Origin of the sequence: Micromonospora parathelypteridis, from assembly GCF_014201145.1 — a bacterium.
Classification (GTDB): Bacteria; Actinomycetota; Actinomycetes; order Mycobacteriales; family Micromonosporaceae; genus Micromonospora; species Micromonospora parathelypteridis.
The window spans coordinates 576,324-633,994 of sequence record NZ_JACHDP010000001.1 but is presented as its reverse complement, the minus strand read 5'-3'; the positions used below and the strand labels follow the sequence as shown (position 1 = coordinate 633,994).

The window sequence follows — 57,671 nt, the reverse complement described above, 5'->3', positions numbered from 1 at the left end:
ATCGGGGACGCCAGCGGGGGATCAGCGGCCTCGCCCCGCTCCAACGCGAGAAGCATGTTCGCGAGGTCGGCCCAGGTCGCGTCGAAGAAGTTGACGAATGTCGCGAACCCAAGCTCGAACCAGGTCAGCGTGGCGCCGGTGCCCGCGTCGACCAACGTGCCGGCATCGGCACGGCGCGTCAGCCGGTCGTACATCGCCGGCACGTCGCGTCCGTGCAGTGCACACCTCGGGGTCCGGTCGCACCAGGTCACGAACTCGTGGAACAGGGCCTCGTTACTGGCCGCCCCGCTGCGGAAGTATCCCCCGACCCCCTGGCTGTGGTCCATCACGCTGTCCATGGCCAGTGCTCGGACGCGGTCGGGAAACAGTTCGGCGTAGGCCTGCCCGATCAGGGTGCCGTAGGACCACTCGTAGAAGCTGAGCTGCCGCTCACCGAGTGCCGCCCGGATGGCGTCCGTGTCACGCGCGACGCTCACACTGTCGAGGTGGTCGAACAGTGGGCCGCTGTGAGCGCGGCAGTCCTCGCGCAACTGGCGGTTGTAGGTGCGGAGTCGCTCGTACTCCGCCGCGTTGGCGGGTGTCAGGGAGGGGTGCCGGGCCAACATCGCTGACGAGCAGCGCACCGGTGCGCTACGGACCGTACCCCGGGGATCGAAGCCGACGATGTCGAAGCGGCGCAGCACGTCCGGCCCGAGCTGGCTGGCGGCCGTCAGCGCCACGTCCACCCCGGACAGGCCGGGACCGCCGGGGTTGAAGACCAGGACACCGATGCGGGCGGCCGGGTCCGCGGCGGGACGTCGGGCCAGGGCCAGCTCGAAGGTTTCCCCTCCCGGCCGGGCCCAGTCGACCGGCAGGCGTAGGGTGCCGCATCGCGTACCCGGATCGTCGGCCTGGTCCGGGCACGCCCGCCAGTCAATGCGGCCGTTCCACCCGCCGGTGGTGCTCGCGACGGCCGAACCGGTGACCCGACCGGTGCCGCCGGACGACGCCGGCGTGGCGACCGCGAACGCCGGTGGGGCGTTGAGCGACAGGGCGACGAGGGCCGCGACGACGGCGGAGAGGTGGCGGAGGAGCGGGCGGCGTCGATGGTCAACCCCGCTGCGCTGCCAGAAGGTGGTTCTCTTCGTGGTCAACATCCACCCAGCCTGCCGACGACCGGTCTATGCCGGGTCCATGCCGGTCCGGAGGCGGCCCACGGGGAACGCTCAGCGCGTGGTTGCCAACCGCTCGGACAGCTCCTGGGCCTGCGGATGACCGAGCCGGTCGAAGATCGCCAACGCCTGTCCCCAGAGGTCCTTCGACGTGTCGTGGTCGCCCACCGCCCGATGGCTGTCGCCGAGCCGGACGAGTGTCTCGGCCCGTCCGCACTGGTCCTGAGCGTCGGAGTACAGCGCGAGGGCGCGTCGGTAGCAGACCGCCGCCGTCGGGTGCGACCCGAGACCCTGATGGGCGAAGCCGAGACTGTCCCAGGTATGTGCCTCGCCCACCCGGTTCTGGACCTCGGCATGAAGTGCCAGCGCCTGCTCGCAGTAGGCGATGGCACGGAGGTGCTCGTCCAGCCGGGCGTGGCCCCATCCGATCGCGTTGAGCGCCGCAGCCGCGCCGCGTTTGTCGTCGCTGCTGCTGGACAGGGCCAGCGCCGCCTCGGCATGCGGCAGTGCTTCCCGCGGGTTGCCCTCGATGTCGTACACCCAGGCGAGGTGCAGGTGGATGCTCGCCTGCCCCGGCCGGTCAACGATCGTGTCGTACCGCGCCATCGCGGTGCGCAGGTGGCCGCGGGCGGCACCGTAACGGCGGAGCTGGAGGTGCGCCAGCGCAAGGTCCCGGTGTGCCAACGCCTCGGCCTGCGGATCGTTGCGGCGTCGCGCGGCCGTGACCGCGACGGCCTGGACGGCGCCCAGGTCGTGCCACTGCGACGAACGGCTGAGCAAGGGAGTGAGGGCCTGGGCGATCTGCACCGCGTGGGCGTCGAAGCAGTGGGCGGCCGCGTCATCGACAGCGGCCAGCAGCACCCGCTGCTCGACGGTGAACCAGGCCAGCGCGGATCGGTGGTCGGTAAACACCGGTTGTGACACGTCGGTAGTCGAAGGCAACGGATCGAGCGGCTGGTGGTCGGTGTCGACCAGCCTCGCCGCTGCACGCGCGGCACACAGATAGTGGTCGAGCACGCGCCTCCGGACAGCTCTGCGGTCGGCCGCCGAGTCGTGTGTGTCCGTCAACTCCTCCCCGTAGGCGCGGAGCAGGTCGTGACAGCGGAAGCGGCTGGGGGACTGCTCGGCCAGCAGGTTCGCCCGAGTCAACTCGTCGAGCGCCGGCCGGATCAGGTGCGGCGGCGCCCCGGCGAGGCTGGCGGCCGCCGCCGCGCTGATGTCGGCGACAGGATGCAGGCTGAGTTGCCGGAACAGCCGGGCCGCGTCCGCGCTGAGCAGACGGTACGACCACGAGAGGACCGTGCGCAGGTCGGTGGCGTCGTCGTCGGTGGCCAGGGCGGCGAGCCCGCCCCGGCTCACCGCCAGATCGTCCGCGATGGCCTGGAGTGGGAACGTGGGCCGGGCGGCGGCTCGCGCGGCCACGATGGACAGGGCGAGGGGCAACCGCGCGGTACGGCTGATCAGCTCGTCCACCGCAGCCGGCTGGGCGGCGGCCCGCTGCGCACCCAGTCGGCGTACGAGCAGCTGGCGCGCTTCGGCGGTGCTGGGCAGGTCCAAGGCGACGGGATGGGCACCTTCGCCGGCCACCAGGCCGGGCAGCGTGTGGCGACTGGTCACGATGACGCCACAGCGGGCCGACCCGGGCAGCAGCGGTCGCACCTGTTCGGCGTCGCGTGCGTTGTCGAGCAGCACGAGCAGCCGTCGATCCGCGGTCAGGCTGCGGTAGAGGGCGAACTGGGCTGCCGGTTCGGCGGGTATCTCCAGGGGCTTCACGCCCAGGGCGGGCAGCAGCGAGCGTACGACGACGGTCGGCGGTGAGACCTCCTCTGTCGCGGTGCCGAAACCGCCCAGGTCGACGTGGAGTTGCCCGTCGGGAAAGTGGTGCAGGTTGTCGTGTGCCCAGCGCAACGCCAGCCAGGTCTTTCCGACGCCACCGGTGCCAGTGACGACGACTGTGCCGGCCGGTCCGCTGTCGTCGAGCAGCAGCGTCGTGAGCCGGGCCAGCTCGTGGGTCCGGCCCGTGAACAACGTCGGCGCGGCCGGCAACTGCCGGGGGACGATCCGCGGCGTGGGCTTCTCCGGTGGCCGCGCCCCGGATGTCGACAGCTCCCGATCAGCCCGCAGGATCCGGGTGTGCAGTCGTTGGAGATCGGGACCGGGTTCGACTCCCACCTCGTCGGAGAGTTGTCGGTGCAGCTGCCGGTACGTCGCCAGCGCGTCCGCCCGCCGCCCGGCACGGGCCAGGGCCACCATCAGCTGCCCCCACGGGCGCTCGCGTAACGGATCCCCGTCGATCTGGGTCCGGAGCGGCTCGATCAGCTCGTTGTGCCGACCGGCGCGCAGTTGGAGATCCGCGACCTCCTCCTGCAGACTCGACCGCTGCTCCTCAAGCCGCGCCCGGACGGAGAGCAGCACCCCCTGACCGGGGATGCCCGCAAACGGGTCACCACGCCACAGCGCCAGCGCCGCCTCGAACGCCCGCAGTGCATCCGACCAGAGGTCCTGCCGCAATGCGTGATACCCACGCTGCGTCAGCTCGTCGAAGGCCACGCTGTCCAACGCCTGCGCATCGAGGACGAGGCGATAGCCGGTGGCCCCCGCGAGGATGGCGGGGTCGGGAGAGCCGGGGAGGCGCAACGCCCGTCGCAGCGCCCAGACGTAGGTCTTCACGTTGCCGGCCGCAGTCTTCGGCGGGCGCCCCTGCCACAGCTCGTCGACGAGTTGGTCGATGGACCAAGCGGTGCCCGGCTGCGACATCAGGATGGCCAGCAGGCGCACCTGCATGGGCGGGCCGAGGGCCAGCCGATCCCCGGCGGAAGACCACACCTCGACCGGCCCGAGCAGTCGGTACCGCATCGCCGGCGGCGCTGCCGCAGGGTCCATCGCCCGATCGTACGGACCTGACCCATCCCGCTTCATCGGCTGGACGGTTGGGGGCCTCCACCGAGTCGGGATGTCGGTCCGTCGCTCTACGGTGTGGCCCGTGAACGCCGTTCATACGTACCGATATCTTCAGCCGTCGGCATTGAGGTGCCAGGGCTGGTCGACGTGGTGGCGCGCGGGGCATAGGTCGGCTGGTGACCGAGACCCGAAGGCTCGCCACCGTGCTGGCCGGATGATTCGTCACCCGGCTCCTCCTCGGGGTGGCGCGGATTCTTTGCCTTCTATACCGTTGCACGATCACGATCACGGGCGGCTACCTCCTCAAGAGGCCTGTCCCCGCGACGACATCGCGTAGGCGGTCGAAAGAGGGGTTCGTCGTGACCATGGACTCGCAGACGACCGGCCGGTCCGAGGCTGGCGAGGTCGACGCGGAGCAGAAGATCGACACGTCGGTGCCGCATTCGGCCCGGATCTGGAACTACTGGCTCGGCGGCAAGGACAACTTCGCGGTCGACCGCGAGGCCGGCGATCAGTACCGGCAGGTCTTCCCCGGCGTCGTGGACGTTGCCCGGGCCTCCCGACAGTTCCTGGTCCGTTCGATCCAGTTCCTCGCCGGTGAGGCGGGCGTCCGCCAGTTCCTCGACGTCGGCACCGGCCTGCCCACGGCCAACAACACCCATGAGGTGGCGCAGCGGATCGTGCCGGCCGCGCGGATCGTCTATGTCGACAGTGACCCGCTGGTGCTGGCCCATGCCCGTGCGCTGCTGGTCGGCACGGCCGAAGGCAGGACCGCCTACATCGACGGTGACCTGCACGATCCTGCCGCGGTCATCGCCGAGGCCGGCAAGACACTCGACTTCCAGCAGCCGATCGGCCTCATCCTCAGTGGCGTCATGGGCCACGTGCCCGACTACGAGACCGCCCGCTCGATCACGCGGCAGTTGCTGGCGTCGCTGCCGAGTGGCAGTTACCTCTCACTCAACGACGGCACGAGCCTGATCAGCGCCGAGATGCAGCAGGCGCAGGACGACTACAACGACAGCGGGGCCACCCCGTACACGCTTCGCTCGCCGGACCAGGTCGCCGGGTTCTTCGGCGGCCTGGAGCTGGTGGAGCCCGGCGTCGTGCCGTGCCCGCAGTGGCGACCCGACGACGCGGTCGACACACCTGTCGACATCGACGCCTTCGGCGGGGTGGGCCGCAAGCACTGAAACCAGCCCTAGAGGGCGCCGGACAGGTACTCCCGGCGTAGCTGCGGTTCGAACTTCTCAATCGCGTAGCGCAGCATGACCCGTGGCATCACCCGGTAGCGGTGGGCCAGGAACTCCTCCTCCGCGTCCCGGTCCCGGTTGCCCACCTCGCGCAGCATCCAGCCCACCGCCTTCCGGACGAGGTCGTGCGGGTCGTGCAGCAGCCGGTCGCTGAGCCGGAAGGTCCATTGAAAGTCGCCGGCTTTGATGAAGGCCAAGGTCGCCATGATGGCGATGCGCCGCTCCCACACGAGGCTCGACTCGGCCAACCGATCCAGGACGCTCCGGTCCTTGTCGATCAGCCAGGGGCCGACGATGTACGGCGCGGACGAGTCCACCAGGTCCCAGTTGTTGATGCGGCCGGTGTTGGCGAGGGTGATGCCGAAGATCCGACTCCGCTCCTGCTCGTCGCCCTTGGCGAACTTTCGCACCAGGATGAACAGCGAGGTCAGCCGCTCCTCGTGCACGCCATCGCCGAGCAGCTTCGTGGTCTCAGCCAGCGAGAGGTCGCGCCAGTACCGGGCGGCCACTCTGCGCAATTCCGGCACGGAGACACCAATGGCCCGGTCGCCCTCGCCGTAACCGCCGGGGATCATCTGCAAATACCGGCTCAATGCCTCGGCTCGACGCGGATCGGCGAGGCGGGCAAGTTCCTGACGTACGTCGACGCTGGTGGCCACGACCCTTCAAGCTACCGGCACCGGGGTTCAGCTCGACCCCGCCCGTGGTTACGGGGCCGGTTGCTCGGTCGGGGGGAGAACGCTCTGCACCGCCGCGCAGGGGTCCGTCGCCGGCTCGGCGGCGTGGATCGCCTCGGCGGCGCGGGCGGCGAGGTCGCGAAAGACATCGCGCTGCTCCTCGGGCAACCCGCCCAGCACGTGGTCCTCAGCGTGGGCGACCCGCCGCTCGGCCTCGGCGAGCGTCTGACGCCCGCGTTCGGTGGCCACGATCCGTCGGGCGCGCCGGTCCTGGGGATCAGGCTTGCGCTCGATGAGGCCGGCGTTCGCCAGGTCGTCGATGACGTACGTCAGAACGCTGCGGTCGATGGCCAGGCGGGCGGCCAGAGCGCCCTGCGTGGGCACTTCCTCGTGCACGACAACGGCCAGGATGTGGTAGCCCCGGCTGCCGTGCGGCAGGTCCTTGAGTAGCTCCTCGACGTGCTCGTGCCAGCGGCGCAGCACCATGCCCAGAGACCAACCGAAGTTCGAACCGCGCTTGCGGTCGGCCGGTAACTCGCAGGGGTCGGTCACGGACATATCCCGATGCTAGTGGGCGGGACGTTGATCATCATCCAGCATCAGGGCAGTCCAGGAATGATTGGGCTGGAAGATGTGTTGTCTGACAAACGTTAGGTGCAGAACATGATCGGTTGATCAAATGATCGCGTGGATGGTGGAGTGATGTCGGATTACGGGCACGAACTCCGGTTTGGGTCTTTCCTGACGCCGAGTGTGCAGGACCCGGACCGGGTGGTGGCGCTGGCCGAGCTGACCGAAGCGGCGGGACTGGACCTGGTCACCTTCCAGGACCACCCCTACAACGCGGAGTTCCTCGACACCTGGACCCTGCTGAGCTGGGTCGCCGCCCGCACGGAGCGGCTACGGATCTCGGGAAACGTCCTCAGCCTGCCGCTGCGCCCGCCGGCCGTGCTGGCCCGAGCCGCGGCGAGCCTGGACCGGTTGTCGCACGGCCGTTTCGAACTGGGCCTCGGGGCTGGCGCGTTCTGGGACGGGATCGAGGGCATGGGCGCTCGTCGGCTGACCGCAGGGCAGGGGGTCGCGGCCCTGCGGGAGGCGATCGACGTCCTACGCGGCGTCTGGGACCACACCGCCACCGGGCCGCTGCGGCTGGACGGGGCGTACTACCCAGTACCCGCCATGCAGCGCGGCCCCGCGCCGGCACATGACATCGACATCTGGCTCGGCGCCTACCAGCCGAAGATGCTGGCACTGACCGGCCAGAAGGCCAACGGCTGGCTTCCCACGCTGGAATACCTGCGGTCGCCGGACCGGGTGACCGCCAACCGGCTCATCGACGAGGCGGCCGTCGTCGCGGGACGCGAGCCCCGGGACATCCGGCGGCTGCTCAACCTGTTCAAGGTCGACGTCTCGTCGCGCGGCCGTGGTTTCCTTCAGGGGCCACCCCAACAGTGGGTCGACCAGCTCCTTCCGCTGGTTCTCGAGGAGGGGTTCAGCACCTTCCTGATCGGCCGCGACGACCCACGCCTGATCCAGACCCTCGGGCAGGAGATCGCCCCCGCGCTGCGCGAGGCGGTCGCCAAGGAGCGGGCGGGGAGCGGGGGCGGCGCCGGTCGGGTCCGCACGGCCGTCGCGCTGGCCGGGCGTCACCCGGGCCTGGACTACGACGCGCTGCCCACGTCGCTGGCCACCGGGTCCGTCGAGCCCGGTGACCCGGAGTACGAGCGGGTCCGCCACTCCCACAGCTGGCACGGAACACCAGCGCTGGTGCTCCGCCCGCAGACTGCCGCCGAAGTGGTCGATGCCGTGTCGTACGGCCGGACGCAGGACGTACCCCTGTCGGTGCGCAGCGGCGGGCACGGCATCAGCGGCCGGTCGACGAACGACGGGGGAGTCGTCATCGACATGTCGAGGATGAATAAGGTCGAGGTGCTCGACCGGGCGACCCGTCGGATCCGGCTGGAGCCCGGCGCCCGGTGGGGGCACGTGGCCCAGGCGCTCGCCCCGTACGGCCTGGCGATGAGCTCGGGCGACTACGGTGACGTGGGCGTCGGTGGCCTGGCCACCACCGCCGGCATCGGATACCTCGTCCGCAAGTACGGCCTGACCATCGACCACATCGTCGCCGCCGAGATCGTCACTGCGGATGGTCGCCTGCTCCGCGTCGACGGCGAGCATCACCCCGACCTGTTCTGGGCCGTTCGTGGCGCCGGCGGCAACTTCGGCGTCGTCACCGCCATCGAGCTGGAGGCGTACGAGGTCGGCAACGTCGTCTACGCCCAGCTCGTCGCGGACGCGACCGACACCGCCCCGTTGCTTCAGCGTTGGGGCCAGCTCGTCGAGGAGGCACCACGGGAGCTCAGCAGTTTCCTGTCCCTCTTTCCCGGGCGCCGTGGTAACCCGCCGACGGCCCACGTCACCCTCGTCTTCGCCGGAGACGACATCGAGGCGGCGCAGTCGGCTCTGAGCCCGTTCCTGGAGATCGGGCCGATTCTCGACCAGCAGGCGCAGCTTGTGCCGTATCCGGCGATCGTCGCGCCGCCCGGCGACCAGCATCGGGGTCAGGGGTTGAACGACACCCACAGCGGGCTGTTGCACCACGTCACACCGCAGGCGGCGGACCTCATGGCAGACATGATTCGTTCCGGTGACGTGATGATTCTGCAGTTCCGATCCGTGGGCGCAGCGGTCAACGACATCGCCAGTGACGCGACCGCCTACCCACACCGGAAGCAGAACTTCTCCGTGCTCGCGGCCACGGTCTCGGACCGCAGACCTCGACTCGACAAGCTGTGGGCCGCGCTGTATCCGCATCTCGATGGCATGTATCTCAGTTTCGAGGCCGACACCGATCCGGATCGCCTGTTGGACGCCTGGCCCGAGCCCACCCTCAGCCGACTGCGCGCGGTCAAGGCCACGTACGACCCGGACAACGTCTTCAACCGAAACTTCCCCATCCCACCGGCAACATCTCGGCGGCGGTCTGGGTCAGAAGGTGGTCTCGTTGGGTAGACCGAAGAAGTCGTGCCACTTCGCGCCGCCGAGGAAGCTGGTGCCAGTGGAGAGGCCGACGTAGACGTCGTTGAGGCTGCCCTTGGTGAAGGCGATGAGGTCGTCCATGCCGTCACCGTTGTAATCACCAAGATAGGGAAACTCGCCGGGCAGGCAGAAGAACTCGTTCCACTTGACGGTGGTGCCGACGAACGAGGTGCCGGTGGAGACGGCCGCATAGACGTCGGCGTCGGCGTCGCAGGTGAACGTGACGATGTCGTCGCGGCCATCACCGTTGATGTCGCCGACGCGCGGCTGCTCCGTCCCGACGGCGAACACGTCGTGCCACGTCTGCGCCGCCCCGAACGAGGTTCCCGTGGAGAGGGCGACGATGACGTCCGACGCGGCGACCGGGCCCTGGGTGAAGGTGATGATGTCGTCCCTGCCGTCGCCGTTGACGTCGCCGAGGGCCGGATACTCACCGGCGATCGAGAAGTACTCGTGCCACTTCAGCGCCGTTCCGGCGAACGACGAACCGGCGGACAGCGCGACGTACACGTCCCCGGCACCGTCATGGGTGAAGGCGACGATGTCGTCGCGGCCGTCGCCGTTCACGTCCCCCACCGCGGCGACCTCGGCATTCGGCGCGAACCAGTCGTGCCACTTCGTGGCGCCCGCGAACGACGACCCGTTCGACAGTGCCACGTACACGTCGGCGAGCGAGCCGTGGGTGAACGCCACGATGTCGTCGCGTCCGTCACCGTTGAAGTCCCCGGACAGCAGCGTCTCGTCGTTCAGTCCGAAGAAGTCGTTCCACTTCACCGACGTCCCGGCGAACGAGGAGCCGGTGGACGCCGACACGTACACGTCGTTGAGCGATCCACGGGTGAACGCGACGATGTCGTCGCGGCCGTCGCCGGTGAAGTCGGTCGGTGACCCTGCCAGATATCGGCCTCCCGAGCCGCCGGCGTTGACCAGGGAGATGTAGTAGTTCCAGTTCCAGTTCGGGCCGGGATCGGTGTGGTCGTTGCCGGGCATCTCGTTGTGCCCCCGGATCGCCGCACGGGTCTTCGGCAGCCCGTACTTGTCGCAGAGGTAACGGGTCAGCGCGGCGGACGACCGGTACATGGCATCGGTGAACCAGGCCGGGTTGTCCACGAATCCCTCGTGCTCGATGCCCAACGCGTACGGATTGGCCGAGCGTGCGTGGTAAGCCGTGTCTCCCTCGCGCACCATCTGGGTGATCTCACCGTTGCTCGATTTCACCACGTAGTGCGCGCTCACCCCCGCCGACGGGTTCTGGAACCAGCTGACCGTGCCGGCGTACGACCCCTGGGTCACGTGCACCACCACTGTGGTTATCCGTGACGATCGGCCGGCCTGGTAGTTGCCGCCGTAGGCGGACACCCACCGGGCCGGCGCGTACTCTGGCACGGCCGCCGCGGCGTTCGGACCGGCGGCGCCAGCAGGGGCGACTCCCGCATAGCGGCCGAGTTCGGGTCGGACCGGTTGCGGCGCGACCCGGACGGAGCCGGTCGCGAGACCGGAGCGCAGCAGGGCGTAGACGTGGTCGGCGTAGAGCCGGGCGGTCGAATCGTTGACGGCGGCGCTGTAGCGCGCCACGACCGGATACCAGGCGGACAGCCGGTCGCGTGCGCCGCTCGTCAGTCCTTCGTTGTCGGCCAGCTCGCGGAGCACCGCGGCACCGCCCCGGACGTTGGCCGCGGTGACCGAGCGCAGGCGGTCGATCGGCTCGCCGGTGAGCGTGGCCGCCCGCTCCAGGCTGTGCTGGGTGGGGTTACTGACGAGGTGCATGACCCCGTACCCATTGGCCTGGCTGGGGAGACCTCCGTGCCCGTCCAGCCGGGACTCCCCGTAGGCGACGGCGACCAGCAGGTCCCGGGGTACGTCGAACTCGGCGGCGGCCCGGGTGAAATCAGCGGTGAGCGAGCCGGGTGCCACGGGTCGGGCCGCGTTGGCCGGCGCGGCCGTGACCTGGGCGGCGAGTGCCGCCGCCAGAAAGAGGGCGCACGCGCGCCTGGTCAGTCGCATCGGGTCTCCCATCCGTGGGTCACAGCGTCGTCTCGCCGTTGAGGCCGAAGAAGTCGTGCCATTTGGTGGCGCCGAGGAAGCCAGTGCCGGTGGAGCGCGCCACGTGGACGTCGTTGGTGCCGCCCTTGGTGAAGACGATGATGTCGTCCTTGCCGTCTCCGTCGGCGTCACCGAGGTACGGGAACTCGCCGGCAAGACAGAAGAAGTCGTTCCACTTCACGGTCGTCCCGGCGAAGCCGGTGCCGGTGGAGGTGGCGGCGTACACGTCGGCGTTGGGATCGCAGGTGAAGGTGACGATGTCGTCCTTGCCGTCGCCGTTGATGTCACCGACGCGGGGTAGTTCGGTGCCGACGGCGAACAGGTCGTGCCACTTCTGCGCGGCGCCGAACGAGCCGCCGTTCGACAGGGCGACGATGACATCGCTGGCGGTGGCGGGGCCCTGGGTGAAGGTGATGAGGTCGTCGCGGCCGTCACCGTTGACGTCGCCGAGCGCGGGGAACTCACCGAACGGGCTGAAGTACTCGTGCCACTTGACGCCGGGGCCGAAGCCGGTGCCGGTGGACAGCGCGACGTAGACGTCGCCGGCGGGGTTGTGGGTGAACGCGACGATGTCGGCACGCCCGTCGCCGTTGACGTCGCCGACCGCGCCGATCTCGGCGCCCGGTGCGAACCAGTCATGCCATTTTTGGCCGCCGCTGAACGCGATGCCGGTGGAGAGCGCGACGTAGACGTCACCGGTGTTGCTGTGGGCGAAGGTGACGATGTCGTCCCGGCCGTCGCCGTTGACGTCGCCGGTGGAGGCGGTCTCTCCGCCGATGGAGAAGAAGTCGTTCCACTTCGCCGAGGTGCCGGTGAAGGAGCTACCGGTGGAGGCGCCGACGTAGACGTCGGCGAGGGCGTTCTGGGTGAAGCTGACGATGTCGTCCCGGCCGTCGCCGGTGACGTCGGTGGCGGACCCGCCGGCGATGGCGTGGGTACGGGCCGCCTCGTTGAGCTGGGTCCGGGCGGTGGCGGCGACCTGGTCGTACCGGTCGGGGAAGCCGGACCGTTGGACGCACTGGGCGACCTGGCCCGCGCTGTACCCCGGGTTGTCACGGTCGCAGACGATTGCCCGGGTGACGTACTGGGTGCTGGCGTAGACCGGGTCCATGATCTGCTCGGGAGTACCCCAGCCGTAGTCCCAGCGCTGCTGGAACACCCCGAGCGACGACTTGTCGCCACACGGCAGATTGTTCATGTGTGACTCGACCCAGCCCGCCTCGAACGCGGACAGGGTCACCTTGTCGTTGGCGTTGTGGGCGCGGGCGACCCGGTAGACGACCAGGGTCACCGCCGGGTCGCGGTTGGCGGGGATGGACGGGCAGGCCAGGGTGCCGATCGGGTCGGCGTGAGCCGGCGCCGCCGCGACGGTCGCCGCAGCGGTGCCGAGGGCGACCAGCAGGACCAGGAGAGTACGTCTCACGATGCTCCTCGCGAGGTCGAGTGGTCAGCCTGGTGGCGTCGCGCAACCGCCTCTGACCGGGAAATCGAATGCTGAGAGTTTCTTCAGGACGGTGATTGATGTCAATCTCTTGTGAAGATTTTCTTCATGACATCGTTCAAGGCGGGCAGGTATTGACATCGACGAGCGCCGCAGGTTTACTCGCCCGCAACCGATGTCCAACCGCGCACCGCGGCCATGACGAGCGCGTCAGGAAGGCCAGCCATGGGTATGCGTCGTCGCTCGCTCCTCGGTCGCGCCGCCGCGATAGGCGCAGCCAGCGCGGTCGGTGCCGTCGGCTCGGTGCTGGCGACGGCCGCTCCAGCCCAGGCGGCGGTGTGGAAGAAGCGGTTGACCGGCGCGGACCTCGACACCAACAGCCGCTGGCGGGTGGCCGGCACCGATCTGGGCATTCCCTACGTGCTGGAGAACGGGTCGATCGGCTACCTCTTCGGCGACACCTTCGACACGCCGTGGCCGGAGGGCCCGCCCCTGCCGAACGACTGGCGGTCACCGGTCATGTTGCGTTCCGCCGTCCACCCCGGCGCACCGGGTGGAGTGGTCTTCGACAGCGCGGCGCGGGTTGCGGGCAACGGCCGCGCGCCCGAACTGATGCACAACGGCCACCACGGCATCGGCATCGACGGTCTTCCCGAGGTGACCGTCATCCCCAACGACGGCATCAGCTTTCCGGAGACCGGTCGGCAGGTCATTTCCTACATGAGCATCGAGAACTGGAACTCCGCCGGCCCGGCCGGGCCGCAGTGGAAGTCCCGCTACGCGGGGCTGGCCTTCTCCGACAACGGCAACGACTTCATCCGTACTCCGCTGAAGTGGTGGAACAGTCCGGACAACAAGGATCCGTTCCAGATGTGGACGATGCAGCGCGACGGCGACCACGTCTACGTCTTCTCCGTGCGGTCAGGACGGCAGGACGGTCCGATGATGCTGCGTCGCGTCCGGTGGGACCGGCTGTTCTACCCGGAGTCGTACGAGGGGTGGGGCTGGAACGGCACGAACTGGGGCTGGGGACGGCCCTGCACACCCATCCTCACCGGCCGCTTCGGTGAGCCGTCGGTGCGCCGCCTGAGTGACGGGACCTGGGTGATGTCCTACCTGAACTGCCAGAACGGCTGTGTGGTCACCCGGACCGCTCCCGGACCCGACCGAGCTTGGACGGCGGAGAAGATCCAGGTGACGAGCTGGCAGGAACCCGCACTCTACGGTGGGTTCATCCATCCCTGGTCGAGTCGCGACGCCGACGATCTGCACCTGATGGTCTCGAAGTGGACTCGAACGCCGGACGGTCGCAGCACCGCCTACCACGTCAGCCAGTTTGTCGGCTCCGTCTGACGGGCTGTGCCGGAAGTCGGGGCAGCGGAGTGGTTAGCTGCACGGATGATCACTCCCGTTTCCCTCGGAACCTGGCCGACACCGCTGGAGGCCGCGCCCCGGCTCGCCGCCCGGCTCGGGTTGGCCGAGTTCTGGTTCAAGCGCGATGACCTGAACGGCCTCGGCGGAGGCGGCAACAAGATCCGCAAGCTGCAGTACACCTGCGCCGAGGCGATCGCCGTCGGCGCGACCACGGTGATCACCTCGGGGGCGCCGCAGAGCAACCACGCCCGGCTCACCGCTGCCGCCGCCGCGCGGCTCGGCCTCTCCTGCGTGCTGGTGCTCGCCGGCCCGCCCCCGGAGATCCGGCGCGGCAACCTGCTCCTCGACGGGCTTGCCGGCGCGGAGATCGTCTGGGGTGGGGACAGCCCGCTCGCCGAGGTGGTGGCGGTCGAGGCCCAGCGACGAGCGGCGTACGTCATCCCGTTCGGCGGCACCTCACCCGCGTCGACCCAGGGTTATGTGGACTGCGGCCGGGAGTTGCGCGCCCAGGTGCCGGACATCGACGGGACGGACGTCGTGGTGGCGCTCGGCTCCGGCGGGACGATGGCCGGGCTGGTGCGGGAACTGGGCGCGGGGCGGGTGATCGGCGTGGACGTCGGCGCTCTGCCGGACCCTCGCGCGACCGTCGCCGGGCTGCTCGTCGGCGAGGTCGAGCCGGGCGCGTTGCGGATCGACGGCTCGCAGGTGGGTGCGGGGTACCGCACGCTCACCGACGGGGCGCGAGCGGCGCTCGAGACGACCGCGCGGGACGAGGGGATCTTCCTGGACCCGACGTACACCGGTCGGGCGATGGCCGCGCTGCTCGCCGGCAGCTTCCCGCACGGTGACAAGGTCGTCTTTCTGCACAGCGGCGGCCTGCCGGGGCTCTTCGGCCACCCCGAGCTCTAGTCGGAGGGTGCTGTCCGGCCGGTGCCCTTCGCGGATTCTCACGAAGGGCACCGCGCCGAACCGCCAGCGGATCAGGCGCTGGCGAAGTGCTCGCGGTGATCGCTGACGAACTCGGCGAAGGTCCGCGGCTGCCGCCCGGTTATGCGGGCGACATGGTCGTTGGTGAAGTCGCCCCACCCGGAGCCGTAGGCGACCCGGTACTCGGCGAGGACCTCGGCCGACCACTGGTCGAGGCCCGCCTGGAGCAGATTGTCGCGCGCCTGCTCCGGGCTCTGCGGTACGTACCGCACCGGCTTTCCGAGCGTGCGAGTGAGCTCGTCAGCGGCCTGGTCCAGGGTGATGCTCTCCGGACCGGTCGGCGTGTAGATCATGCCTTCGTGCCGGTGGGGTGCGGCGAGGATCGCTGCTCCTGCGGCGGCGATGTCCCGTGCGTCGATGACACCGACCCGAGCGTCGCCGAAGAGCCCGTAGAGGTGCTCGCCGGCCTTGGAGCCGAGCAGGTTCTGCATGAAGTGGCTCGGTCGCAGGATCGTCCAGGAAATGCCCGAGTTCTGCAGTTCCGCGTCGGAGAGCGCGTGCAGCCGACCGTTGCGGGTCGGTGCGTCGTGCGCGGCGCCGATCGCGGAGAGCCGGACGATGTGCCGCACCCCGGCCTGCCGGGCGGCCCACACCGCGTTCATGCTCTGGCTGGGCGCCTGCGGGCCCATCGGAGTCAGCAGCCAGAGCGTCGACACACCCTCGAAGGCTGGGGCCAGCGTGGAGGGGCGGTCCAGGTCGCCGACGACGTAGTCGACGCCGTCGAGCTGGGGTGTGCGCGACAGGTCCCGCACGAGTGCGCGTACCGGCTGCTGCTGGCCGGCGAGTTCGCGCAGCACCTCCCTCGACACGGTGCCGTTCGTCCCGGTTATCAGAATGGTCATGGTTGTCCTCTCGGTCAGGCAGTCCGTGGTTGGGCCACCGGTCGCCGCCAGCGACGATATAGTCCAAAAGTTGTACCGTCCAATGATTGGACCAAGTTATGAAGCGCAGCACACTCAAGGAGCAGGACCCGGACCTCGGGATCCTGGCCGTTCAGCTCTCCGCACGCGTCCAGCGCGAGATCTTCCGGCGGTCCGCCGAGCACGGGTTCGACGACCTCCGGCCCCGCCACGGCGCCGTGCTCGCGTACCTGGACGAGGAGGGCACCCGCCCGGGCGAACTGGCCCGGCTGGCCGGGCGCAACAAGCAGACGATGGGCGCGATCCTCGACGAGTTGGAGCGGCTGGGCTACGTCCGGCGCGCCCCCGACCCCGCCGACCGACGGGCAAAACTGATCATCCCCACGGACCGCGGCCGCACATTCATGGAGCTCTCCGACGGCCTGGTGCACCTGATCGAGCAGAAGCTCTCCGACACGCTCGGTCCCGACCTCTACCGGGACTTCAGAACCGCGCTGGGCCGTGGCGTGGCGATCCTCCCGGCAACCGGTCACGACACCGAGGGCTGAGACGGCGCGCATCGGGTACGCGAGTGCGGCCCTGCGGCGAGCAGAGCCTCCGGGTCCACCGGAGTCAGCGCACCCGAGGAGCACCGACATGCCTATCGCGGGGCGGGCTCGACTCTCACCGAGGGTCTCCCTGGTGCTGCTGGCGTCGATTCTCGTGTCGTTCCTGGCCGCCTCGGCGGCCCCGACCCCGCTCTACGGGATCTACCAGGAGCGCTGGCACTTCTCGCCGGTCACGACCACCGTGGTGTTCGCCGTCTACGCCCTCGCGGTGCTGGGCTCGCTGCTCACGTTCGGCAAGTTGTCCGATCATGTCGGTCGACGACCGGTCCTGGCCGTCGCGATCGCGGTGCAGATGCTCTCGCTTGTCGTCTTCGTCTTCGCCAACGGCGTACCCACGCTGCTGGTCGCCCGTCTGCTCCAGGGGCTCGCCGCCGGCGCCGCCACCGGCGCGGTCGGCGCCGGCATGCTCGACATCGACCGCGCCCGTGGCACGCTCGCGAACTCGATCGCCCCCGGTATCGGAACCGGGAGCGGCGCCCTGCTCTCGGCGCTGTTCATCGACTTCCTGCCGGCGCCGACGCGCCTGGTGTACGTCGTCCTCCTCGTGATCCTCCTGGTCCAGCTCATCGGGGTCGCGCTGATGCCGGAGACGGTCACGCCGATGGCGGGAGCACGACGCAGCCTGCGGCCCGACATCACCCTGCCGCGGGCCGTGCGCGAGCCGGTCCTGGTCGTCGTTCCGGTGCTGTTCGCGGTCTGGGCGTTGGCCGGCTTCTTCGGCGCGCTCGGCCCGGCGCTCGTGCGCTCCCTCATGAACACGTCGATCGTGGTTGGCGGCCTGCTCCTCTTCGTCTTCGCCCTCTTCGGGTCGATCGCCGTTCTGCTGCTGCGCAACACCGCCGCGCGGACCGTGATCCTGACCGGAATCGTCGCGCTCATCCTGGGTATGGCCGTCACGTTGGTGTCGGTCATGGCCGAGACCATTCCGGGCGTCTTCGTCGGCGTCGCGCTCGGGGGCGTCGGCTTCGGAGCCGGTTTCCAGGGCAGCCTCAAGACGATCATGCCCCTGGTCGAGGCGCACGAACGCTCCAGCGTGCTCTCCCTGCTCTATGTCGTCTGCTACGTCGGCTTCGGTCTCCCCACGGTGATCGCCGGCTTCCTCGTGGTCTACGCCGGCGGCGTGCCCCGGACCGCCGACGAGTACTCCGTCGCCGTCATCCTCCTGGCCCTGGTGGCGCTGCTCGGGGTGCGCAGGGCCACCAGGACGTCGCCGGGCTGATGCCCGGAAGGCGGTAACCGGCAGAGACGCAAGCAGTAGCGTGATGATCGAGAGGGAGGCTGTGATGAGCCCGAGGAGTGCCCAGGGCGACGCGAGTGGCATGTCGAGCATCGACGTGAAGCTCGAGGTGATCGTCATTCCGGTGTCGGATGTCGACCGCGCGAAGGCGTTCTACGTACGCCTCGGGTGGCGGCTCGACCAGACACCGCCCGGCATCGTCCAGCTCACGCCGCATGGCTCCGGGTGTTCGGTGCAGTTCGGTCCAGGGCTCACGTCGGCGGCGCCCGGTTCGGCCATGGCGTACCTGATCGTCTCCGACATCGAGGCGACGCACGACGCCCTGGTGTCGGCCGGCGTCGAGGTCGGCGACATCTTCCACGTCAGCCCCGACGGCCCGGTCGACGGGCTGGACCCCGAGCGGCGCAGCTACGTCTCGCGGGCCACGCTGCGCGACCCGGACGGCAACACCTGGCTGATGCAGGAGATCACCAGCAGGCTTCCCGGGCGTATCGAGGGTGGCCTGACGTCCTTCGGCTCCGCGAGCGACCTGGCGAGCGCACTCAAGCGCGCGGAGGCCGCCCACGGCGAGCACGAGAAGCGCACCGGCGAGCGGGACGACAACTGGCCCGAGTGGTACGCCGCGTACATGGTGAGCGAGCAGTCGGGCGCCAAGCCTCCCGAGTGAGCCCTGGCAACGCGTAGCGTCGGGTCGGTCGGCGCGGAGCCACCGTGTCCGTCCGGAAGGTCAGTGCGCCGGCGGCGGTGGGAAATCGGGTTCGGTTGGCCGGCTCGGTTGGGCAAGATAGCCGGATGATCCTGGCAGGACGAGACGGTGGGGCTCCGTCGACGCGATCGGCGGTGGGGGAGGCCACGCAACCCTCCACTGTGCGGGCTGCGGTTGCTGCCGCAGCCGTCGGCCGGTGGGAGGCGCTGCAGCATCTCGTCGAGGTGCTGCTTGCGGTCGACGCCATCGGTGCGGAAGCGGGGTCCCGGTCGGCGTTGGCGGTGGTGGCCGCGGATCCGGCGTTGGTGGTACGGCTCGACGCCAACGTGCGCCGGGGGCCGTCGTGCGGCCCGTACACCGAGCCCGCGTTGCAGCGGGTTGCCCGACGCTTCACGGATGCGTCCTCGGGACCGCTGGCGATGGCGTTGGCCAGCATGCACGGCGACGGGCGGATCCGGGAACGCGCGGTGGCGGCGATCCTGGTCCGGCCAGGCCCGGAGATGATGCCGTTCCTGGTGCTGCGCGCCGGCGACTGGGTCACGCCGGTTCGAGAACGGGCGCGCGCCGGGCTGGCGATGCTGCTCTCCGAGGACCCTGGCACCTGGATTCCGGCGGTGCTGCCGACAGTGCTGCGTCTGGACGAGCGGTTGCGTGGTGGCTTCGCGGTCAACCAGGTGCGGGCGGCGATGTTCGCGATGACGGCGCAGGTCTGGCGTGGCCTCCTCGGCTCGGGCAGTCCGCGGGAGCGTCGCTTCCTGTTCCGAACCGGCATCGCGCAACGCTGGCTGCCTCTGCCCGACCTGGTGGCGTACGCGCTGACCGACCGGGATGTGGTGGTCAGGTCCGTGGCGGCGGAAGCCGCGTGCCGTGAGGCGGTCTGGACCCGCCGCCCCGACGTTCTTCGCCGCCTGGCCCGGTCGACCCGCAGCGAGGTGCGGGTGGTCGCGTTGACCGGCCTGGTCCGTGGTGGTCACGACGGTGAGGTCGCCGCGTACCTGGACGACGACGCCCCCCTGGTCCGAGCGGTGGCGCGGGACGCGGCCCGGCGACTCGGAGTGGACGCGCGGGAGCACTACCGGCACGCGGTCGGCACCGACGACCCGCCCCCGGGGGCGATCGCCGGACTTTCCGAGATCGGTTCTGCCGTCGACGCCGCGCTGTTGCGGCCGTTGCTCGCGCACCGGTCGGCCAGGGTTCGCGCCCAGGTGGTCCGTGCTCTGCGCCTGCTGGACGCTGTGGTGGCGGCTGAGTTCGCCGCACTGGTGCGGGATCCGTCACCGGCGGTGGTCCGGGAGGTCGCCACCGCGCTGCGGCCGCTTGCGGGCGCTCTGCCCCCGGATCTGCCGTGGCAGCTGCTGGCCGACACCCGGGTGGAGCTACGCCGAGCCGGTTACCGGCTCCTGCACGGCCGCGGCATCGACGTCGCGTTGCGCGCAGGCCTGATCGCTGCCCTTGACGTCGATCCGCGCCTGGCCGAGCGCGGTAGGGCCGACGTGACGCGCCTGGCTCGGGACCATGCACGAGCAACCTGGCGGCTCACTCCTCGTCCGGAATTGCGGGTCTCCGGGGCCGAGCACGCCGACCTCCGCGCGCTGGCCGCCCGAGCGGCGTCGACCCTTGGAGAGGACACCAGCGAGCAACTCGTCGAATGGCTGACGGCTACCCGTCCCGGCGTGTGAACGCGCCGCTCGGCACGCTGCCGTCCCGCTCCCCATCGACCATGCCAGGGCCCGGTGGTCGTCCCGCCTGGCCCGAGCCGGGCGATGTTTCAGTGTGACGTCCGGTTCCTGGTGCGGGGTCTCCTGGCGCGCCGCCCGGACGGTCAGCGCAGCCCGCGGATGAGGTTGGCGACCAGGGTGCGGGCGAAGTCCTCGGTGAGCGGCAGGTCGGGCACGAGGAGCCGGTGGTAGCAGGCTCCCCAGAGCTGGTCGACGACGGATTCGGGGTCGATGTCGGCGCGTAGCTGCCCGCGGGCCATGGCTCTGTTGAGTGCTTCGACGGCGAGGGCGCGGCGGGGGCCGGAGTAGCGCTGGCGGTAGGCCGCTGCCAGCTCGGGGTCGGTCTGCGCCTGCGCGATGAGTTGACTGATGACCCGCCCGGCGGAGGTGTCCCGCAGGAGGTGAACGAAGGCGACCAACTGGTTGGTGAGGTCGGCGACGATGTCGGCGGTGTCGGTGAAGGCCAGCGTGGGTGCGACGACGGTGAAGTAGCCGTCCAGAGCGAGGGCGCCCTTGGAGGGCCACCACTTGTAGATCGTCATCCGGCTGGCCCCGGCGTGGGCCGCGACCTTCTCGATGGTGAAGCCGGCCATGCCCTCTGCCAGCAGGAGGTTGCCGGCGGCCGTGAGGATCTCGGCCCGTACCTGGTCGGCGGGCCGGCGGCCCCGACCCCGGCGGGGTGAGGTGTTGGCATCAGGCGTGAGGTGGGCCACTGGTCCTCCGGTTATATGGACAGCGTGTCTTCATCCTGGTTATATGGACACAGCGTACACAGCGACTTCTCGCAGCCGCGATCCACGGCGGCAGGACCGAAGGAGACGAGACATGACGGGTCTACGACGGCGACGGTTGGGTGTCTCCGGGCCAGAGGTGTCGATCATCGGGCTCGGCGCGATGGGCATGTCGGACCTGTACGGGCCGGCGGACGAGGCCGAGAGCGTCGCGACGCTGCACGCGGCAATCGACGCCGGTGTGAACCTGATCGACACCGGGGACTTCTACGGCTCGGGTCACAACGAGATGCTGATCGGCCGGGTGCTGCGGGAGCGTCGTCGGGAAGATGTGGTGGTCAGCGTGAAGTTCGGTGCGCGCCGGACGCCGGACGGCGGGTTCCAGGCGGCACCGTACGACGTGTCGGCGGCGGCGGTGAAGGACCGGCTGGCGTACTCGCTGCGCCGACTTGGCACCGACTACATCGACATCTACCGGCCTTCCCGACTCAACCCGCAGGTGCCGGTGGAGGAGACCGTGGGCGCACTGCGCGAGATGCAGGAGGCCGGCTACATCCGGCACATCGGGCTCTCCGAGGTGAGCGCGGACACCATCCGTCGAGCGGCGGCGGTGGCACCGATCAGTGACCTCCAGATCGAGTACTCGCTGCTGTCCCGTGGCCCCGAGGCCACGATTCTGCCGGCGCTGCGGGAACTGGGCATCGGGTTGACCGCCTACGGGGTGCTGTCGCGAGGTCTGCTGAGCGGACACTGGTCGGCGGATCGCGCGCTGACCGGTGGGGACTTCCGGGCGAACAGCCCGCGCTTCCAGGGGGAGCACCTGACCGCGAACCTGCGCCTCGTGGACGCGCTCGGTCGGGTCGCGCAGCGGTTGGGGGCAACCACGAGCCAGGTGGCGATCGCCTGGGTGGCGGCCCAGGGCGAGCAGATCGTGCCGCTGGTCGGCGCGCGGCGGCGGGAACGGCTGACCGAGTCGCTGGCCGCGATCGACCTGGTGCTGGACCGGGAGGCGTTGGACGAGATCGAACGGGCCGTGCCGGCCGGCGCCGCCTCCGGTGAGCGGTACGCGACGGCGATGATGGCCAACCTCGACAGCGAGAAGTGACGCGGTCAGGGAGCTGAGCGCCAGATCCAGTTGCGGCGCTCGTAGAGCGGCACCAGCCCGGCGCGGCGCAGGTTGTTCAGTGACGGATTCTGCGCACCGGGCGAGGGTTTCCCGGTTTCGGCGAACAGCCACCGAGAACCTGCCTCCGCCGCGGCCAGGGCGCGGGCGGCGATCAGCGCCGACTGCGCCCCGAGGCCACGGTGAGCGGGTGCCGTCGCGGCGGCGTTGAGCGAGGCCGACTCGCCGTGCAGGAACAGGTTGCCGCCGGCCACCAGGTCACCGTCGTCCCACGCCGCGTACGGTCTCCAGGCCGGCTCGCCGACCGTCGCGGCCAGCATGTCGGTGAGCCCACCGCTCGGCATGCCGAACCCGGAGATCAGCACGTCGGCCCAGCGCTCCGCCTCGGCGGCCGGCACGGGGCCGACGCGCAGGCGAGTCGGGCCCGCAGCGACGTCACCGGGCAGGGCGGCGAGCTTGACCCAGGTGCTTCCCGGCTTCAGCCCGCGGGCGGCGGCGACCTCGTCGAAGCCCGTCGGCAGCACCGACGGCACAAGCTGCAGGACAGCCTGGTCGATGCCGTGCCCCCGGTAGAAGTCGAGGATCCGGTCCAGGGTCTGCACCGTGAACGGCTCGGTGATGCCGAAGCCGAGCGCCTTGCTCCAGTACCCGCCGGACGGATCGTTGCGCATGGCCAGGGCGACACCGCCGCCGATGCGCGTGGTCGAGATCCCGAGATCGGTGTACGCGGGCCTGGGCGCCTGCGACTCGTAGGAGTACATGAATTCGCACTCCACGCCTTCGGCGAGTGGGGTCAGGTCGGCTGGCTCGGTCATCAGGCGATTGTCGCCTTGTACCGATCCCAGGCCCGCACCAGCTGCATCCGGTTGTGGATGCCCAGCTTGTGGTAGACCGATCGGAGCTGGGTGTCCACGGTGTGGAAGGAGACGAAGAGGCTTCCGGCCGCCTCCTTCTTCGTGGCGCCGGCGGCGAGCATCTCGGCCACCCGCTCCTCGGCGGGGGTGAGCGTGAGCATGCCCCTGCGTAGCGACTCGTCGACCGAAGGTAGGCGGTGCCCGGTGGCGGCGAGCTCGACGCATCGCCGGTCAGCTATCGACTGGTCGCCGGGGGCGCCGATCCGGGCATAGAGGGCCGCCGCCTCGTGTGCGGCATCCCAGGCCTCCACGGGCCGCAGCCCGGCGGCGTTCGCGAGGTCGAGCAACGCGTCGGCCAGCGCCGGCGACGCGGCGGTCGTACGCAGCCCGTCGACCGCCGACCGCAGCGCGTCCGGGTCGCGATCGAGTAGACCCCTGGTCTGCGCGGCCAGCGCGTGCCACAGGGGGACCGGGGTACGCGTGGCCACCAGCTCGACCAGCTCGGTGACCCGGCGGGCCGCCCGAGCGTCGCCCGCCGCCACCGCCGCACGCACCAGTCGAGGGCCGAACTGGGGCACGGGCAGGAGTGGCCGGACCGACCGGTGCAGGTCAGCGACGACTCTGTTGAGCAGGCTCGCCGGCTCGCTGAGGGCGGGGTCGCGGACTGCGACACAGAGCGCGGAAGTCCACATCGTACTGTCGGGCCACTGTCTTTCGGTGAGGCACCTGCCCAGGACGCCGCGTGCGGCGTCGTGGTCGCCACGGCGGTAGCGAACCTCGGCGATCACCGCGACCAGCAGGGCACGCACCTCCTGGCTGATGTCCACCGCGCCCGAGTCGAGCGTCGTGACGGCCAGCGCGCCCGCCTCGGGCAGCTCCCCCACCGCGACCATGCGCAGGCAGTCCAGGGCGGTCAACCTGCTGCTGGCCGGAGTATCGGGCGACGCGGTCTCGTCGGTCCCGCTCCGCGCGTCCTGGTGCCGACCCAGGCCGAGTTGCACCAGGATCCGTTCGGCCCGGATGGACGCGGCGTCCTTTCGGGCCGCCCAGGCGTCGGGGTCCAGGGCTGCCAGCACGGCGTGGGCCCCCGGTAGATCCCCGTGCGACAGCGAGCGGGCGGCCCGACCCAGGGCGAGGTGACGAGCGGACGAATGGTCACCCGATGCGGCGTGAGCGGTGCCCGCGTCACGGAGGAGGGCGTCGGCGTCCGGATGGCCCGTACGCGCCGCGATGGCGGCGACCATGGCGAGCACAGTGCTTCGGCTCCGGGCATCCAGTCTCTGGTGCAGCGCCCCCCGCAGACCGGCGAGGGCGACCGACGGCTGCTCCAGTGCCGCGATCTGTGTCAGGCGACCGAGCAACTGGGCGCGCTGACGGTCGCCGCTACGATTCGCGGCGATCTCCGCGGCCAGGACGCGCAGCGCCTCCGTCCCGCGCCCGGCGAGCCGGAGCTGATCCGCCACGGCGAACAGTCGGTGCCGTCGTTGCTCAGCATCGCCGGCGGTGTCGTCAGCCGGGAGTGGTCCGGCGTTGAAGGATGATTCGGACAATGGCGTTCTCCCCGGTGGTTACCCGGCGCGTCGAAATGCCGTCCTGCGACCGAGCCTAGCCATGGCGTCCGGAGCGGGCGACCAGATCGACGAACCGGCGGGATTGCGCTGAATGGCCCACGCCGTCCGGGATCTGACCTGCCGCAATGGCGCGATCACGTGATGCGACGGCACCGGCTCGGCACCGATCATCGAATGCATGGCCCACTCGACCAACCTGCCCGGTGTGCGCCGGCTGCGGGTCGTACTCCTGGTCCTCGTCGTGTTCGCCAGCACCGGGGCGGGCGGACACGCTCCGCCGTGGACCCGCCTGGTGCTGCTGGCGACCGCGGTGGCGGTCCCCGCCGCGATCGCGGTCCAGCACGGCTGGCCGGCGGTACGCACCCTGCTGGGGCTGCCGTCCCGGCTACGCCTACGAGGCGGAACCGTTGCCACGCCCAACCCGATCCAACCGGAGTAAGGAGACAGCGATCATGGCGAACAGCGATCCTCAGCCGCGACGCGGCGACCAGGGCAGTGCGCCCTTTGCGGGCCGTAACGTCGAGGTCGAGCGGCAGAACCCCGATCTGTTGGTGCCGCCGACGACGGACAGCCGGCTGGTGCCCAACCTCAAGTTCTCGTTCTCGCAGGCCCACACGCGGGTGGAGAAGGGCGGCTGGACCCGGGAGGTCACCAGCCGTGATCTGCCGGTCGCCAGCCAGTTGGCCGGCGTCCAGTTCGGCCTGGAGCCGGGCGCGTACCGGGAGATCCACTGGCATCAACAGTCCGAGTGGGCCTACATGCTCAGTGGCAGTTGCCGGATCAGCGCGGTCGACCACGAGGGTCGCAACTTCATCGAGGACGTCAAGGCAGGCGATCTGTGGTTCTTCCCGCAGGGCGTGCCGCACAACATCCAGGCGCTGGCCGACGGTGCCCAGTTTCTGCTCGTCTTCAACGACGGCGCCTTCTCGGAGAACAACACGTTCCTGCTCAGCGACTTCTTCGCCCACACACCGCGGCACATCCTGGCGAAGAACTTCGGCTGGACGATGGAACAGATGGAGAACCTGCCCGAACGGGAGAAGTACATCTTCCAGGGCGACGTCCCGCCGCCGCTGCAACAGGACCGGGTGATCAGCCCCACCGGTGACATCCCGCGCAGCTTCAAACACCGGATGACCGCCCAGACCCCGCAGCGTTTCCGCGGTGGAACGGTCCGCGTCACCGACTCGACCAACTTCGCCGCGTCGGTGACCACCGCTGCCGCCCTCGTCGAGGTCGAGCCCGGGGGAATGCGTGAGCTGCACTGGCATCCCACCACCGACGAGTGGCAGTACTACATCTCCGGCACCGGGCGGATGGGCGTCTTCGCAAGTCAGGCCGCCGCGCGGACGTTCGACTTCCAGGCCGGCGACGTGGGGTACGTGCCGTTCGCGTACGGCCACTACATCGAGAACACCGGCGACGAGCCTCTGGTGTTCCTGGAGATGTTCCGGCATCCCCGCTTCGAGGACATCTCGGTGATGCAGTGGATGGCCAACACGCCCCACGAGATCATCGCGGACACGATCAACGTGCAGAAGTCCATTGTCGACGAACTGCCGAACACCAAACAGTCCCTGGTCTGAGGCCCGTAGCGCACGCGGGGGTCGGCTCCGCGGTGGCAGCGCCCATCACCGTGACCGTTGATGATCACGGTCGCAGTGGCAGGGCTGCCCCCGTGTGCGAGTCGGCCCTCGCACGGCTTACCGCGGCTGACTGCGGCGACCTGGTTGACCAACGAACTGTTCATGTCGCGGTCCGGTGCCGAACACCCGGCCGGACCTGCGCGTTTCCGGGCGTTCGACAGGGTGGGGCGCGAATCCTGCAGCCGCCATCCCGGAGCGTTTCTTGTCCCTGCACAGAGGTCATCGACGAAGCGCGGTGGCCGTCCTCCCGCTGGCGGCGATCGCCGTCACCGCGGCTGCCCTGGCCCTGCCGGCGCCGGCGGCGGCGCATCCGTTCGGCGACCCGCAGACCGTGTCCGTCGCCCGCGACGACCAGCGGCCAGAGGTCGTACGGGTGCGGTGGCGCGTCGGCGGGCCCGACGACCTGACGCTGCTCGGAGTCTCGCTCGGCCTGCTGCCATCTGACCGCATCCTGCTCGACGGTGCGGTCGACTACCGAGCGACCGATCCGGCGGTGCTCGCGTCGTCCGAGCAGTTCTCCGCGTACCTGCTCAAGCAGATCACGGTGGCCGACGGCGAGCGGCGCTGCCTCGGCGCTGTGACAGAGCCGCCGAAAGCCCTGGCGAGGGCCGGCGTGACCGTCGACTACACCTGCCCGGGGCCGGTCGGCACGGTCACCGTCGTGGTGCGGATGCTCACCGACCTCAATCCCGCGTACCGTTCGATGGCCACCGGACCCGACGGACAACGCGCGGTGTACGGCCCGGGCGAGGACTCCCACGACTGGACCCTCGCTGGGGTGCCGGCCGCCGGCAGCAGCACCAGCACCAGCACCAGCACCAGCCCCGGCCCCGGCCGCAGTGCCGTCGTCCAGGTCGCCGCCCTCGTCGGCGGTGCGCTGCTGGTCGCGATCGGGGCGCTGCTGGTGTCGCGGCGACTGCGGCGACGGCGGGCCGTGGCATGACCGCGACCACCGTCCTCGGATGTGTCAGGGGTGGGTCACACCGAGCCGTGCGGTGCTGTGGGCGCGGGAAGCCGGTCGAAGGCGGGTAGGTGGCGCTCCCGGGCGGCGGTCAGGTGGGCCCGCATCGCATCGGTGGCGGCCCGGGAGTCGCCGGCGATGATGGCGGCGGCGATGCGCTGGTGCTCGATGTTGGTGTCCGGGGCGCCGTTGGGCGGAAAGTACAGCCGGTGCAGATGCAGGTGCGAGTGCAGCCGCGTGATGCTGTCCCGCAGGAGTGGGCTGCCGGCGATCTCGGCGATCAGGTCGTGGAACTTCGTGTCCAGGGTGGTGAAGGCGGCATGGCGGCGGTATCCGTCGCCGGCCTCCACGTCGATGTTCGCCCCAGCCTCGGCGCTGATCCGTTGCCGTTCCTTGGCGGAGGCGTGCGTGGCGGCCCGGCCGGCGGTGGCGCCCTCCAGCAGCAGGCGGACGTCGAACAGGTCGTCGAACTCGGCGCGGCTCAGCAACGGCGTGGTGCTGTAGCCGGACAGGGGGCGTTTGCGGACCAGACCGTCGGCCTCCAGCCGGGCGAGGGCCTCGCGCACCGGTGTGGGGGAGACGTCGAGCTCCCGGGCGAGCGCATCGATGTTGACCCGCTCGCCCGGGGGAAGGATGTGGTCCATGACCAGTGTCTTTATCGACTCGTAGACATCCTCGGCGAGGGTGAGTCGACGAGCGGGACGGAGTCGGCCCTCGCGAGCTTGCTGCTGGGCCATCGCGTCTCCTAGAGAACCCCTTGACTGTGCGGGTGTGAGCGAGTACACACTAGCAACGCAACATCCTATAGGAAATAGGTTCGCCCGCCAGGAGGATGGTTCGTGAGATTCATGCGCGTCGGACCCGTCGGGCAGGAGCGTCCCGTGCTGTCCGTCGACGGACGGCACTTCGACCTCTCGTCGCTCACCGTCGACATCGACGGGGAGTTCCTCGCCGACGGCGGCGTCCAGCGGGTCCGCGAGGCCACCGACCTACCCGAGATCGACATCACCGGTCAGCGGGTCGGGGCGCCGATCGCCCGCCCCGGGGTGGTCCTCTGCGTCGGGCAGAACTACGCCGCACACGCCGCCGAGTCGGGTGCCGCGCCACCGACCGCGCCGATCATCTTCTACAAGGCGCCCAACACGGTCGTCGGCCCCCACGACGACGTCCTGATCCCACGCGGATCGGCGAAGACCGACTGGGAGGTGGAGTTGGCGGTGGTGATCGGCCGTCGGGCTCGCTACCTCGCCTCGCCGGCCGACGCCGTCGCGCACATCGCCGGGTACGTGCTGTCCAACGACGTCTCCGAGCGAGACTTCCAACTCGCCGTCTCGGGCGGCCAGTGGTCGAAGGGCAAGTCCTGCGAGACGTTCCAACCGCTCGGCCCGTGGTTGGTCACCGCCGACGAGGTCGGCGACCCGCAGGCGCTGCGGCTGCGCTCCTGGGTCAACGGCGAGCCCCGGCAGGACTCCAGCACGAAAGACATGATCTTCGACGTGGCGTACCTGGTCTGGCACCTGTCCCAGTACACCGTCCTGGACCCGGGCGACGTCATCAACACCGGCACTCCCCAGGGCGTCGCGCTCTCCGGCCGGTTCCCGTACCTGGCCGCCGGCGACGTGATGGAAGTCGAGATCGACGGCCTCGGCCGGCAGCGGAACACGCTCAGGAACGCCTGACGGCGGTGCGTCAACTCGCAGGACCACTCGGGATGGGAGAGAAGCATGCGGTGTGACGGCCTCGTGGCGGTGGTGACCGGAGGTGGCTCGGGGATCGGCCACGCCTGCGTGCGGGCGTTCGTGGCCGCCGGCGCCCGGGTGGGCGTACTGGATCTGGATCTGTCGGGCCTGCCCGACGATCCTCGCGTTCACGGCGTCCGGGCGGACGTGGCCGACCGGCCCTCCCTCGGCAGGGCCGTCGCCTCGGTCGCCGACGCATTCGGTGGCATCGACATCCTGGTGAACAACGCCGGCATCTCCGCCGTCGGCACGGTGGAGGAGGACGACGACGAGCAGTGGAGCAGGGTGCTCGACGTCAACGTCACCGGCGTGGCCCGAACGAGCGCCGTCGCCCTGCCGTACCTGCGCCGGTCGTCGTCTGCGGCCATCGTCAACGTCTCCTCGATCGCGGCGACCGCCGGCCTGCCCCGACGCGCCCTGTACTCGGCGTCGAAGGGCGCCGTGCACGCCCTCACCCTCGCCATGGCCGCGGACCTGGTGGCGGAGGGGATCCGGGTCAACTGTGTCGCCCCCGGCACCGTGGACACGCCCTGGGTGACCCGCCTGCTCGCGGACGCGGCCGACCCGACGGCGGAGAAGCGGCAGCTCGCCTCCCGCCAGCCGACGGGGCGCCTGGTGACCGCCGACGAGGTGGCCGCCGCCGTCGTCTACCTCGCGTCGCCCACGACCGGTTCGGTGACCGGGTCGTCGCTGGCGGTGGACGGTGGCATGTCCGGCCTGCGACTACCCAGCGTCAGATCGGGCGCGTGACATGATTGCGCCATGGGGAAACAGCAGGACGTCGGCGAGCCCGACCGTCAGAGCGGGTCCGACACCACCGCCCACCGTCCGATCGGTGGCAGCGCGGACGCACGGCTCGCCCTCGCACAGGACCCCACAACGCCACAGATGACCCTTATCGACCTGGCTTCCGACCCGTCGGCCGTGGTCCGCAAGGCGATCGCCGCTCGGCCCGACGCGCCCGCCCAGGCGCTGCGACCGCTGACCCGGGATCATGATCGTCAGGTGCGGGAGGCCGTGGCGAGGAACCCCTCGACCTCGCTCGCCAACCTCATGCGTCTCGTCAAGGACGCCGACCGGTGGGTCCGCTGGGCGGTCGCCGGGAACCCGGCCTGTGACGAGTCGATCCGCCGAGCGATGTCCGAGGCGTCGGACAAGGAGCTGCGCGGTCTCCTCGCGGAGAGTCGCGAGCTGGAGCCCGAGTTGGCCGCCAAGCTGACCGACGACGTCTCACCCGAGGTACGGGAACGACTCGCCACCCACACCCACGACCCGGACGTGATCACCACCCTGTTGGCCGATCGCACCGCCCGCGTACGCAAGGGGGTTGCCCGCAACCCGCGGACCACCGCAGAACAGCGCAGCGCGCTCGCCGCGGACCCGGTCGTCGACGTCCGTGCCGCGCTGGTCCGTGCGGTCGAGCTGGACGAGGCGGATCTGGCGCGCCTGGTCGACGACCGTTCGGTGCAGGTCCGACTGGCGATGGCGACATCCGAGGTCGTTCCGTCACGCATCCGGCAGGCGCTCACTCGCGACTCCGACGAGATGGTGGCCAGCGCGGCACGGGACTTCCGCCCGGGGTCCGGCAACTCGTCCGCGGTCCGGGCTCCCCGCATCGCTCACCGGCCCTCCGCCGCCGGCGCAGGTCGGCCGGGTCGCGCCTCCTAGGCACTACCGGGCGGAACGGAGAGTACAGCTCCGGTACTCAGGATGGTCTTGAAGCATTCACATATGTCATGCCGAGGGTCCTTACGCTACGAATGCCCAGCTCTTGGGCGTATGTCGTCAAGGGAGGATCAGCGGTGCGTTTCAGGAGATCCAGGTCCAGGCTCGTGGCTCTGGCCGCGGCGACGGTGGTTGCCGCGGCCGGCGGAGTACTCGTCGGCGGCACGGCCAACGCCGCCGAGCCGTCCCAGTTCACCGTCGTGGAGGGTGCGATCCGTACGGCGACCGGCACCCCCGTGCCCGCCTCCGGCACGCACGCCTCGCTGTGGGGCAACTCCAGTTACGCCACCACGAGCATCAGCGGCTCCGGCCGGGTGTTGATCGGCGCCATCGGTGACAACTGCCAGGGCTGGCCGACCGTCCGGGTGACGGTCGACGGTGTCAGCGTCGGCCAGACCACCATCGTCAGCGCGACCAACTACGGCACCTACCCGGTCGGCGCGGCGGTCGGCGCCGGACAGCACACCGTGAAGATCCAGCTCATCAACGACTTCCGGGCCGACCCCTGCGACCGCAACGTCCACATCGGGTACGCGCGGATGGAGACCGCGGGCGCCACCGACACGAAGTTCAGCTTCGCCGTCCTGCCGGACACCCAGCAGGAGGTGCTGAACAGCAGCGACACCCGGTTCCTCAACCGCACCAACTGGCTGGTGCAGAACCGCTCCGCGCTGGACCTGCGCTTCGTGGCCTCCTCCGGTGACGTGGTCAACTGGGACACCCCGGACCACTCCCAGTACGTCATCGCCCGCAACGCGATGCGGCCGATCGAAAACGCCGCCATCCCGTACTCGCTGGCGCTCGGCAACCACGACACCCAGGCCACCGGCGTCGGCGGCTCGGCCCGCGACCCCGCCCACACCCGGGAACTCGTCCGCGACACCACCGTGTTCAACCAGTACTTCACCGCCAGCCAGTACCGTGCGGTCAAGGGACAGTTCGAGGCCGGCAAGGTCGACAACTCGTACTCGACCTTCGAGGCCGGCGGCGCGCAGTGGCTGGTGCTGACCCTCGAACTGTGGCCCCGGGTCGAGGCCGTGAACTGGGCCAGGAACGTCGTGGCCGCCAACCCCCGGCACAACGTCATCGTCGTCACCCACGACTACATCGACGGCAACGCCAACATCGAGCAGAGCGCGTCCTACGGCGCGACCAGCCCGCAGTATCTCTTCGACAACCTGATCAAGCAGTACGCCAACATCCGGTTCGTCTTCTCCGGTCACGTGGGCGTCGCCGCCAACCGGGTCGACACCGGCGTCAACGGCAACAAGATCTACTCGTTCCTCCAGACGTTCCATTCCAACACCACCAATCCGGTACGCCTGGTCGAGATCGACACCGCTGCCAACTCGCTGCGGACCTGGATCTACGGGCCGTACAACAACCAGTCGTTCACCGAGTACGACCGGTCGTTCACCGGCATCGGCGTGGTCCGCTGACGCCTACTCCAGGCGACAGCGGTGCTGGCGACGGCTAAGTGGCTGTCTCAGTAAAGACGGGTACGAGCGGTGGCAACTGTCCACGGACGATGGTGGGCAGTTGCCGCCCGCCCGTCGGAAAACCCTGTTGCGAGTGGTCGGCATCGGATGTCTGGTTGGTCGGCCACAAGTTACGGGAGGGAACATGACGGGCACGTCGCTGCCAACCCCCACGCTGCACACCGTTCGCCTGCGACTGCGTCCCTTCGACGACGGGGATGCGAACGACCTCTTCGCGTTGCACAGCAGCGCCTACGTGCTGCGCTACTGGGACTCGCCGCCATGGAGCGATCGCGTCCGCGCCGAGCGGTTCATCGCGGCTTGCCGGCAGATGGCAGAGGCGGGCACCGGGGCGCGACTGGCCGTGGATCGCGTCGACGACGGGACGTTCATCGGCTGGTGCGGTCTGAGCCGGTGGAACCCCGACTACCGCAGCGCGTCGCTGGGCTACTGCTTCGCCGATGCGGCGTGGGGCCACGGCTACGCGACGGAGGCCGCGCGCGCCTTGCTGCGGTGGGCATTCGACACGCTGGACCTGAATCGAGTCCAGGCCGAGGCCGACACGCGCAACGTGGCGTCTGCCCGGGTGCTGGAGAAGCTCGGGTTCGTGCGGGAGGGGACGTTGCGGGAGGACTGCGTCGTGAACGGCGAGGTCTCCGACTCTTGGGTCTACGGGCTGATCAGGCGGGAGTGGCGGCCGTCGGCCAAGCTAGGTGCCGCCCCGTCGGTGGTCACCTCGCGATGATGGCCGACGTGGACGAGGTCGAGGTCGTCGTCGCTCACAACGAGCGCGCGACCCTGCGCGTGGGCGACGTGTTCCTGAAGGTCGACGCCGACCAGACGCGCACCGACGTCGAGGTCGAGGCGATGGCTCTGGCGCCGATCCCGACCCCGGAGGTCCTGTGGCGGAAGCCGCCCGTACTCGCGCTTGCCGCCCTTCCCGGGACGGCACTCGGCCGCCTCGGCGAGCCGTCGCCCGCGTCGCCGGCGGCGTGGGTCGCGGCGGGCGCCGCCGTACGGATGCTGCACGAAGCGCCGCTGCCGCCGTGGCCCGGTCGGAGCCTCGACGAGTTGGCCTCGCGCCTCGACGGCGAATGCGAGTGGCTCGTCACGACCGGCGTCCTTGCCCCAGACCTGGTCACCCGTAACCGCCAGGTTGCTGAGGCTGCGCTCCGGCCCTGGACACCGGTGTTCATGCACGGGGACCTGCAGATCACCCACGTGTTCGTCGACGGTGACGAGATCACCGGCGTGCTCGACTGGTCCGAGGCGGCCCAGGGCGATGCTCTCTACGATCTCGCCGTCTTGACGCTCGGACACGAGGAGCACCTTGGCGACGTCGTCGCGGGCTACGGCACCGACGTCGACCTCGACGTGATCCACGGGTGGTGGTCGTGGCGAAGCCTGGTGGCGGCCCGCTGGCTGGTCGAGCACGGCTTCGACCCGTCCATGCCAGGCTGCGAGTTCGACGTGTTGAGATCCCGGATGTGAGCCCGCACGAGCCCGACGGCAACGAGTGCCGGTGAGCGTCCTGCGCATCGTCTGACGCCACAAAATGCAGCAGGGCCGGCCCTGACGGGCCGGCCCTGCTGTGCCTGCTAGCTCACGATCCCGTGACGACACCCAGGTCTGGTTCGAGGGTGATCGCGTCGACGTTGACGTTGCCGTTGTCGGTGGGGCCGAACACGAGGTCGACGGCGTCGCCCCGGGCAATCGGCAGCTTCACGGTCTGCTCGGACCAGGTCGGCCAGGTCGGCAGGGTTGGCATCGCCACCTGGACCGACGCCGCTCCGCTGCGCAGGGTCATCGTCTGGGTGGCACCCATGGCGTTGCCGTAGCGCAGTCGAACCGTGTAGTCGCCGTCGCCGGAGACCGGGGCGTTGAACCGTAGACCGCTGTTCTGGGTCTTGAGGCAGGCCACGAAGCCGGTGCCGGTGTATCCGGCGTGGTTGGTGCGCAGGCATGCCTCACCGAGCAGTTGCGCGGCCTCCGCCTGGAGGGTGCTCGGCCCGGCGGTGAGCGCGGCGGTGGAGGCGAGCAGCTTCGCCGCGACCTCAGGGTCGATCTTTCCGGCCGGAGCGGTCGTCACGAGGGCGCCGAACCGGTCGAGAGCGTCCCGCATGGCGGTGGTGTCGTTCGCCGACGCGGACCGGGTCGCGGTGGCGATCTCGTCCAGGAGTCGCCGGGACAGCGCGGGGTCGATGGTCTGCAGGTCCGCGGCCAGTCGCACGTTCCTGGCGATGGAGAGCAACCCGCGCGCAGGCCCGAGTCGGACGGTGAGCAGGTCGTCGATCGCGGTACGCGCCTTCAGGTTCACCTCTGCCAGCGGCTGGCGGTAGAGATCCAGGCGCAGGTTCTGCAGAGCGGTCAGTCGCCCGGTCACGTCGCCGCTGCTCAGCTCGGACTCGGCCTGGGTTGCCCGCTTCTGCAACGTGCTGAGCGCTGCCTTTGTCACGTCGCCAGACTTGTGCAGCTGTTGGAGGAGCCGCTGCATGGAGCGGGTCTGCGGCACCCGGACCTGCTTACCGCGCTCGCCGGTCGGTGCGCCGACGGCAACCTTGAAGTCCTGGTCGGAAACCTGGGTCGCCGGCAGGGTCAGCTCGACGGTGGTGCTCGCGGCTCCGGCGACGCGAACGGTCCGCGTCTCGCCGACGGCGCGACCGTTGACGAACAACTGGGCGGGAAGGGCCGCCACGGTGCTTCCGGTGTTGGTGAGCGACGCGGTCACGGTCAGGCGCTGGGTGGTCTCGTCCAACGTCGCCTGGGCTGCGCCGAACTTCGCGCGGGGCGCGGCGTACCAGTCGAGCTCACGCAGATCATCCCGCGAGGCGGGCCGGATCCGGACCGCCTGGCCGCCGCCGGCGACCAGGGACATGCTGAGGTCCGTCGACGATCGAACGAGAACCTTGCGGATCTCGACGGGCAGCGGGTTGCCGCGCCAGGTCGTCTCGGCGGCGTCGGCGTAGATCTCCGCCACGTACGAGCCGTGGGACAGGAACGACAGCGGCATCGTCAGGGTCCGGTCGTTCTCGTCGGTGATCGCGCCGACGTACCAGGTGTCGCCGTGTCGGCGGGCCGTCGTGGTGTAGTCGCCGATGGCGCTGTCGAGCACCCGGCTCTCGTCCCAGGTGGTGGGCAGGTCCTTCAGGTACGCGAAGCCGGGGTGCGCGGCGTAGTTTTCCGGAGTGTCCGCGAGCATCTGCAGCGGGCTGTAGAAGATCGTGGACAGCGCCAGCTGGGCGGTCGAGGTGGTCTGGACGCGGGTGCCGAGCTTGGCCGGATCCCAGGTCACGTTCAGCACGCCGGGGGTGTAGTCGGCCGGGCCGCCCATGAACCGGGTGAACGGCAGGATGGTGGCCTGCGCCGGCGGGTTGCCGTTCGCGCCCTTGTAGTTCTGCTGCTCCATGCCGGCGACGCCCTCGCCGCTCATCATGTTGGGGTAGGTACGCGCCAGCCCGGTCGGCTTGATCGCCTCGTGGGCGTCGATCGTGATGTGGTGCCGGGCTGCGGCGTCGATCACCCGCTGGTAGTGGCGGACCGCCTCCTGGTCGAAGTGGCTGCGGTTCACCCCGCCCAGCAGGAACTTGGTGGCGTATCCGGTCTTGATGGCGTGGATGCCGAGTGCCTCGTACCGGGAGAAGATCTCCTCCATGTGCTGGTCGTAGTAGTCGACATCGCCCCGGGTCTCGTTGTGCGCGATGTACTCGACGCCGTTCTGCTTGGCGTAGTCGAGCACCGCGGGCAGGTCGAAGTCGGGCTGCGGGGTGAGGAAGTCCTGGTTCGTCCAGTTGCCACCGGCGTTGGTGTTCCACCCCTCGGCCAGCACGAACTTGGAGCCGGCCTGCTTCGCCAGGTCGATGTACTGCTTGAGGCGAGCGGTGGTGGCGCCGTGGGTCGGGCCGTACGTCCAGGTGGTCTGACGGCGCTGTAGCTCCCACCACACGCCGACGTAGGTGGCGGGTTTGATCCACGACGTGTCCCCGGCGCAGACCGCACACGGGTCGTTGAGGTTCTCGATCAGGTGGGACTCGGCCAGGTCACCGGGTCGTTCCCCGATGGTCAGGGTGCGCCACGGGGTGGAGAAGTCGCCGCGCAGCTTCGCCTTAGTGCCGTCCGGCAGGCTGATCAGGTCGCTGGAGAACCGTCCCGGCTGACCCGGCACCGCCTTCAGCGTCATGCTCGGGTAGTCGGTGAGGTCGGCCTCGTGCACCACCAGGTACGTCTTTCCGGACGCCACCGTGATGGGGGTCTGCGCCGTCGGCACCGCCGACAGAGGCTGGTCGCGGTAGTGCTGTTCGTCGGCGTTCCAGTCCTTGCCGGCGGCGATGGACCAGCTCCGCGCGGCCGGGTCCAGGGTGAACTCGGTGCGCTCGGCGGTCACCGTGTAGTCGTCCAGCCCCGGCTGGGCCGGGACGTGGTAGCGGATCCCGACGCCGTCGTCGAAGACGCGAACGACGACGTCCAGACGGAAGCCCGTGCCCGCCTGGACGGCGTGGACCGTGAGCTCACGAGCGTGGTTGCGGACGGTGCTGTCCGTGCCCCAGAGCGGCTTCCACGTGTCGTCGATGGTGCGACGTTGCACGGAGACGACGCTCATCGCCTCGGTCAGGCTGGGACGTCCGGCGAGGTCGAGGCCGAGGCCGGAGGTGCCGACGACCACCTTCCCGCGGTTGGTCACGCTGTACGCGAGCCGCCCACCGTCGTCGCTGACGGTGACGCCCAACGTCCCGTCGGGGGACCGCACGGTCTGGCCGTCGTTGCCGGTCAGCGCGCCGCTCACCACAGCGGACGCCGGCTCGGCGGCTCGCGCAGGTGCCATGAGAAGCCCGGATGAGACCGCGAGGGCCGCTGTCACCAGCAGGCCCAATCTCCGTGTCAACCCTCGACCAGCATTGCGCATTCGTCTGTCCCATCCTTGCCCGAGGCCGTGATCCGACCGCAACACCTGGGACCCTAGATCCGAATGATCTTGCTCTGGTCACCGGGTGGTCGTCGGACCGCCATCTGCGCTCCGGTCGGGCATGCCGGTCTGCTCCCACAGCGACTTCATCTCGTCGAACGCCTGCTCCATCAGCTGCACCATCGCCTGCCGGGCGCGTTCGCCGTCGCGCCGCTGGATCGCCTGAGCGATGTCCGCGTGCATCTGGAGGGCCTGCTGATGTGGGTGGTGCGGCATGAGGTGGTGCTTGTGCCGGCCGGTGAGCACCTCCGCGACCAACTCCTGGAGCCGGAGGAACATCTCGTTGCCGGAGGCGAGCAGGATGCGCCGATGAAACTCGATGTCGAGATGCAGGAAGCGCTCCTCGTCACCGGCCTTGCCGGCCGCCCACATCTTCGCCGCCAGTCCGACGAGATCGCTCGCTTCGTCATGGCTGATCCGGTTGGCGGCCAGTAGGGCCGCGTGCGGCTCGACGGCGGTGCGTAGTTCGGTGATCGACCGGAGCTGGGCCATCCGGCCGGCCGAAGCGAGACGCCAGCGGATCACCTGCGGGTCGAAGACGTTCCACGCGCTTGCCGGCAGGATCATCACCCCCACGCGGCGGCGTGCCTCGATGAATCCGATCGAAGCCAGGACCCGCAGCACCTCGCGGACGACCGAGCGGGAGACGGCGTACCGGTCGACCAGTTCGTCGATGTTGAGGACCGATCCGGGTGCCAACTCACCCCCGCAGATGGCGGTGCCGAGGTGTTCGAGGACGCGGGCGTGCAGCCCGGCCTCGGCCGGGACGGTCTGAGCGGCTGCAGCCTCTGATGAGGACGGTTCCACTCAAAGATCATATCAGTTGGATCAACCTATTGAAATAATCAGCTTTTTCGGCCTAGCATCCCGATGTTAAGCGGATGTAACACCGAGGTAGCGGCTCCCTGGGGGCAGCGGCCACGACAGAAGGTGAGACAAGCGTGCGACGTCGATCGATAATCGGCACTTCTCTGGCCGTGGTCACCGCCATGAGCCTGGCCGCCTGTGGTGGCGGCGATGGCGGCGAAGGCTCGAAGACCCTTCGCGTGACGCTGGTGAACCACGTCTGGACGGAGAACATCAAGAAGGCCCTGCCGGAGTTCGAGAAGCAGTCCGGCCTCAAGGTCGAAGTCACCCAGCTCGGCGAGGACCAGCTCTCCGACCAGTACAACGTCAAGCTGAACGCCGGGTCCAGCGACCTCGACGTGATGATGTACCGGCCCCTGCAGGAGGGGAAGCAGTTCGGCAAGAACAAGTACCTCGCCGACCTGAGCGAGAAGGCCAAGTCGGACAGCGCCTTCGAGTTCGGTGACTTCCAGGCCGGGCCGGTGCAGGCGACGACCTATGACAACAAGATCGTCGGGCTGCCGATCATCACGGAGCAGGAGGTCCTCTACTACCGCAAGGACCTGCTGGCGAAGTCCGGCTTCACCGCGCCGCCCAAGACCCTCGACGAGCTCAAGGCGCAGGCGGCGAAGGTGGAGGCCGACAACCCTGGCGTCGCCGGCTTCGTCGCTCGGACCGGCAAGGCCGCCGCCGTCACGCAGTTCTCCAGCTTCCTCTTCAGCTTCGGCGGCGACTTCGTGGACGCCAGCGGAAAGGCCACGGTAAACACCGAGCAGGCCAAGCAGGCGTACGCCTACTACGGCGGCCTGCTCAGGGACCACGGCCCGGAGAACATCAGCACCGACATGAGCTGGTCGGAGGCGATGGCGATCTTCACGCAGGGCAAGGCCGCCTTCTACACCGAGGCCAACTCGCTCTACAAGAACGCCACCGACCCGACCAAGTCCAAGGTCGTCGACACCGTCGGCTTCGCCGCCTTCCCCGCCGGCCCGGCCGGATCGAAGCCCTACAACATCCCCTCCTGGGCACTCGGCGTGAACGACAACTCGGAGAACAAGGACAACGCCTGGAAGTTCATCCAGTGGGCGGCCGGCAAGGAGCAGGCGCTGGCGCAGCAGGTGGCCGGTGTCCCGGGCGCTCGTGCCTCGGTCTGGGCGAACCCGGCGGGCACCGCCTCCTACCCGAAGGACCTCGCCGAGGCCAACACGGTCAGCACCGCCAACGGTGTCGGGCACGACCGCCCGCTGGTGGTCAAGGTGGCTGAGGCGCGGGAGATCGTCGGCCAGCCGATCGTCGACGCGATCACCGGCAAGGATGCCGCCAGCTCCGCGGACGCGGCAAACACGGCGTTCCAGAAGTTCCTCGACGACGAGGCGAAGTAACCCGAGCGCGAGGCGGCGGAGCCGACGGGCTCCGCCGCCTCGCCGGGACCTGGCCCCCGGACCCCGGAGATCTCAATGTCAGCCGTCATCACACCCCGCACCGATTCGCCCGAGGCCCCTGCGGCGTCCCCGGAGACGTCGGCCTGGTCGCGTTGGGCCAACGAGCACCGCAAGTGGCTCTTCGCGGCACCCGCCATGGCGTTCGTCGCCGTGCTGATCATCTTCCCGGTGGCGTGGACCGGGTATCTGAGCCTGACTGACGCCGAGGGTTCGGTGCGCGCCGAGTCCGAGTTCATCGGATTTCAGAACTACCTCGATGTGCTCACCGACACCGACCGGTTCTGGCCGGCGGTCTGGCGTACGGTCCTCTTCACCAGCGTCGTGCTGTTCTTCGAGGTCGTCCTGGGCATGGCGATAGCCCTGCTGCTGTGGCGGCCCTTCCGCGGTGAGAAGTGGGTCCGCGTCGCGATCCTCCTGCCGCTGGTGGCCACCCCGGTCGCGGTCGGCATGATGTGGCGCCTGATCTTCGACCCGAACATCGGGATGGCGAACCAACTGCTCGGCTGGATCGGGATCGGCCCCCAGCCGTGGCTGGCTGGCCAGCACTCGGCCCTGCCGACGACGATGTTCATCGACATCTGGCAGTGGACCCCGATGGTCGTCCTGATCCTGCTCGCCGGGCTCACCGCGCTCTCCGACGAGCCCCAGGAGGCGGCCCGCATCGACGGCGCCAGCAGTTGGCAGCGGTTTCGGCACGTCACCCTGCCGCTGTTGATGCCCACGGTGATCGTCGCCATCCTGCTGCGCGGCATCGACGCGCTCAAGACGTTCGACATCCTCTACGCCACCAAGGGGCGCGGCGGTGGGTCCTTCCACGAGGTCGAGACCCTCAACGTGTACGCCTACGGCCTTAGCTTCGACTACAACGACTACGGCGTCTCGTCGACGGTTCTCATCATCTTCTTCCTGATCATCATCGGGGTGATGTGGGCCCTCACCTATCGCAAGAAGGGGCTGGGCCGATGAAGCCGAGCAAGCCGTATCGGGTGTTCCGCACGTCGGCCCTCGTCGTTGTGGTGTTCGCGTTGATGGCGCCGCTGCTCTGGATGATCGCCGCGTCGTTCAAGACCAACGTGGACATCTACGACACGGCCAAGGCGTTCGTCTTCTCACCCAGCCTGAAGAACTACGAGACCGTTCTCCAGCAGGCGAACTATCTCCAGTTCATCGGCAACAGCCTCTGGGTGGCGTTCGCGGCCACCGCGCTCTCGCTCCTCCTTGGAGTCCCCGCCGCCTACTCGATGAGCCGCTTCAACATGAAGAAGTCCGCGCTCGTCGTGCTCATGGCCCGGGTGATCCCCGGCGTCTCGCTCCTGGTGCCCTGGTACTACGTCTTCTCGAACCTGAAGCTGGTCGGCGGGTTCACCGTGCTGATCCTGAGCCACATGTTCGTGTCGCTGCCGCTGATCGTCTACATCATGATGGGCTACTTCGACGGTCTACCGATCGAACTGGAAGAGGCCGCGCTGGTCGACGGGCTGACCCACATCGGCGCGTTCCGGCGGATCACCCTCCCACTGTCGGTGCCCGGCGTCGCGACCGCCGGCATCCTCTCCTTCATCTTCTCCTGGAACAACTTCATGTTCGCCCTGGTGCTCTCCGGATCCGACACGAAGACGCTTCCCGTCGCGATCTTCGACTTCGTCGGCTACGCCAGCATCGACTGGGGAGGCCTGATGGCCGCGGCGACGGTGGTCACCCTGCCGATCATGCTGATCGCCCTGTTCGTGCAGAAATACGTCGTCTCCGGCCTCACCGCCGGTGCCACGAAGGGCTGACAGCTCCATGACGAAGATCGCAAAGGTGGAGACCTTCCTGGTCGCACCGCGCTGGCTGTTCGTCCGCATCGAGACGGAGTCCGGCATCGTCGGCTGGGGCGAGGCGACCTGCGAGGGCCGGTCCGAGACCGTACGCACGGCCGTCCAGCAGCTCAGCGAGGTGTTGACGGGTCAGGACGCGCTGCGCATCGAGGACCACTGGCAGGTGATGACCAAGGGCTCCTTCTACCGGGGCGGCCCGATCCTGGCCAGCGCGGTGTCGGGTCTGGACCAGGCGCTCTGGGACATCGCCGGCAAGCACTACGGCGCCCCCGTGCACCAACTGCTCGGCGGGCCGGTCCGGGACCGGATTCGCGTCTACGGCTGGGTCGGTGGCGACGAGCCCGCCGAGATCCGCGACCAGATCAGCGCCCGGATCGAGGCGGGCCTGACCGCGGTGAAGATGAACGCCTCCGGGCCGATGAGCTCACTCGCCTCGGTTGCCGAACTCGACGGGGTGGTGCAGCGGGTGGCCGCCGCCCGCGAGGTCCTCGGCGACGACCGGGACGTCGCGGTCGACTTCCACGGGCGATTCACCCTCGCCAACGCCCGGCGGGTCGCCCCACTGCTGGAGCCGTACCGGCCGTTCTTCCTGGAGGAGCCGGTCGTGCCGGAGAACTCCCACCTGATCGGGGAGGTCGTCCGCTGCACGACCACGCCGGTCTCGACCGGAGAGCGGCTCTACAACCGGCAGGAGTTCCTGCCCGTCCTGCAGGCCGGCATCGCCGTGGCCCAGCCGGATCTCGCGCACGCCGGCGGCATCACCGAGGTCCGCAAGATCGCCACGTTGGCCGAGGTGTACGACGTGCAGCTCGCCCCACACTGCCCGCTCGGGCCGATCGCCCTCGCCGCCTGCCTCCAGGTCGGCTTCGCCACGACCAACTTCCTGATCCAGGAACAGAGCATCGGCATCCACTACAACCTGGACGCCGAGGTGCTCGACTACTGCCTCGACAAGACCCCACTGACCTTCGTCGACGGGTACGTGCAGCGGCTGACCGCACCCGGTCTCGGCATCGAGATCGACGAACACGCGGTGCGGACCGCGGACAAGCGCGGGCACGCCTGGCGCAGCCCGACCTGGCGGCACCCCGACGGCTCCTACGCGGAGTGGTGAGACCACCCGACCGGTAAGAACGAAAGGCACCCCGTGAAGATCGTCGCAGCAGACATCATCGTGTCCAGCCCCGACCGGAACTTCGTCACCCTGAAGATCACCACCGATGAGGGCATCACCGGTCTGGGCGACGCCACGCTCAACGGCCGGGAACTGTCCGTCGCCTCGTACCTGCGAGACCACGTCGCCCCGCTGCTGATGGGGCGGGACGCGCACCGGATCGAGGACACCTGGCAGTTCCTGTACCGCTCGGCGTACTGGCGGCGTGGCCCGGTCACCATGGCGGCCATCGCCGCGGTGGACGTCGCGCTCTGGGACATCAAGGCCAAGGCGGCCGGCATGCCGCTGTACCAACTGCTGGGCGGCGCGTCACGCACCGGCATCATGGCGTACGGGCACGCGTCGGGGCGGGACATCCCCGAGCTGTTCGACTCCATCCGCCGCCACCTCGACGAGGGCTTCCGGTCGATCCGGGTGCAGACCTCGGTGCCGGGAATCAACGCGGTCTACGGCGTGGCCGCGCAGCCCAGCTCCACCGGTCAGCGCTACGACTACGAACCCGCACAGCGCACCCCGCTGCCGGTCGAGGAGGACTGGGACACCCGCGCGTACCTCCGCCACCTGCCCCAGGTCTTCGAGGCGGTCCGCAGTGAGTTCGGCCCGGAGCTGCCGCTGCTGCACGACGGCCACCACCGGATGACCCCGATCCAGGCCGCCAAGCTCGGCAAGGCCCTCGAACCGTACGACCTGTTCTGGCTTGAGGACTGCACCCCGGCCGAGAACCAGGAGGCACTGCGGCTGGTCCGCCAGCACACCACCACCCCGCTGGCCATCGGCGAGGTCTTCAACACGGTCTGGGACTACCAGACCCTGATCCGTGAGCAGCTGATCGACTACGTCCGGTCCGCGGTCACCCACACCGGCGGCATCACCGCCATGCGTAAGCTGCTCGACTTCGCCGCCCAGTACCAGATCAAGTCCGGTATCCACGGCCCCACCGACATCTCGCCGGTGGGTATGGCCGCGGCGCTCCACCTGGACCTGGCCATCCACAACTTCGGGATCCAGGAGTACATGAAGCACACCCCGCTGGCCAACGAGGTGTTCCGGCAGTCGTTCACCTTCACCGACGGCTACCTGCACCCGGGCGACCAGCCGGGACTCGGGGTGGAGCTCGACGAGGAGGCGGCGGCCCGGTTCCCGTACGAGCCGGCGTACCTGCCGTTCAACCGGCTCAAGGACGGCACGGTTCATGACTGGTGAGCGGCGCGGCGGCGCCCAGCCCACCCGGCACGTCGTGGTGATGGGCGTCTCCGGGTCCGGCAAGACCACCGTGGCGCGCGGGATCAGTGCGGCGACCGGGCTGGCGTTCGCCGAGGCCGACGAGTTCCACTCCCCGGAGAACGTGGCGCGGATGCGCTCCGGCGTGCCCCTCGACGACGCCACCCGCTGGCCCTGGCTGCGGGACATCGCCACCTGGGTGGCGGATCGCGGCGCGGAGGGCCGGTCGACGGTGCTGGCGTGCTCGGCGTTGAAGCGGTCGTATCGGGACGTGCTTCGTCAGGGTCCGCTCCGGGTGGACTTCGTGCACCTGGATGGGCCGGCCGAGGTGATCCGGGCCCGGATGGCCCGGCGGCAGGGGCACTACATGCCGGCGAGCCTGCTCGAATCACAGCTCGCCACACTGGAGCCCGCCGAGCCGGACGAGTCGGTGCTCGTACTCGATGTCACGCTCGCCCCGGAGGTCCTGGTCGCGGCGGCCGTCACGGGTCTCGGCCTACCCGCCTCGGTGCCGGTGGGGGAGCGGTAGCACCTCCGATGGAGGCCCGCTTCGAGGACATGTTAGGTTAGCCTGCCCTAATCAGTAAGGAAACCTGCCGCCATGCCCTCACCGACCCCACGGCGGCTCGTCCAGCGAGCGAGGTCCGGACGAGCATGACAGTCGCCGAGATCACCGGTGGCGTGGTGCTCCGTCGCGCGCTGCGTCGACAACGCGCTCGGGTGGCGGCAGGTATCGCGCTGCTCTGCACACACCAGGCCACCGAAGCCCTCGTCCCGGTCGCCATCGGCGTGGTCATCGACCGCGCGGTGGCCACCGGGGACGTCCGTGCCCTGCTGCTCTCGCTGGCCGGCCTGGCCGCCCTGTTCACCGTGCTCGCCTTCGCCTACCGGGCCGGTGCCCGGCTGGCGTTCGCCGCGGTCGAACACGAGGCGCACGCCACGCGGGTCGAGATCGTCCGCAGCGCCCTCGACCCGCGCGGACACCGCTCCGGCATGCGCGACGGGGAACTGCTGTCCGTGACGGCCTCCGACGCCGAGCTGTCCGCGCTCGTCGTACGGGTCGTGGGACTCTCCGCCGCAGCGCTCACCGCCATCGTGGTCGCGGCCGTCGCGTTGCTCGTCGTCGACATCCCCCTCGGCCTCGGAGTGCTTATCGGCGTACCTCTGCTGGTCGTCGCCCTTCAGCGGATGGCGCCGCTGCTCACCCGGCGCAGCACGTCACAGCAGGAGGCCCTCGCGAGCACGACCGCCCTCGCCGTCGACCTCGTCACCGGCCTGCGTGTGCTGCGCGGCATCGGCGCGCAGGACCACGCCGCCCGCCGGTACGCGGGCGCCAGTCGGCACGCGCTCGACGTCACCCTGCGCGCCGCCACCACCAAGGGTTTGCACCTCGGGCTCACCACCATGGTCAACGGCCTCTTCCTCGCGACGGTCTCCGGCGTCGCGGGCTGGCTCGCGCTCCAGGGGCGGCTCAGCATCGGCGAACTCGTCGCCGTGGTCGGGCTGGCCCAGTTCATCGCCGAGCCGGTGCAGACGCTCGGCTACTGCGTCCAACTGTTCGCCATGGCCCGAGCCTCCTCGGCGCGGGTCGCCCGGGTCCTCGGCGCCGCGCCGGTCATCGAGCCGGGTGCCGCCGGGCCGCCCGCCCCGAGCCCGTGCCGGATCGCCCTCGACGGGGTCTCGTACGCGGGCCTCGACGACGTCAACCTGCGCGTCCATGCCGGTGAGATCCTGGGCGTGCTCGCCTACGACCCGGCCGAGGCGGAGGCGCTGGTCGCGCTGCTGGGAGGTCGGGTGCCCCGGGCGGACTACCGGGGGACGCTGTCCGTCGACGGTGTGCCCGCCGACGAGCTGCACATCGACGCCGTACGTTCCGTGGTCCTGGTCGAGCAGCATGACGTGGCGCTCTTCGAGGGGACGCTGCGCGCCAATCTCAGCGCCGGCACGTCCGTCGACGACACGGTCCTGCGTGCCGCCGTGCGGGCTGCCGCAGCCGAGGACGTGCTCGCCGCGCACCCGCACGGATTCGACCGCCTGCTCACCGAACGCGGGTCCAACCTGTCCGGTGGGCAGCGGCAGCGGATCGGGCTGGCGAGGGCGCTCGTCGCCGACCCGCCGGTGCTGGTGCTGCACAACCCCACCACGGCGGTCGACGCGGTGACCGAGGGCCTGCTCGCCGACGGGCTGGCCACGGCTCGCGGGGCGGCGACCCGCGGCACGGTGCTGATCACCACCAGCCCGGCGTTGCTGCGGGTCACGCACCGGGTCGCGGTGATCGACCGGGGACGGGTGGTCGCCGAGGGTCCGCACGAGCGGTTGCTCGCCAGCGACGCCCGCTACCGCGAGGAGACCCTGCGATGACCGACGAGTCGATCACTCGGCACCTGCTGCCGACGGCCAGCGGCCGGCAGACCTGGGCCGCCCTCCGTACCGAACTGGCACAGCTGCCGGGGCTCAGCGTCGTCGCCGGCACGTTGCTGGTCGCCGCGGCCGCGACCGGGCTCGTCGCCCCGTGGGTGCTCGGTCGCCTCGTCGACGACGTCATCGCCGGGACCGACACGCCGCGGATCGTGGCCTGGGCGGGCGTGATCGCGGGCGCCGCGGTGCTCGCGGGACTCCTCACCGCGGTCGGAGCCGCGGTCGCCGCACGCCTCGGCGAGACCGTGCTGGCCCGACTCCGGGAGCGGGTCCTCGACCGTGCTCTGCACCTGCCGTCGGCCACCCTGGAACGCGCCGGGACCGGGGACCTGGTGGCACGCGCCGGTGACGACGTTGCCGTGGTGACGAATGTGATCGCCACCAGCGGCCCGGCCTTCCTCGGCGCGCTGCTGTCCGTCGTGCTGACCGCGGCGGGGCTCTTCGCCCTCGACTGGCGGCTCGGCATCGCCGGGTTGGCCGCGGCCCCGGCGTACGCGGTGGCGCTGCGCTGGTACCTCAAGCGGTCGGTGCCGTACTACGCCCGCGAGCGGGTGGCGACCGGTGAGCGCGCGCAGGCGACGGCCGAGGCGCTGCGCGGCGCGGCGACCGTGCGCGCCTTCCGGATGGAGGACGCCCACGTCGCGCGGATCGCGGATCGCTCCGGCGTCGCCCGCGACCTGTCGCTGGAGATCTTCGGTCTCTTCACGCGGTTCGGGCTGCGCATCAACCGCTCGGAGTTCGTGGGGCTCGCCGCCGTGCTGCTCGCCGGCTTCCTGCTGGTCCGTGGCGACCTGGCCACCGTCGGAGCCGCCACCACTGCCGCGCTCTACTTCCACCGCCTCTTCAACCCCATCGGCCTGCTGCTGTTCGAGTCGGACTCCGTGTTGCAGGCCGGGGCCAGCCTCGCCCGACTCGTCGGGGTCACCACGCTGCCGGACACCGCAACCCCGGCCGACCCCGAGCCCGCCCGCCACGATCGGGCCGATCCCGCGGCGCTGGAGGTGACCGTCGCGCAGCACCGCTACGACGACGGCCCCGTCGTGCTGCGCGACATCGCCCTCCGTCTCGCACCCGGGGAGCGCGTCGCCCTCGTCGGCGCGAGCGGCGCGGGCAAGAGCACGCTCGCCGGCATCATCGCCGGCATCATCGCGCCCACCGACGGCGCGGTGACACTGCGCGGGGTGCCGCTGGCCCAGCTCGGCGAGCACCGCCTCCGTCGCGAGATCGCCCTGATCAGCCAGGAGGTGCACGTCTTCGCCGGGCCACTCGCCGACGACCTGCGCCTCGCCAACCCGGACGCCACCGACGCCGAGCTGGCAGCCGCCCTCGACCTCGTCGGCGCCACCGAGTGGCTGCGTACCCTGCCGGACGGTCTCGCCACCGAGGTGGGCGAGGGCGGGCGGCAGCTCACCTCGGCCCAGGCCCAGCAGCTCGCGCTGGCCCGCCTCGTCCTCGCCGATCCCGCCGTCGCGGTCCTCGACGAGGCCACCGCGGAGGCGGGCAGCGCGGGCGCGCGCGACCTCGACCGCGCCGCCGTGGCCGCCACCGAGGGGCGTACCACGCTGATCGTCGCCCACCGACTCAGCCAGGCGGCCACCGCGGACCGCATCGTCGTCCTGGACCAGGGGCGCGTCGCCGAGCACGGCACACACGCCGAGTTGCTCAGGGCCGGGGGCGGGTACAGCCAGCTGTGGCGTTCCTGGAGCATGCCCGGCACCGTCGTGCCGCAGGGACGCGACAGCGCCGAGCAGGTCCAGGACCAGACCGTCCCAGGCTGATCAGCCGAACGGGGGAGTCCCGGGAACTTTTCGTCGCCGGCCGCCGACAACCAGAGTGCGCGGCCGACCGGCGGCGTTCCGACGACGGGCATCTCGGCATGGGGGAACGCCCGTGGCACCCAGGACGGTGGTATGTGCGAAACGCCGTCGTTGACGACGACCAGGTGACCCGGTGGGCGCAGGAGGCAGGCCAGGGTGACCGGCAGGCCGCCACGGCGTTCGTCGGGGCCCTGCAGGCTCAGGTCTGGCGGTTCCTGTCGCACCTGGTTGGTCCGGGTGAGGCCGACGACCTGACCCAGGAGACGTTCCTGCGGGCATTTCGCAACCTGCCCGGATTCGCCGGTCGCTCGTCGGCCCGGACGTGGGTGTTCACGATCGCCCGGCGCGTCGCCGTGGATCACGTCCGGACGGCGGTTGCCCGACCCAGGCCGGCAACGGTGCCGGACTGGCAGGCGGCGGCCGAGGCTGCCGGCGCGATCACGGCTGGCGCCGACGAGGGAGTGACCCTGCAGCAGTTGATCGCCGGCCTCACCAGGGAGCGGCGCGAGGCGTTCGTCGCCACCCAGGTGCTCGGCCTGTCCTACGCCGAGGCCGCGGACCTCTGCCAGTGCCCCGTCGGCACGATCCGCTCCCGTGTCGCCCGGGCTCGCGAGGATCTCGTCGCGGCCTGGCAGGCCGACACCGGCCCGAGCCATGGGCGACGAACCGGCTGAGGGTGAATACTGCCGCAATGACCGTGCAGCGTTCCCTGTTCCTGCACTCGGATCTGCGCCGTCGGCCGTACGACATACTGCGGTCGATGCTGGCGCAGGTCGATCCCGAAACGCCACCGCACGGGCCGGACGGGCCGGTGGCTGTCCTGGAACGGCGCGTGGCCTCCCTGCTCGGCAAGGACGAAGCCCTGTTCTTTCCGTCCGGGACGATGGCGCAGCAGGTGGCACTGCGCATCCACGCCGACCGGCGCGGCAGGCGGGCCTTCGCCGCGCATCCGCAGTGTCACCTGGAGGTCTGGGAGCAGCAGGGGTACGCCGTCGTGCACGGGCTGCGCTTCCAGGCCGTCGGCGACCGCCACCGGTTGATGACCCTGGCCGACCTCGCCGCCGTCGCCGAACCGCTCGCGGCGGTGGTCTGGGAGCTGCCGCAACGTGACATTGGTGGTCAGTTGCCGGAGTGGGACGACCTTGTGCCGCAGACCGTGGCGGCGCGTGAGCGCGGTGCGGGGCGGCACCTCGACGGCGCGCGCCTGTGGGAGGCGCAGACGTACTACCGGCGGCCGTTCGCCGAGATCGCCGCGCTGTTCGACACCGTGTACGTCTCGTTCTACAAGGGTTTGCAGGGCGTCGGCGGTGCCGCGCTCGCCGGGGACGCCAGCCTCGTGGCCGAGGCCCGGGTGTGGCGTCGCCGGCTCGGCGGCGACGTCTACGACGCCTGGCCGTTGGCGCTCACCGCACTGCACGGCCTGGACACCCTGCTGCCTCGGCTGCCGGCGCACCGGGACCATGCGGTGGCGATCGCGGCGGCCATCAACGCCGACGGCGTGGCCCGCGCGTTCCCGGATCCACCGCAGACGCCTCTGTTCCACGTCCACCTTCCCGTCGGTCCGGACGCCGCGATGCGGGCCGCCGATGCCCTGCTCGCCGCCGACGGGGTGGAACTGTTCGGCCGCGTACGGTCGGCGCCGGCGCCGGACCGGTGCTCGTTCGAGGTCAGCGTCGGTGAGAACGCCATGGAGCTCGCCCCGGACGAGGTCGTCACGCTCATCCACGAGCTGCTCCGACACGCCGCTTGACCGGAGGGACCAGCCTGAACAGGCTGGCCCCTGGTCGGCGTTATCCCTGGCGTTATCCCAGGCGGGCCTCGATGGCGTCGATGATGCGCGGACGCAGTTCGGCGGCCTGGATGACGGCGTCGACCGAGCCGACCTCGACCGCGCGGTGGATGTTGTGCACCCGGTCGAACTCCGCGGCCACCTCGCCGAGCTTCTCCGCGCGTACCGACGAGCGCAGCTCGTCGAGTTCCGCGGTCAACCCGGCCCGGGCGGTGCCGGTCGCAGCCGCGACGCGGGCCTCCAGGTCCCGCACCCGCGGGTCGGCCGCCGTGCGGGCGTTGACGTCGGCGGAGAACACCACCGCGGCGGCGGGGGCGCCACCGAGCACCGAGGCGAACGAGCCCTCCAGCGCGAGCACTGTCATGTTCGGGTTCAGTGCCTTCGAGAACACCACGAACGCGCCGCCGTGGTAACGCGAGATCACGCAGAAGACGATCGGGCCCCGGAAGTTGACGATCGCCCGGCCGATCTCGGCGCCGTACTCCAGTTGCAGTTTGCGCATCGACTCCGGTGAGCCGTCGAAGCCGGACAGGTTCGCCAGCACGACGAGAGGGCGGTTGCCACTCGCCACGTTGATCGCCCGTGCGGCCTTCTTCGACGAGCGCGGGAACAACGTGCCGGCGGTGTAGGTGTCCGGGCCGTCGGTGGGCGGGAAGCCGTGCCGGGGCACCGACCGGGACTCGATGCCGAGCAGGCAGACCGGGATGCCGCCGAGGTGGATGTCCTGCACGACCGCGGTGTCCGCGTCCGCCATGCCCGCCCAGCGCTCCAGCACCGGGTGGTCCTGGTCGGAGAGGGCCCGCATCACCGTACGGATGTCGAACGGCTTCTTGCGGTCCGGGTTGGACTCGGCGGAGAAGATCTCCCCGACGGTGCTGAAGGCGCTGCCGGCGACGTCGTGCGGGAAGTCGGAGATGTCGCGGTCCGCGGGGTCGGTGGTGGCCGCCCGCCGTGGCGCGTCCTCGCCGGGTGCGACGTAGGTGTGGTCGTAGTGCGACATCACCACGTCCCGCGCGGCCGTCAGGTTCGGCGCCCAGTACTGCGCCTGCCCGTTCGGCCCCATCACCCGGTCGTAGCCGCCGATGCCGAAGTTGTCCTCGGCGGACACGCCACCGGAGAAGTCGAGCGACTGCTTGCCGGTGAGCACCATCGCCGAGTCGGGCGTCATCACCAGGATGCCCTTGGTGTGCATGAGCATCGTCGCCTCGGCGTTCCAGTACGGCTGCGCGCCGACGTTGATGCCCGCGACGACGATGTTGATCTCACCGCCGGCCTGGGTGAACTCGACGATCCGCTTCAGCGCCGCGGCCACCCAGTCCATGTTCTCCGTACCGGTGGTCATGGAGATTCGGGCGCCGGCGGACAGCGCCCACCACTCCAGCGGCACGTTCATCCGCTCCGCGAGGTCCAGGGCGGCGATCACGCGCCGGCACTCGGGCTCCGACAGGGCGCCCAACGCCTTCGTCGGGTCACCGAGCAGCACCACCCGGGTGACACCCTGCGGGTGCCGCTCGGTCGGAGTGGTGACCACGCCGGCGACGATCGCGGCGCTGTTGCGCCCCTTCGGCCGATCCACCGGTACTAGCGACGGAGCGGAGTCGGAGCCGGTCTTGGGCGAAGACGAGCGCCGTCCATCCTGCACGGCGGGGTCGTCGTCGAGGTCGTGCTCGACGAAGTCACCGAGCCGGCCGGTCAGCTCGTACGGGTACACGGTGTTGCGGCTGCTCGCCCGCAGCACCTTGAGGCGGTACTCGTCGAGCGGTTCGAGCGGCTCGACCGGCGGCTCACCGACGGTCAGTTCGGCGCCGCCCGCGGCGTCGAACGAGATCCGTACGGCGATCTTGGTCAGCTCGCCGGTCCGGCGGTCGCGCTGGCGCGCGATGAACAGGATCTCCTCGAGCCCGGCGCCGGCGGTCGTCGGGCGGACGCGCCCGGCGATCGTCTCCATCTCCTCGCGTGTGAGCTCGCTCGGCGGCCAGACGTAGACCACGATCCGGTTGGTGTTGAAGCGCGTCTTCGACGGTCGCCGCGACTGGGCGCGGCGGATCGAGTCGAGGCAGGCGGCGACGGCGTCCTCGGTCGTCGGCAGCGCCACCAGGCGGCCGTCCTGCTCGCGAAGCTCGGTCAGGTCACGCACCTGTGCGAACGCGACGAGGCGCTCGTCCGCCCGGTTGTCCCGCGCCACGCACTGGAAGAGGTAGACCTCCTCGTCCGCCGACGGCAGCCGGGTCAGGTCGAACTTGTGCAGCCGCTCCAACTGCATCCGCTGCGCGATGTACGGGTGCAGACCGCGGATCAGCCGGTCCTCGGTCATCCCGTCGCCCGACGGGCGGAAGGTGAAGTGGTGGTGCATGACCGCGCCGCCGCGACCCGCGACGGTGGCGGTGACCCGACGGACCTGGGGCGGCAGCGGGTGCGCGGCGACGACCTCGGCCAGCGCGGCGGCCATCGCGTCGAAGTCCTCCGGCTGGTTCTCCCAGCCGAGGTAGATGTCGGCGTCGACGGAGTCCTCTCCGCCGGCCAGCTCGGCCAGGCCACGCAGTGCGCTGCCCAGCGCGTCGAAGCTCACGGCGGCGGAGACGACGCTGGAGTCGGCGCGCTCGGCGACCACGAACGTGCAGCCCGCGACCTCGTGGGCGCGCACCCCGGTGAGCGCCTTGTTGCCGTAGTAACGCCGGGTCAGCACCTCCAGCATGACCGCGTTGTCGAGGTGGTCGCGGACGAGCCGCTGGCCGAGCAGCCGGACCAGTGGTTCGGTGCTGCGTACCATCTCGGCGATGCGCTCGGCGCGGTCGGCCGCGTCCGGGTGGGCGTCGAGGTGCCGCAGGTGCCCACGGACCTCGGCGTAGACGCGGGCGCGGTTGCGACGCAGCAGCGGCTGGGCGAACCAGGCGAACACCACGCCCCGGGCGAGGTCCGCGACTGCGGGGAAGCGGACCTGCGTGGCGGCGATCAGCCGCTCCAGCGCGAGGCCGACGGGCTCGCGGAGCGTGTCGTCCGGCGGGGTTTCCCGCAGCCAGGCGCGCAGCAGCGTCGCGATGACCGTGGCGTCGGCGGACGCGCGTTGCTGGGCGAGGAAGATCCGGAAGACGGCGCCTTCGAGGGCGGGGGAGCGCTCCAGGTCGGTGACGCCGTAGTGGCCGAGCGCCTTGGCGAGCCTGGTTTGGAAGGCATCCGGCAGCCCGGCCCGCTCGACGTCGAGGCTCTGCAGGTAGGTGTGGAAGTACTCCCGGGCGCTGTGGACGTGCGAGGCGCCGCCGTCCTCGCCGGTCGGCCGGTTGCGACTCAACTCGGCGAGGTCGGCGAACACCTCGATGAGGTCGAGCTCCGCGGCCAGTGGCCGGGAACCGGCGTCGGCGGCAGCCGGCCGGGCGGTCAGGTAGCCGTCGAGCACCCGACGGTCGTCGTGCGGGTCGACGTCGAAGCCGAGCAGCAGACCGCGCAGGTCCTCCAGACCGCGCTGGCTGCGCTCGTACGCCGGAACGTTCTCGGTGGCGGTGGGCAGGTCCAGTTCGACGGTCTCGACGGTCGGGTCGTCCGTGGTCTCCTCGGCCTCGTCGGCGAGCGGCTCCAGGCGCAGCAGCGGCGCACCCGCCTCGACCTGGCTGCCCACGGAGACGGCGCACTCCTTCAGCCGCGCCTTGAACGGCGCCCGCAGCACCGTCTCCATCTTCATCGCTTCGAGCACCAGCACCGGTGCGCCCGCCTCGACCTCCGCCCCGACCTCCAGCGGCGTGGCGACGACCAGCGCGGGCATCGGGGAGCGCAGGACGCCACCCTCGTCGCGGCTGACCCGGTGGGTCACGCCGTCCACCTCGACCAGGTGCGTCGGCCCGTAGGTGCCGGTGAGCAGGCGGTACCGGATGCCGTTGACGACGATCTGACCGGTGTGCCGATCGAAGCGGTCGAGGTCGACGTCGGCGGTGCGGACGACGGCACCCGTCTCGATGCCGACGCGGAACCGGTGTGCGCCGACCCGCGCGACACGCGTGCGGTAGCTGACACCGCGCAGCTTGAGGTCCAACGGTCGGCCGCTGGCGTGCTGCACCTGCGGGCGCCCGCCGGACGCCGTCGACAGCAACCGCTGCCGCTCGACGCGCTCCTCCTCCTCGTACGCCTCGATGGCGGCGGCGGCCAGCGCGACCGCGGAGTGGCGGTGCGTGACGAGCCGGCCCTCAGCGCGGACACGGTCGATCCAGCCGGTGTCCGCGCTGGCGTCGATCACCTCGGGCTGGTCGAGCAGGTCGAGCACGAAGCTCTTGTTCGTCGCGCCGCCCTCGATGATCACCGTGGTGTTCGCCATCGCCCGGCGCAGCTTGCCGAGCGCCTCGTCGCGATCGCGGCCGTACGCGATGATCTTCGCGATCATCGAGTCGAAGTCGGCCGGGATGGTGTCGCCCTCGCTGACGCCGGTGTCCACCCGGATGCCCGGGCCGCTGGGCAGGTCCAGTCGCGCGATGCGGCCCGGCGACGGCGCGAAGTCGCGGTCGGGATCCTCGGCGTTCAGTCGCGCCTCGATGGCGTGCCCGCGCTCGGTCGGCGGCGCACCCTCGAGCCGCCCACCCGAGGCGACGTGCAGTTGTGCCTTGACCAGGTCGAACCCGGTGGTCAACTCGGTGATCGGGTGCTCGACCTGCAGGCGGGTGTTGACCTCGAGGAACGCGAACAGGCGGTCGCCGGGGTGGTACAGGAACTCGACGGTCGCGGCACCGCGGTAGCCCACCGCCACGGCCAGCCGCTCGGCCGACGTCTTGAGCTCGGCGGCCTGCGCGGGGCTCAGCACCGGCGACGCCGACTCCTCGATGACCTTCTGGTTGCGTCGCTGCACCGAGCAGTCGCGGACGCCGAGCGCCCACGCGGTGCCCTGCCCGTCGGCGATGACCTGGACCTCGACGTGCCGGGCGCCGGTGACCAGGCGCTCCAGGAACACGATGCCGCTGCCGAACGCCCGGGCCGCCTCCTGGCTGGTGCGCTCGTACGCGTCGACCAGCTCGGCCTCGCTTCTGATCACGCGGATGCCGCGTCCGCCGCCGCCGGCGGTCGCCTTCAGCATCAGCGGGTAGCCGATCTCGGCCGCCGCGGCCGCCGCGGCGTCCAGCGTTTCGACGGCGCCGCGGCTCCACGGCGCGACCGGCACGCCGACCTTCTCGGCGATCAGCTTCGAGCCGATCTTGTCGCCGAGCTGGCGCATGGCGTCGGCGCTGGGCCCGACGAACGTGACGCCGATCTTCTCGCACAGCTCGGCGAACGCCGGATCCTCGGCGACGAAACCCCAGCCGACCCACGCCGCGTCGGCCCCGGTCTCGGTCAGGGCGCGCTCCAGCACCGCCAGATTGAGGTACGGGCGGGCGGACGCCGGACCGAGATCGTAGGCGATGTCCGCTTCGCGGACGAAGGTGGCGGTACGGTCGACGTCGGTGTAAAGAGCGACGGTTTCGATCTGCGTGCCGGTCTCCGCGGCCAACTCGCGGACCGCGTGGATGAGCCGCATGGCGGCTTCACCACGGTTGACGATGGCGACACGGTTGAACACCCGACTGACCCCTTAGCTAGACCTCGAACTGCGTGCCGCGAGCAGACGGCTCCCAGCAGTGATCACCTTTCCGTCTGGCGGCGGCCAGCGCTATGGCGCAACCACCGAACCAACCGTCCCTCAGTTGTAGGAAGTGAACAAAAGTTTTTGGCGGCACCTGGCCTGCGTCCGCAGTTGATCAAGACGGTGCGGGTGGTTCACGTTGGCCGCCTCTCGTGTTCACCACCGGGTGATCGGGTGGTCGGGAAGATCATCGCCGGTCCGGTCAACCGCCGGCCCGGATCGAACATCCCGGCGCAGGCCAGGAATCGCACCAAGAAAGGAGCGCAATGAGGCCCTTGAACCTCGTGCGCCCGAGTCTGGCGCTGCTGCTCGCCGCAGGGCTGAGCACACTCGTGACGCCGGCCGGCGCGGCCCACGCCGCAGCTGCCACGGTATCCGCCCCGGAGATCACCTTCACCTCCAGCGAGCAACTCGCTCCCGGCGTGACGTACGGCTCATTCCAGGTGAGCACCCCCCGTGGCGTCACCGTCGGCTACCTGCTCACGGCCGACCTGAAGAAGAACAAGGTCTCCCTGGACCTGCTGCACCCCGCCGCGGTCGCGCAGCGCCAGGTCATCTCCTCGATGGCGAACAACCAGGGCGCCATCGCCGGCGTGAACGGAGACTTCTTCAACAACGCCGAGACCCACGCCGGCGTCACACCGACCTACTCCGCGTCGGGTCCGGAGATCGCCGACGGCGAGGAGCTGAAGTTCGCGGTGCCGAACGCGCAGCGCTTCGGCCCCGGCCTCGCCCCCGGCACCTCGACCCGGGACGTGTTCGGCGTCGGCGTGAACGGCAAGGCGCGCGTCGACACCCTCAGCCTGGACGGCGAGGTGCGCAGCAGGAAGGGCACGATCGCCCTCAGCGGCCTCAACCAGTACGCGCTCCCGGTCGACGGCGTCGGTCTGTTCACCGCCGGGTGGGGTGCCGCCTCCCGGGTCCGGTCGACCTGCGGCTCCGACACGAGCCGCAGTGACCCGTGCAGCACCCACACCTACGAGGTGACCGTCCGCGACGGTGTGGTGACCGCAGTTGGCCAGACGCCCGGCGCGGGTGCGATCCCCGCCGACACCCAGGTGCTGGTCGGCCGCGAGGGCGGCGCGGACGCGCTCGACGACCTCGCCGTCGGCGACCGGGTGCAGGTGCGGGAGAAGCTCGACTCCGCCGGCAAGCCGAAGCTGACGTTCGCGGTCGGTGGCGCGCCGATCCTGCGCGACGGCGCTCCGCTGGTCGGCCTCGACACCAAGACCGCTGCGGTACGCAGCTCGGCCGGCGTCAGCCCGGACGGCAGGACCGTGTACCTCGTCGCCCTGGCCGGCCGCGCTCCGGCCAGCGCCGGCTTCACGATCGCCGAGCTGGCCGACGTGATGCGCTCGTTCGGTGCGGACGACGCGGTGAACCTGGACGGCGGCGGCTCGAGCACGGTCGCCGTACGGGAACCGGGCCAGGCCGCCGCCACCGCCCGCAACAGCCCGTCCGACGGCGCGGAGCGTCTGGTCGCCAACGGTATCGGCATCTTCGTGGGTCGCCACTGACCGGTCGTTCTCGTACGGTTTCGCCCCGCCCCGCCCGCTGCTTGCGGGCGGGGCGGGGCGCTGTCCATGCCTGTCGCTCTCGACTGCGGCCCGGCCGCGTCGACTCGAACTGTCGCCCCGGGGTCAGAGAATGACAACGTGACCGTTCTCGACTCGCGGGCGCTCAACCGCGCGACGCTCGCCCGGCAGTTGCTGCTCGATCGCGCCGACATGCCGGTCATCGACGCCGTCGCGCACCTCGGCGGTCTGCAGGCGCAGGAACCGCAGGAACCGTTCGTCGGGCTCTGGTCGCGGCTGCGCGCGTTCGACCCGGCGGTGCTCTCGACCCTGCTGACCCAGCGACACCTGGTGCGCACCCACCTGATGCGCCGCACCGTCCACCTGCTCGTCGCCGACGACGCCGTGGCCTGGCGGCCCCGTCACGACTCCATGCTGCGTCAACGGGTGCTCGGGGTCTACCGCGCCGAGCTGAACGGTGTCGACCTCGACGCTCTCGCCGGGGCAGCGCGGGAGGTGCTGGCCGACGGTGAGCCGCGTTCGATGCCGGAGATCGGGCGGGCTCTCGCCGAGCGCTGGCCGACGCCGGGGCCACGGGCGCTGGGCGAGATGGCGGTCGCACTCCTCCCGTTGACACAACTGCCACCACGCGGCGTATGGCGTGCGAAGGCGGGCGTACGCCACGCCCTGCTCTCCGAGTGGCTGGGCCGGGAGGTCGATCCGCCGGCCCCGGATGGTGCTGATCCGGTCGGGCAGGTGCTCGTACGCCGGTATCTGGCCGCGTTCGGCCCGGCCGCCCCGGCCGATCTGCGCGCCTGGTGCGGTCTCGCCGGGTTGCCGGCCGCGGTGAGCGCGATGCGGGACGAGTTGATCACCTTTCGGGACGAGCGTGGCCGGAAGCTGATCGATCTTCCCGACGCGCCGCGCCCCGACCCGGAGACACCAGCCCCGGTGCGGTTCCTGCCGGCGTTCGACAACGCGATCCTCGGCTACGACGACCGCAGCCGGATCATCGACGACGCACACCGTCTCCTCTCGGTGGCCGGTGAGCGCGTGGTGCTCGTCGACGGCCGGGTCGCCGCGACCTGGAGCGTCGAGGCGGGCACCGTGACCGTCAACCCCCTGGCCAACCTCACCCGAGCCGACCGCGCCGCCGTCGTCGAGCAGGGGCAGGCGCTGGCGTCGTTCCTCTCCGAGAACGAGAGCGACCGGGTGCTGGTGGCCCCGTTTCCCGGCTGACCTGACCCCGCA

At 70.3% G+C, this 57,671-nt stretch carries 44 protein-coding genes (1 of these 44 only partly in view); 30 read left to right on the top strand and 14 right to left on the bottom strand.

Going from position 1 to position 57,671, the window contains the following annotated elements:
• Together HNR20_RS02665 and HNR20_RS02660 are read right to left on the bottom strand one after the other, a co-directional pair.
• Positions 1-1,136, bottom strand: the 5' portion of a protein-coding gene (locus tag HNR20_RS02665; RefSeq protein WP_184176162.1) for an alpha/beta hydrolase. Its footprint begins 451 nt before the window's first position; 1,136 of the gene's 1,587 nt are visible here — the first part of the coding sequence; its start codon is at positions 1,134-1,136; its stop codon lies off the left edge, out of view.
• Between the two features lie 69 nt (positions 1,137-1,205).
• Positions 1,206-4,034, bottom strand: coding sequence for an AfsR/SARP family transcriptional regulator (locus HNR20_RS02660; protein ID WP_184176160.1), 2,829 nt, complete (start codon positions 4,032-4,034; stop codon positions 1,206-1,208).
• A gap of 383 nt (positions 4,035-4,417) precedes the next feature.
• On the opposite strand from HNR20_RS02660, the gene HNR20_RS02655 reads away from it, so the two are divergent.
• A complete protein-coding gene (locus HNR20_RS02655; RefSeq protein WP_184187863.1) occupies positions 4,418-5,245 on the top strand; it encodes an SAM-dependent methyltransferase in 828 nt (275 codons plus the stop codon).
• An 8-nt stretch (positions 5,246-5,253) separates the two neighbouring features.
• Here the strand turns inward: HNR20_RS02655 and HNR20_RS02650 are convergent, their stop codons facing one another.
• The gene (locus HNR20_RS02650; protein WP_184176158.1) at positions 5,254-5,964 is read right to left on the bottom strand and encodes a DNA alkylation repair protein; all 711 of its coding nucleotides are present in this window, start codon (positions 5,962-5,964) and stop codon (positions 5,254-5,256) included.
• A gap of 48 nt (positions 5,965-6,012) precedes the next feature.
• Positions 6,013-6,540, bottom strand: a complete 528-nt coding sequence (locus HNR20_RS02645; RefSeq protein WP_184176156.1) for a MarR family winged helix-turn-helix transcriptional regulator — start codon at positions 6,538-6,540, stop codon at positions 6,013-6,015.
• Positions 6,541-6,684: 144 nt separating this feature from the next.
• Between HNR20_RS02645 and HNR20_RS02640 the strand changes: the two genes are divergently transcribed.
• The gene (locus HNR20_RS02640; RefSeq protein WP_184176154.1) at positions 6,685-8,994 is read left to right on the top strand and encodes an LLM class flavin-dependent oxidoreductase; all 2,310 of its coding nucleotides are present in this window, start codon (positions 6,685-6,687) and stop codon (positions 8,992-8,994) included.
• On the opposite strand, the gene HNR20_RS02635 is transcribed toward HNR20_RS02640, so the two are convergent.
• Positions 8,971-11,025: an N-acetylmuramoyl-L-alanine amidase gene (locus HNR20_RS02635; protein ID WP_184176152.1), complete on the bottom strand. Its 2,055-nt coding sequence runs from the start codon at positions 11,023-11,025 to the stop codon at positions 8,971-8,973. The two genes, HNR20_RS02640 and HNR20_RS02635, sit on opposite strands and share 24 nt — an antisense overlap.
• Positions 11,026-11,044: 19 nt before the next feature.
• On the bottom strand, positions 11,045-12,487 hold the full coding sequence (locus tag HNR20_RS02630) for an FG-GAP repeat domain-containing protein (protein ID WP_184176150.1): 1,443 nt from the start codon (positions 12,485-12,487) through the stop codon (positions 11,045-11,047).
• Between the two features lie 243 nt (positions 12,488-12,730).
• Here HNR20_RS02630 and HNR20_RS02625 point away from each other — a divergent pair, with 243 nt between their 5' ends.
• On the top strand, positions 12,731-13,858 hold the full coding sequence (locus HNR20_RS02625) for a glycoside hydrolase family 183 protein (RefSeq protein WP_184176148.1): 1,128 nt from the start codon (positions 12,731-12,733) through the stop codon (positions 13,856-13,858).
• A gap of 45 nt (positions 13,859-13,903) precedes the next feature.
• Positions 13,904-14,788 carry a pyridoxal-phosphate dependent enzyme gene (locus tag HNR20_RS02620; protein ID WP_184176146.1) on the top strand — a complete coding sequence of 295 codons (885 nt, stop codon included), beginning with the start codon at positions 13,904-13,906 and terminating at the stop codon, positions 14,786-14,788.
• Between the two features lie 71 nt (positions 14,789-14,859).
• Here the strand turns inward: HNR20_RS02620 and HNR20_RS02615 are convergent, their stop codons facing one another.
• The gene (locus tag HNR20_RS02615) at positions 14,860-15,708 is read right to left on the bottom strand and encodes an SDR family oxidoreductase (RefSeq protein ID WP_184176144.1); all 849 of its coding nucleotides are present in this window, start codon (positions 15,706-15,708) and stop codon (positions 14,860-14,862) included.
• Positions 15,709-15,794: 86 nt separating this feature from the next.
• Between HNR20_RS02615 and HNR20_RS02610 the strand changes: the two genes are divergently transcribed.
• The 4 genes from HNR20_RS02610 to HNR20_RS02595 all read left to right on the top strand — a co-directional run bounded on the left by HNR20_RS02610 (position 15,795) and on the right by HNR20_RS02595 (position 19,956).
• Positions 15,795-16,274 carry a MarR family winged helix-turn-helix transcriptional regulator gene (locus HNR20_RS02610; RefSeq protein ID WP_260321774.1) on the top strand — a complete coding sequence of 160 codons (480 nt, stop codon included), beginning with the start codon at positions 15,795-15,797 and terminating at the stop codon, positions 16,272-16,274.
• A gap of 88 nt (positions 16,275-16,362) precedes the next feature.
• A complete protein-coding gene (locus tag HNR20_RS02605) occupies positions 16,363-17,553 on the top strand; it encodes an MFS transporter (RefSeq protein ID WP_184176140.1) in 1,191 nt (396 codons plus the stop codon).
• Positions 17,554-17,617: 64 nt separating this feature from the next.
• Positions 17,618-18,238 (top strand): VOC family protein, encoded by a 621-nt coding sequence (locus tag HNR20_RS02600; RefSeq protein ID WP_184176138.1) that lies wholly within the window; start codon positions 17,618-17,620, stop codon positions 18,236-18,238.
• A 125-nt stretch (positions 18,239-18,363) separates the two neighbouring features.
• Complete coding sequence (locus HNR20_RS02595; RefSeq protein WP_184176136.1) at positions 18,364-19,956, top strand: hypothetical protein; 1,593 nt, start codon at positions 18,364-18,366, stop codon at positions 19,954-19,956.
• A 143-nt stretch (positions 19,957-20,099) separates the two neighbouring features.
• On the opposite strand, the gene HNR20_RS32595 is transcribed toward HNR20_RS02595, so the two are convergent.
• The gene (locus HNR20_RS32595) at positions 20,100-20,708 is read right to left on the bottom strand and encodes a TetR/AcrR family transcriptional regulator (RefSeq protein ID WP_229687497.1); all 609 of its coding nucleotides are present in this window, start codon (positions 20,706-20,708) and stop codon (positions 20,100-20,102) included.
• Between the two features lie 112 nt (positions 20,709-20,820).
• Between HNR20_RS32595 and HNR20_RS02585 the strand changes: the two genes are divergently transcribed.
• On the top strand, positions 20,821-21,831 hold the full coding sequence (locus HNR20_RS02585) for an aldo/keto reductase (RefSeq protein WP_184176133.1): 1,011 nt from the start codon (positions 20,821-20,823) through the stop codon (positions 21,829-21,831).
• 5 nt (positions 21,832-21,836) lie between these two features.
• Here HNR20_RS02585 and HNR20_RS02580 read toward each other — a convergent pair whose 3' ends face one another.
• Positions 21,837-22,664, bottom strand: coding sequence for a GNAT family N-acetyltransferase (locus tag HNR20_RS02580; RefSeq protein ID WP_184176131.1), 828 nt, complete (start codon positions 22,662-22,664; stop codon positions 21,837-21,839).
• Positions 22,664-24,253, bottom strand: coding sequence for a helix-turn-helix transcriptional regulator (locus HNR20_RS02575; RefSeq protein WP_184176129.1), 1,590 nt, complete (start codon positions 24,251-24,253; stop codon positions 22,664-22,666). The genes HNR20_RS02580 and HNR20_RS02575 overlap by 1 nt, the downstream gene beginning before the upstream one ends.
• Before the next feature lie 199 nt (positions 24,254-24,452).
• Between HNR20_RS02575 and HNR20_RS02570 the strand changes: the two genes are divergently transcribed.
• The 3 genes from HNR20_RS02570 to HNR20_RS02560 all read left to right on the top strand — a co-directional run bounded on the left by HNR20_RS02570 (position 24,453) and on the right by HNR20_RS02560 (position 26,863).
• Complete coding sequence (locus HNR20_RS02570) at positions 24,453-24,713, top strand: hypothetical protein (protein ID WP_184176127.1); 261 nt, start codon at positions 24,453-24,455, stop codon at positions 24,711-24,713.
• Between the two features lie 13 nt (positions 24,714-24,726).
• Positions 24,727-25,860, top strand: a complete 1,134-nt coding sequence (locus tag HNR20_RS02565) for a cupin domain-containing protein (protein ID WP_184176125.1) — start codon at positions 24,727-24,729, stop codon at positions 25,858-25,860.
• A gap of 295 nt (positions 25,861-26,155) precedes the next feature.
• A complete protein-coding gene (locus tag HNR20_RS02560; RefSeq protein ID WP_184176123.1) occupies positions 26,156-26,863 on the top strand; it encodes a hypothetical protein in 708 nt (235 codons plus the stop codon).
• Positions 26,864-26,898: 35 nt separating this feature from the next.
• Here the strand turns inward: HNR20_RS02560 and HNR20_RS02555 are convergent, their stop codons facing one another.
• Positions 26,899-27,618, bottom strand: coding sequence for a GntR family transcriptional regulator (locus HNR20_RS02555; protein ID WP_184176121.1), 720 nt, complete (start codon positions 27,616-27,618; stop codon positions 26,899-26,901).
• A 102-nt stretch (positions 27,619-27,720) separates the two neighbouring features.
• Between HNR20_RS02555 and HNR20_RS02550 the strand changes: the two genes are divergently transcribed.
• From HNR20_RS02550 to HNR20_RS02525, 6 genes are all read left to right on the top strand, one after another.
• Positions 27,721-28,560 carry a fumarylacetoacetate hydrolase family protein gene (locus tag HNR20_RS02550; protein ID WP_184176119.1) on the top strand — a complete coding sequence of 280 codons (840 nt, stop codon included), beginning with the start codon at positions 27,721-27,723 and terminating at the stop codon, positions 28,558-28,560.
• A gap of 45 nt (positions 28,561-28,605) precedes the next feature.
• Positions 28,606-29,370, top strand: coding sequence for an SDR family NAD(P)-dependent oxidoreductase (locus HNR20_RS02545; RefSeq protein WP_184176117.1), 765 nt, complete (start codon positions 28,606-28,608; stop codon positions 29,368-29,370).
• A gap of 12 nt (positions 29,371-29,382) precedes the next feature.
• Entirely contained in the window at positions 29,383-30,288 is a 906-nt protein-coding gene (locus HNR20_RS02540) for a hypothetical protein (protein ID WP_184176115.1), read from the top strand.
• 164 nt (positions 30,289-30,452) lie between these two features.
• The gene (locus HNR20_RS02535; RefSeq protein ID WP_229687496.1) at positions 30,453-31,784 is read left to right on the top strand and encodes a carbohydrate-binding domain-containing protein; all 1,332 of its coding nucleotides are present in this window, start codon (positions 30,453-30,455) and stop codon (positions 31,782-31,784) included.
• 184 nt (positions 31,785-31,968) lie between these two features.
• Entirely contained in the window at positions 31,969-32,568 is a 600-nt protein-coding gene (locus tag HNR20_RS02530) for a GNAT family N-acetyltransferase (protein ID WP_184176112.1), read from the top strand.
• Positions 32,514-33,314 (top strand): phosphotransferase family protein, encoded by an 801-nt coding sequence (locus HNR20_RS02525; RefSeq protein WP_229687495.1) that lies wholly within the window; start codon positions 32,514-32,516, stop codon positions 33,312-33,314. Before HNR20_RS02530 ends, HNR20_RS02525 begins: the two co-directional genes overlap by 55 nt.
• Before the next feature lie 112 nt (positions 33,315-33,426).
• On the opposite strand, the gene HNR20_RS02520 is transcribed toward HNR20_RS02525, so the two are convergent.
• Both HNR20_RS02520 and HNR20_RS02515 read right to left on the bottom strand, forming a co-directional pair.
• On the bottom strand, positions 33,427-36,642 hold the full coding sequence (locus HNR20_RS02520) for a glycoside hydrolase family 97 N-terminal domain-containing protein (RefSeq protein ID WP_184176109.1): 3,216 nt from the start codon (positions 36,640-36,642) through the stop codon (positions 33,427-33,429).
• A gap of 159 nt (positions 36,643-36,801) precedes the next feature.
• Complete coding sequence (locus HNR20_RS02515) at positions 36,802-37,590, bottom strand: FadR/GntR family transcriptional regulator (protein WP_184176107.1); 789 nt, start codon at positions 37,588-37,590, stop codon at positions 36,802-36,804.
• A 134-nt stretch (positions 37,591-37,724) separates the two neighbouring features.
• Between HNR20_RS02515 and HNR20_RS02510 the strand changes: the two genes are divergently transcribed.
• The 10 genes from HNR20_RS02510 (at position 37,725) to HNR20_RS02465 (ending at position 49,271) form a co-directional block, all read left to right on the top strand.
• The gene (locus HNR20_RS02510) at positions 37,725-39,011 is read left to right on the top strand and encodes an ABC transporter substrate-binding protein (RefSeq protein WP_229687494.1); all 1,287 of its coding nucleotides are present in this window, start codon (positions 37,725-37,727) and stop codon (positions 39,009-39,011) included.
• 75 nt (positions 39,012-39,086) lie between these two features.
• Positions 39,087-40,037, top strand: a complete 951-nt coding sequence (locus HNR20_RS02505; RefSeq protein ID WP_184176105.1) for a carbohydrate ABC transporter permease — start codon at positions 39,087-39,089, stop codon at positions 40,035-40,037.
• Positions 40,034-40,849 carry a carbohydrate ABC transporter permease gene (locus HNR20_RS02500; protein ID WP_184176103.1) on the top strand — a complete coding sequence of 272 codons (816 nt, stop codon included), beginning with the start codon at positions 40,034-40,036 and terminating at the stop codon, positions 40,847-40,849. The genes HNR20_RS02505 and HNR20_RS02500 overlap by 4 nt, the downstream gene beginning before the upstream one ends.
• Positions 40,850-40,856: 7 nt before the next feature.
• Entirely contained in the window at positions 40,857-42,005 is a 1,149-nt protein-coding gene (dgoD, locus tag HNR20_RS02495; RefSeq protein WP_184176101.1) for a galactonate dehydratase, read from the top strand.
• 33 nt (positions 42,006-42,038) lie between these two features.
• Positions 42,039-43,268, top strand: a complete 1,230-nt coding sequence (gene manD, locus HNR20_RS02490) for a D-mannonate dehydratase ManD (RefSeq protein ID WP_184176099.1) — start codon at positions 42,039-42,041, stop codon at positions 43,266-43,268.
• Positions 43,258-43,815, top strand: coding sequence for a gluconokinase (locus HNR20_RS02485; protein ID WP_184176097.1), 558 nt, complete (start codon positions 43,258-43,260; stop codon positions 43,813-43,815). The genes manD and HNR20_RS02485 overlap by 11 nt, the downstream gene beginning before the upstream one ends.
• A 125-nt stretch (positions 43,816-43,940) precedes the next feature.
• A complete protein-coding gene (locus HNR20_RS02480) occupies positions 43,941-45,647 on the top strand; it encodes an ABC transporter transmembrane domain-containing protein (protein ID WP_184176095.1) in 1,707 nt (568 codons plus the stop codon).
• The gene (locus HNR20_RS02475; RefSeq protein WP_184176093.1) at positions 45,644-47,482 is read left to right on the top strand and encodes an ABC transporter ATP-binding protein; all 1,839 of its coding nucleotides are present in this window, start codon (positions 45,644-45,646) and stop codon (positions 47,480-47,482) included. The genes HNR20_RS02480 and HNR20_RS02475 overlap by 4 nt, the downstream gene beginning before the upstream one ends.
• 134 nt (positions 47,483-47,616) lie before the next feature.
• A complete protein-coding gene (locus tag HNR20_RS02470) occupies positions 47,617-48,195 on the top strand; it encodes a sigma-70 family RNA polymerase sigma factor (RefSeq protein ID WP_229687493.1) in 579 nt (192 codons plus the stop codon).
• 17 nt (positions 48,196-48,212) lie between these two features.
• Positions 48,213-49,271: a threonine aldolase family protein gene (locus tag HNR20_RS02465; protein WP_184176089.1), complete on the top strand. Its 1,059-nt coding sequence runs from the start codon at positions 48,213-48,215 to the stop codon at positions 49,269-49,271.
• A gap of 52 nt (positions 49,272-49,323) precedes the next feature.
• Here the strand turns inward: HNR20_RS02465 and HNR20_RS02460 are convergent, their stop codons facing one another.
• Positions 49,324-54,843, bottom strand: a complete 5,520-nt coding sequence (locus HNR20_RS02460) for an ATP-binding protein (RefSeq protein ID WP_184176087.1) — start codon at positions 54,841-54,843, stop codon at positions 49,324-49,326.
• A gap of 329 nt (positions 54,844-55,172) precedes the next feature.
• Between HNR20_RS02460 and HNR20_RS02455 the strand changes: the two genes are divergently transcribed.
• Positions 55,173-56,423, top strand: a complete 1,251-nt coding sequence (locus tag HNR20_RS02455) for a phosphodiester glycosidase family protein (RefSeq protein WP_184176085.1) — start codon at positions 55,173-55,175, stop codon at positions 56,421-56,423.
• Positions 56,424-56,561: 138 nt separating this feature from the next.
• Complete coding sequence (locus HNR20_RS02450; protein ID WP_184176083.1) at positions 56,562-57,659, top strand: winged helix DNA-binding domain-containing protein; 1,098 nt, start codon at positions 56,562-56,564, stop codon at positions 57,657-57,659.
• Positions 57,660-57,671 lie beyond the last annotated feature (12 nt).

What these genes read in the sequence shown, in the direction of transcription:
- HNR20_RS02605 (WP_184176140.1), top strand. Translation starts at nt 16,363, where the DNA reads ATGCCTATCGCGGGGCGGGCTCGACTCTCACCGAGGGTCTCCCTGGTG.
- HNR20_RS02485 (WP_184176097.1), top strand. Translation starts at nt 43,258, where the DNA reads ATGACTGGTGAGCGGCGCGGCGGCGCCCAGCCCACCCGGCACGTCGTG.
- HNR20_RS02655 (WP_184187863.1), top strand. Translation starts at nt 4,418, where the DNA reads ATGGACTCGCAGACGACCGGCCGGTCCGAGGCTGGCGAGGTCGACGCG.
- HNR20_RS02520 (WP_184176109.1), bottom strand. Translation starts at nt 36,642, where the DNA reads ATGGCACCTGCGCGAGCCGCCGAGCCGGCGTCCGCTGTGGTGAGCGGC.
- HNR20_RS02625 (WP_184176148.1), top strand. Translation starts at nt 12,731, where the DNA reads ATGGGTATGCGTCGTCGCTCGCTCCTCGGTCGCGCCGCCGCGATAGGC.
- HNR20_RS02555 (WP_184176121.1), bottom strand. Translation starts at nt 27,618, where the DNA reads ATGGCCCAGCAGCAAGCTCGCGAGGGCCGACTCCGTCCCGCTCGTCGA.
- HNR20_RS02580 (WP_184176131.1), bottom strand. Translation starts at nt 22,664, where the DNA reads ATGACCGAGCCAGCCGACCTGACCCCACTCGCCGAAGGCGTGGAGTGC.
- HNR20_RS02545 (WP_184176117.1), top strand. Translation starts at nt 28,606, where the DNA reads ATGCGGTGTGACGGCCTCGTGGCGGTGGTGACCGGAGGTGGCTCGGGG.
- HNR20_RS02530 (WP_184176112.1), top strand. Translation starts at nt 31,969, where the DNA reads ATGACGGGCACGTCGCTGCCAACCCCCACGCTGCACACCGTTCGCCTG.
- HNR20_RS02645 (WP_184176156.1), bottom strand. Translation starts at nt 6,540, where the DNA reads ATGTCCGTGACCGACCCCTGCGAGTTACCGGCCGACCGCAAGCGCGGT.
- HNR20_RS02480 (WP_184176095.1), top strand. Translation starts at nt 43,941, where the DNA reads ATGACAGTCGCCGAGATCACCGGTGGCGTGGTGCTCCGTCGCGCGCTG.
- dgoD (WP_184176101.1), top strand. Translation starts at nt 40,857, where the DNA reads ATGACGAAGATCGCAAAGGTGGAGACCTTCCTGGTCGCACCGCGCTGG.
- HNR20_RS02585 (WP_184176133.1), top strand. Translation starts at nt 20,821, where the DNA reads ATGACGGGTCTACGACGGCGACGGTTGGGTGTCTCCGGGCCAGAGGTG.
- HNR20_RS02600 (WP_184176138.1), top strand. Translation starts at nt 17,618, where the DNA reads ATGAGCCCGAGGAGTGCCCAGGGCGACGCGAGTGGCATGTCGAGCATC.
- HNR20_RS02475 (WP_184176093.1), top strand. Translation starts at nt 45,644, where the DNA reads ATGACCGACGAGTCGATCACTCGGCACCTGCTGCCGACGGCCAGCGGC.
- HNR20_RS02500 (WP_184176103.1), top strand. Translation starts at nt 40,034, where the DNA reads ATGAAGCCGAGCAAGCCGTATCGGGTGTTCCGCACGTCGGCCCTCGTC.
- HNR20_RS02455 (WP_184176085.1), top strand. Translation starts at nt 55,173, where the DNA reads ATGAGGCCCTTGAACCTCGTGCGCCCGAGTCTGGCGCTGCTGCTCGCC.
- HNR20_RS02635 (WP_184176152.1), bottom strand. Translation starts at nt 11,025, where the DNA reads ATGCGACTGACCAGGCGCGCGTGCGCCCTCTTTCTGGCGGCGGCACTC.
- HNR20_RS02565 (WP_184176125.1), top strand. Translation starts at nt 24,727, where the DNA reads ATGGCGAACAGCGATCCTCAGCCGCGACGCGGCGACCAGGGCAGTGCG.
- HNR20_RS02615 (WP_184176144.1), bottom strand. Translation starts at nt 15,708, where the DNA reads ATGACCATTCTGATAACCGGGACGAACGGCACCGTGTCGAGGGAGGTG.
- HNR20_RS02540 (WP_184176115.1), top strand. Translation starts at nt 29,383, where the DNA reads ATGGGGAAACAGCAGGACGTCGGCGAGCCCGACCGTCAGAGCGGGTCC.
- HNR20_RS02660 (WP_184176160.1), bottom strand. Translation starts at nt 4,034, where the DNA reads ATGGACCCTGCGGCAGCGCCGCCGGCGATGCGGTACCGACTGCTCGGG.
- HNR20_RS02595 (WP_184176136.1), top strand. Translation starts at nt 18,364, where the DNA reads ATGATCCTGGCAGGACGAGACGGTGGGGCTCCGTCGACGCGATCGGCG.
- HNR20_RS02505 (WP_184176105.1), top strand. Translation starts at nt 39,087, where the DNA reads ATGTCAGCCGTCATCACACCCCGCACCGATTCGCCCGAGGCCCCTGCG.
- HNR20_RS02640 (WP_184176154.1), top strand. Translation starts at nt 6,685, where the DNA reads ATGTCGGATTACGGGCACGAACTCCGGTTTGGGTCTTTCCTGACGCCG.
- HNR20_RS02465 (WP_184176089.1), top strand. Translation starts at nt 48,213, where the DNA reads ATGACCGTGCAGCGTTCCCTGTTCCTGCACTCGGATCTGCGCCGTCGG.
- HNR20_RS02570 (WP_184176127.1), top strand. Translation starts at nt 24,453, where the DNA reads ATGGCCCACTCGACCAACCTGCCCGGTGTGCGCCGGCTGCGGGTCGTA.
- HNR20_RS02620 (WP_184176146.1), top strand. Translation starts at nt 13,904, where the DNA reads ATGATCACTCCCGTTTCCCTCGGAACCTGGCCGACACCGCTGGAGGCC.